Annotated in this window: 51 protein-coding genes (1 of these 51 only partly in view); 15 read left to right on the top strand and 36 right to left on the bottom strand. The window is 64.3% G+C overall.

Annotation, left to right across the window (positions count from 1 at the left end; translation table 11 throughout):
- On the top strand, nt 1-379 hold the 3' portion of the coding sequence (hpnO, locus tag Q0687_RS19885; protein ID WP_298880136.1) for an aminobacteriohopanetriol synthase HpnO. The gene continues 1,013 nt to the left of window position 1, outside the view; the window shows 379 of its 1,392 coding nt (coding positions 1,014-1,392); its start codon lies off the left edge, out of view; it ends in the stop codon at nt 377-379.
- 403 nt (nt 380-782) lie between these two features.
- Here the strand turns inward: hpnO and Q0687_RS19890 are convergent, their stop codons facing one another.
- The 6 genes from Q0687_RS19890 to Q0687_RS19915 all read right to left on the bottom strand — a co-directional run bounded on the left by Q0687_RS19890 (nt 783) and on the right by Q0687_RS19915 (nt 6,169).
- Nucleotides 783-1,547: an anti-sigma factor gene (locus tag Q0687_RS19890; RefSeq protein ID WP_298880138.1), complete on the bottom strand. Its 765-nt coding sequence runs from the start codon at nt 1,545-1,547 to the stop codon at nt 783-785.
- Nucleotides 1,544-2,092 (bottom strand): sigma-70 family RNA polymerase sigma factor, encoded by a 549-nt coding sequence (locus Q0687_RS19895; RefSeq protein WP_298880141.1) that lies wholly within the window; start codon nt 2,090-2,092, stop codon nt 1,544-1,546. The genes Q0687_RS19890 and Q0687_RS19895 overlap by 4 nt, the downstream gene beginning before the upstream one ends.
- Before the next feature lie 127 nt (nt 2,093-2,219).
- Nucleotides 2,220-2,549, bottom strand: a complete 330-nt coding sequence (locus Q0687_RS19900) for a cupredoxin family copper-binding protein (protein ID WP_298880143.1) — start codon at nt 2,547-2,549, stop codon at nt 2,220-2,222.
- A gap of 24 nt (nt 2,550-2,573) precedes the next feature.
- On the bottom strand, nt 2,574-3,518 hold the full coding sequence (locus Q0687_RS19905; RefSeq protein ID WP_298880146.1) for a metallophosphoesterase: 945 nt from the start codon (nt 3,516-3,518) through the stop codon (nt 2,574-2,576).
- 141 nt (nt 3,519-3,659) lie between these two features.
- Nucleotides 3,660-4,538 (bottom strand): alpha/beta hydrolase, encoded by an 879-nt coding sequence (locus Q0687_RS19910; protein WP_298880149.1) that lies wholly within the window; start codon nt 4,536-4,538, stop codon nt 3,660-3,662.
- A gap of 11 nt (nt 4,539-4,549) precedes the next feature.
- The gene (locus Q0687_RS19915; RefSeq protein ID WP_298880152.1) at nt 4,550-6,169 is read right to left on the bottom strand and encodes a GMC family oxidoreductase N-terminal domain-containing protein; all 1,620 of its coding nucleotides are present in this window, start codon (nt 6,167-6,169) and stop codon (nt 4,550-4,552) included.
- 173 nt (nt 6,170-6,342) lie between these two features.
- Here Q0687_RS19915 and Q0687_RS19920 point away from each other — a divergent pair, with 173 nt between their 5' ends.
- Nucleotides 6,343-7,515, top strand: a complete 1,173-nt coding sequence (locus Q0687_RS19920; protein ID WP_298880154.1) for a M20 aminoacylase family protein — start codon at nt 6,343-6,345, stop codon at nt 7,513-7,515.
- A gap of 76 nt (nt 7,516-7,591) precedes the next feature.
- Here the strand turns inward: Q0687_RS19920 and Q0687_RS19925 are convergent, their stop codons facing one another.
- From Q0687_RS19925 to Q0687_RS19935, 3 genes are all read right to left on the bottom strand, one after another.
- The gene (locus Q0687_RS19925; RefSeq protein ID WP_298880157.1) at nt 7,592-9,214 is read right to left on the bottom strand and encodes an inorganic phosphate transporter; all 1,623 of its coding nucleotides are present in this window, start codon (nt 9,212-9,214) and stop codon (nt 7,592-7,594) included.
- A 122-nt stretch (nt 9,215-9,336) separates the two neighbouring features.
- Nucleotides 9,337-10,779, bottom strand: coding sequence for a UdgX family uracil-DNA binding protein (locus Q0687_RS19930; protein ID WP_298880160.1), 1,443 nt, complete (start codon nt 10,777-10,779; stop codon nt 9,337-9,339).
- The gene (locus Q0687_RS19935) at nt 10,779-12,014 is read right to left on the bottom strand and encodes a putative DNA modification/repair radical SAM protein (protein WP_298880162.1); all 1,236 of its coding nucleotides are present in this window, start codon (nt 12,012-12,014) and stop codon (nt 10,779-10,781) included. Before Q0687_RS19935 ends, Q0687_RS19930 begins: the two co-directional genes overlap by 1 nt.
- Before the next feature lie 162 nt (nt 12,015-12,176).
- On the opposite strand from Q0687_RS19935, the gene Q0687_RS19940 reads away from it, so the two are divergent.
- Genes Q0687_RS19940 through Q0687_RS19950 form a run of 3 tightly spaced genes read left to right on the top strand, consistent with a single transcriptional unit; the run spans nt 12,177 to nt 17,924 of the window.
- Nucleotides 12,177-12,983 (top strand): DNA repair protein, encoded by an 807-nt coding sequence (locus Q0687_RS19940; protein ID WP_298880164.1) that lies wholly within the window; start codon nt 12,177-12,179, stop codon nt 12,981-12,983.
- Entirely contained in the window at nt 12,880-14,472 is a 1,593-nt protein-coding gene (locus Q0687_RS19945) for a DNA polymerase Y family protein (protein ID WP_298880167.1), read from the top strand. The genes Q0687_RS19940 and Q0687_RS19945 overlap by 104 nt, the downstream gene beginning before the upstream one ends.
- Nucleotides 14,469-17,924 (top strand): error-prone DNA polymerase, encoded by a 3,456-nt coding sequence (locus Q0687_RS19950; RefSeq protein ID WP_298880169.1) that lies wholly within the window; start codon nt 14,469-14,471, stop codon nt 17,922-17,924. Before Q0687_RS19945 ends, Q0687_RS19950 begins: the two co-directional genes overlap by 4 nt.
- Nucleotides 17,925-18,114: 190 nt before the next feature.
- Here Q0687_RS19950 and Q0687_RS19955 read toward each other — a convergent pair whose 3' ends face one another.
- Nucleotides 18,115-18,885, bottom strand: a complete 771-nt coding sequence (locus tag Q0687_RS19955) for an SDR family oxidoreductase (RefSeq protein WP_298880172.1) — start codon at nt 18,883-18,885, stop codon at nt 18,115-18,117.
- Between the two features lie 201 nt (nt 18,886-19,086).
- Nucleotides 19,087-19,374, bottom strand: coding sequence for a hypothetical protein (locus tag Q0687_RS19960; protein ID WP_298880175.1), 288 nt, complete (start codon nt 19,372-19,374; stop codon nt 19,087-19,089).
- Between the two features lie 56 nt (nt 19,375-19,430).
- Between Q0687_RS19960 and Q0687_RS19965 the strand changes: the two genes are divergently transcribed.
- From Q0687_RS19965 to Q0687_RS19975, 3 genes are all read left to right on the top strand, one after another.
- Entirely contained in the window at nt 19,431-20,825 is a 1,395-nt protein-coding gene (locus tag Q0687_RS19965) for a CoA transferase (RefSeq protein ID WP_298880176.1), read from the top strand.
- A 151-nt stretch (nt 20,826-20,976) separates the two neighbouring features.
- Complete coding sequence (locus Q0687_RS19970; protein WP_298880178.1) at nt 20,977-22,218, top strand: efflux RND transporter periplasmic adaptor subunit; 1,242 nt, start codon at nt 20,977-20,979, stop codon at nt 22,216-22,218.
- A 33-nt stretch (nt 22,219-22,251) separates the two neighbouring features.
- Complete coding sequence (locus Q0687_RS19975; protein ID WP_298880179.1) at nt 22,252-25,368, top strand: CusA/CzcA family heavy metal efflux RND transporter; 3,117 nt, start codon at nt 22,252-22,254, stop codon at nt 25,366-25,368.
- A gap of 8 nt (nt 25,369-25,376) precedes the next feature.
- On the opposite strand, the gene Q0687_RS19980 is transcribed toward Q0687_RS19975, so the two are convergent.
- The 3 genes from Q0687_RS19980 to Q0687_RS19990 are packed head-to-tail and all read right to left on the bottom strand — an operon-like array spanning nt 25,377 to nt 28,343.
- Nucleotides 25,377-26,288: an amidohydrolase family protein gene (locus Q0687_RS19980; RefSeq protein ID WP_298880182.1), complete on the bottom strand. Its 912-nt coding sequence runs from the start codon at nt 26,286-26,288 to the stop codon at nt 25,377-25,379.
- A gap of 42 nt (nt 26,289-26,330) precedes the next feature.
- Nucleotides 26,331-26,888 carry a hypothetical protein gene (locus Q0687_RS19985; protein ID WP_298880185.1) on the bottom strand — a complete coding sequence of 186 codons (558 nt, stop codon included), beginning with the start codon at nt 26,886-26,888 and terminating at the stop codon, nt 26,331-26,333.
- A 24-nt stretch (nt 26,889-26,912) separates the two neighbouring features.
- Nucleotides 26,913-28,343 carry a TolC family outer membrane protein gene (locus tag Q0687_RS19990; RefSeq protein ID WP_298880187.1) on the bottom strand — a complete coding sequence of 477 codons (1,431 nt, stop codon included), beginning with the start codon at nt 28,341-28,343 and terminating at the stop codon, nt 26,913-26,915.
- 225 nt (nt 28,344-28,568) lie between these two features.
- Here Q0687_RS19990 and Q0687_RS19995 point away from each other — a divergent pair, with 225 nt between their 5' ends.
- Complete coding sequence (locus tag Q0687_RS19995; RefSeq protein ID WP_298880277.1) at nt 28,569-30,428, top strand: acetyl-CoA hydrolase/transferase C-terminal domain-containing protein; 1,860 nt, start codon at nt 28,569-28,571, stop codon at nt 30,426-30,428.
- 2 nt (nt 30,429-30,430) lie between these two features.
- Here Q0687_RS19995 and Q0687_RS20000 read toward each other — a convergent pair whose 3' ends face one another.
- Nucleotides 30,431-31,210 carry an enoyl-CoA hydratase gene (locus Q0687_RS20000; protein WP_298880190.1) on the bottom strand — a complete coding sequence of 260 codons (780 nt, stop codon included), beginning with the start codon at nt 31,208-31,210 and terminating at the stop codon, nt 30,431-30,433.
- Nucleotides 31,211-31,320: 110 nt separating this feature from the next.
- Nucleotides 31,321-31,995: a hypothetical protein gene (locus Q0687_RS20005; RefSeq protein ID WP_298880193.1), complete on the bottom strand. Its 675-nt coding sequence runs from the start codon at nt 31,993-31,995 to the stop codon at nt 31,321-31,323.
- A 289-nt stretch (nt 31,996-32,284) separates the two neighbouring features.
- On the opposite strand from Q0687_RS20005, the gene Q0687_RS20010 reads away from it, so the two are divergent.
- Both Q0687_RS20010 and Q0687_RS20015 read left to right on the top strand, forming a co-directional pair.
- Complete coding sequence (locus Q0687_RS20010) at nt 32,285-32,830, top strand: sigma-70 family RNA polymerase sigma factor (RefSeq protein ID WP_128952855.1); 546 nt, start codon at nt 32,285-32,287, stop codon at nt 32,828-32,830.
- Nucleotides 32,831-32,832: 2 nt separating this feature from the next.
- The gene (locus tag Q0687_RS20015; RefSeq protein WP_298880199.1) at nt 32,833-33,471 is read left to right on the top strand and encodes a DUF1109 domain-containing protein; all 639 of its coding nucleotides are present in this window, start codon (nt 32,833-32,835) and stop codon (nt 33,469-33,471) included.
- Here Q0687_RS20015 and Q0687_RS20020 read toward each other — a convergent pair.
- Both Q0687_RS20020 and Q0687_RS20025 read right to left on the bottom strand, forming a co-directional pair.
- The gene (locus Q0687_RS20020) at nt 33,468-34,568 is read right to left on the bottom strand and encodes a DUF2336 domain-containing protein (protein ID WP_298880203.1); all 1,101 of its coding nucleotides are present in this window, start codon (nt 34,566-34,568) and stop codon (nt 33,468-33,470) included. The genes Q0687_RS20015 and Q0687_RS20020 overlap by 4 nt on opposite strands.
- 63 nt (nt 34,569-34,631) lie before the next feature.
- Entirely contained in the window at nt 34,632-35,789 is a 1,158-nt protein-coding gene (locus Q0687_RS20025; protein WP_298880205.1) for a GGDEF domain-containing protein, read from the bottom strand.
- Nucleotides 35,790-36,227: 438 nt separating this feature from the next.
- On the opposite strand from Q0687_RS20025, the gene Q0687_RS20030 reads away from it, so the two are divergent.
- The 4 genes from Q0687_RS20030 (at nt 36,228) to Q0687_RS20045 (ending at nt 40,359) form a co-directional block, all read left to right on the top strand.
- Nucleotides 36,228-36,797 carry a sigma-70 family RNA polymerase sigma factor gene (locus tag Q0687_RS20030; RefSeq protein WP_298880208.1) on the top strand — a complete coding sequence of 190 codons (570 nt, stop codon included), beginning with the start codon at nt 36,228-36,230 and terminating at the stop codon, nt 36,795-36,797.
- The gene (locus Q0687_RS20035; protein ID WP_298880211.1) at nt 36,794-37,486 is read left to right on the top strand and encodes a hypothetical protein; all 693 of its coding nucleotides are present in this window, start codon (nt 36,794-36,796) and stop codon (nt 37,484-37,486) included. Before Q0687_RS20030 ends, Q0687_RS20035 begins: the two co-directional genes overlap by 4 nt.
- A gap of 13 nt (nt 37,487-37,499) precedes the next feature.
- Nucleotides 37,500-39,221 (top strand): S8 family serine peptidase, encoded by a 1,722-nt coding sequence (locus Q0687_RS20040; protein WP_298880213.1) that lies wholly within the window; start codon nt 37,500-37,502, stop codon nt 39,219-39,221.
- 484 nt (nt 39,222-39,705) lie between these two features.
- Nucleotides 39,706-40,359, top strand: a complete 654-nt coding sequence (locus Q0687_RS20045) for a TIGR03809 family protein (RefSeq protein WP_298880217.1) — start codon at nt 39,706-39,708, stop codon at nt 40,357-40,359.
- Between the two features lie 96 nt (nt 40,360-40,455).
- On the opposite strand, the gene Q0687_RS20050 is transcribed toward Q0687_RS20045, so the two are convergent.
- The 18 genes from Q0687_RS20050 to Q0687_RS20135 form a co-directional block, all read right to left on the bottom strand.
- On the bottom strand, nt 40,456-41,826 hold the full coding sequence (locus Q0687_RS20050) for a TIGR03808 family TAT-translocated repetitive protein (RefSeq protein ID WP_298880220.1): 1,371 nt from the start codon (nt 41,824-41,826) through the stop codon (nt 40,456-40,458).
- A gap of 107 nt (nt 41,827-41,933) precedes the next feature.
- Nucleotides 41,934-42,581: a pyroglutamyl-peptidase I gene (locus Q0687_RS20055; protein WP_298880223.1), complete on the bottom strand. Its 648-nt coding sequence runs from the start codon at nt 42,579-42,581 to the stop codon at nt 41,934-41,936.
- On the bottom strand, nt 42,578-43,564 hold the full coding sequence (gene meaB, locus Q0687_RS20060; RefSeq protein ID WP_298880279.1) for a methylmalonyl Co-A mutase-associated GTPase MeaB: 987 nt from the start codon (nt 43,562-43,564) through the stop codon (nt 42,578-42,580). The genes Q0687_RS20055 and meaB overlap by 4 nt, the downstream gene beginning before the upstream one ends.
- A gap of 21 nt (nt 43,565-43,585) precedes the next feature.
- Entirely contained in the window at nt 43,586-43,930 is a 345-nt protein-coding gene (locus tag Q0687_RS20065) for a HepT-like ribonuclease domain-containing protein (protein WP_298880226.1), read from the bottom strand.
- Complete coding sequence (locus tag Q0687_RS20070; RefSeq protein ID WP_298880229.1) at nt 43,931-44,245, bottom strand: nucleotidyltransferase domain-containing protein; 315 nt, start codon at nt 44,243-44,245, stop codon at nt 43,931-43,933.
- Nucleotides 44,246-44,362: 117 nt separating this feature from the next.
- Nucleotides 44,363-45,349, bottom strand: a complete 987-nt coding sequence (locus Q0687_RS20075) for a tripartite tricarboxylate transporter substrate binding protein (protein WP_298880231.1) — start codon at nt 45,347-45,349, stop codon at nt 44,363-44,365.
- A 167-nt stretch (nt 45,350-45,516) separates the two neighbouring features.
- A complete protein-coding gene (locus Q0687_RS20080) occupies nt 45,517-45,903 on the bottom strand; it encodes a hypothetical protein (RefSeq protein WP_298880234.1) in 387 nt (128 codons plus the stop codon).
- Between the two features lie 14 nt (nt 45,904-45,917).
- Entirely contained in the window at nt 45,918-47,390 is a 1,473-nt protein-coding gene (locus Q0687_RS20085; RefSeq protein ID WP_298880237.1) for a hypothetical protein, read from the bottom strand.
- A 125-nt stretch (nt 47,391-47,515) separates the two neighbouring features.
- Nucleotides 47,516-48,331, bottom strand: coding sequence for an RsiV family protein (locus tag Q0687_RS20090; protein ID WP_298880239.1), 816 nt, complete (start codon nt 48,329-48,331; stop codon nt 47,516-47,518).
- Nucleotides 48,332-48,494: 163 nt separating this feature from the next.
- Nucleotides 48,495-50,651: a methylmalonyl-CoA mutase gene (scpA, locus tag Q0687_RS20095; RefSeq protein ID WP_298880282.1), complete on the bottom strand. Its 2,157-nt coding sequence runs from the start codon at nt 50,649-50,651 to the stop codon at nt 48,495-48,497.
- A 22-nt stretch (nt 50,652-50,673) separates the two neighbouring features.
- Nucleotides 50,674-51,138, bottom strand: coding sequence for a GFA family protein (locus tag Q0687_RS20100; RefSeq protein WP_298880241.1), 465 nt, complete (start codon nt 51,136-51,138; stop codon nt 50,674-50,676).
- On the bottom strand, nt 51,135-53,006 hold the full coding sequence (locus tag Q0687_RS20105; protein ID WP_298880245.1) for a methylmalonyl-CoA mutase subunit beta: 1,872 nt from the start codon (nt 53,004-53,006) through the stop codon (nt 51,135-51,137). Before Q0687_RS20105 ends, Q0687_RS20100 begins: the two co-directional genes overlap by 4 nt.
- An 81-nt stretch (nt 53,007-53,087) precedes the next feature.
- Nucleotides 53,088-53,579 carry a 2-amino-4-hydroxy-6-hydroxymethyldihydropteridine diphosphokinase gene (gene folK, locus Q0687_RS20110; RefSeq protein ID WP_298880248.1) on the bottom strand — a complete coding sequence of 164 codons (492 nt, stop codon included), beginning with the start codon at nt 53,577-53,579 and terminating at the stop codon, nt 53,088-53,090.
- A 1-nt stretch (nt 53,580) separates the two neighbouring features.
- Nucleotides 53,581-53,949: a dihydroneopterin aldolase gene (folB, locus tag Q0687_RS20115; RefSeq protein ID WP_298880251.1), complete on the bottom strand. Its 369-nt coding sequence runs from the start codon at nt 53,947-53,949 to the stop codon at nt 53,581-53,583.
- Nucleotides 53,946-54,806, bottom strand: coding sequence for a dihydropteroate synthase (folP, locus tag Q0687_RS20120; RefSeq protein WP_298880254.1), 861 nt, complete (start codon nt 54,804-54,806; stop codon nt 53,946-53,948). The genes folB and folP overlap by 4 nt, the downstream gene beginning before the upstream one ends.
- Before the next feature lie 257 nt (nt 54,807-55,063).
- A complete protein-coding gene (locus tag Q0687_RS20125; RefSeq protein ID WP_298880257.1) occupies nt 55,064-55,471 on the bottom strand; it encodes a DUF4332 domain-containing protein in 408 nt (135 codons plus the stop codon).
- A gap of 24 nt (nt 55,472-55,495) precedes the next feature.
- Nucleotides 55,496-55,861 (bottom strand): DUF2267 domain-containing protein, encoded by a 366-nt coding sequence (locus Q0687_RS20130; protein ID WP_298880259.1) that lies wholly within the window; start codon nt 55,859-55,861, stop codon nt 55,496-55,498.
- A gap of 36 nt (nt 55,862-55,897) precedes the next feature.
- Nucleotides 55,898-56,183: hypothetical protein (locus tag Q0687_RS20135; protein WP_298880261.1), on the bottom strand; the 286-nt coding region annotated here is incomplete at its 5' end.

The raw sequence follows: 56,183 nt of genomic DNA on the forward strand, positions 1-56,183 counted from the left end.
CGCGCTGACGCGCATGGTGCCCGGCTACGAGTTGCTGAAGGAAGTGCGCGGCAAGGGCCTGATGATCGGCATCGAGTTCGGGCCGCCGAAATCGCTGCGGCTGCGGGCCTCCTGGAACGTGCTGGAGGCCGCCAACAAGGGCCTGTTCTGCCAGCTCATCACCGTGCCGCTGTTCAAGGATCACAAGATCCTGACCCAGGTCGCTGGCCACGGCAGCCACACCATCAAGCTCTTGCCGCCGCTCACCATCACCGAAGAAGACTGCAACTGGATCGAGCGCGCCTTCGACGACGTCATCGCCGGCAGCCACAAGGTCCCCGGCGCAATCTGGTCGCTCGGCAAGACGCTGGTGGACAACGCGGTGCGAAGGTCGGCGTAGGCACCGTCCATTTTATCGAGATAGTTAGTGTGTTCGCGTGAGCGCCTTGGGCCTCACGCAATGCGGGGCAATGCTGGAATCGTTTCATGCGATCGATGATTGTCCTTGTCTCAGTTCTCCTATTTCTGACATTCGCGACATCCATCTCTTTCGCTTGGCTCAGCTACAATAGTTACAGGCAATTGGTGCCCAAGCCCCGCACAGTCGGGCCGCTTACGGCTATACGTGCGTCCATGCGTACAGTGCACGATCCTAACGATCCAGCTGTATCCCAACACTGCTTGGTCTACCTCAGGCGTTTCAGGGGTGCGGCTCTGGTTGTCGCCACGACATGGATCGTCTTGGGGATATTTGTCGTGGCGGTGCGAGCGTTTGATCTCCAGCGCTTCCTCGACTGACGAGTCTACCCCTCCACATTCGCCTTCATCGCCGCCTCGAACTTGTCGACGAATTCGGTGAGCTCGTCGCCGCCGATATCGCTGACGGCCCAGAAGTTCAGGCCACGCTCGCCCCAGCGGCGGCAGTTGAAGCCCTGCATGGTCTGCGTCTTCGGTGGGCGATGCTCGGTGCTCGCGGTCTGCGACACGAACAGGTTGATGATGTGCTGCCGGCGCTTGTAGACGACGGCACCGATCGCGCGCGCATCGACGTAGTCGAGCCGGCCGCCGACCAGCGTAAAACCTTGCGCGGTGAGGTCGATCACCGGCGGGGCGACGTCGAGCTTGCCGTTGAACCACGGCTTGACGGTGTGCTGGTCGGTCGAGACCACGTCGATGAGGTGGCCGGCCTGCAGCGAGCGCAGATGCGCGGAGACGACCTCCGAGAGGATGCGCTGCTGGTCGTCCTGGCGCAGCACGACGGCGACGACGCCTGAGGCCGCGAGCGCAGAGACGACCGATCCCATCGCAAAGCCGCGCAGCATCGAGCGTCGGCTGGGCTGCGGCCGCGCCTGCGGGAGCGACGCCTCGATACGCGCGCGCAGGCTCGCCGGTGCCGTGTAGCGCAGCTTCGCACCGGCAAGCGCGCGCTGCATTTCGCGTTGCGCGGCAAGCTCGGCGGCGCAGGCCGGGCAGGTGGCGATATGGGCTTCGACCTCGCGCGCGTGGCCGGCATCGAGCTCGTTGTCGAGCAGCGCATGAAGCAGGATCTTTGCTTCGTCGCAGGTCATTTCGAGTGCTCCTCTTCCGCCGTCCAGGCCGCGCGCAGCATGGCACGGGCCCGGGCAAGGCGGGACATCACGGTGCCGACGGGGGCACCGACGGCTTCGGCGATTTCACGATAGGACAGGTTGTTGATCTCCCGCAGCACGAAGGTTTCCTTGAACGGCTCGGCGAGCGCGTCGATCATCTTGCGGATGGCGCCGGCGTCGCGATTGCGCAGCACCTCGGTCTCCGGGCTCGCCTCGTTCTCCTGCCACATCGGCGTCTGGTCGGCCGCGCCGGGCGTATCCTCGATCGCGGCGTGCGAGTGCGCACGCCTGGCATATTCTGCGTTGCAGACATTGCGCAGGATTGCGAACAGCCACGGCTTCATGGCTGGACCGCGATAGCTGTCAAAGTGCTTCAGCGCGCGCAGATAGCATTCCTGCACCGCGTCCTCCGCGTCGGAGGCGTCGCGCAGCAGGTAGCGTGCGAGCGTGTAGACGTCGTCGAGATAGGGCAGTGCCGCCTCGCGGAAACGCTGCGCCTTCTGGAAATCGTCGCTGACGGGCATCGCCTCTCGCTTTGCCTCTTGCTGCGTTTGGTACGTCGTGTCGCCTTGGGGCCTGACCGAAGGCACGCGAGCCCGGCCGGTGTGGGACCACCGGCCGGGCAAGACAGAGATGCCTTGGTTGGAGACGTTACTCAACCTTGATCATCCCGGTCATGTGCGGGTGCAACGAACAAAAATATTTGTAGTCGCCCGCATCGGTGAAGGTGAACGAGAACTTGTCGTCAGTGTCCAGGGCCTTGGACCGGAACTTGCCGGCCGACACCACCGTGTGCGGGATGTCGTCCCGGTTGGTCCAGGTCACGGTCGTGCCGACCTTGATCTTGAGCTCCGCCGGCTGGAAGACGAAATTGTCGATATGCACCTCCATGTTGGTGTCGTCGGCACGGGCGGTCGTGACGGGCAGCAGGATGGCCGCGGCCACAGCGACGGAGAAGTCGCGGCGATTGATCGTCTTCATTGTCAGCTTCCGATCAACCATGAATCAACCTTGCAGCGGCGTGTCGATGATGGCGAGCCGCTGCTCGTTCTGCTTGAAGTTGATGCTGGCGACCCCGAGCATCGATCGGAGCTTGGCGTCCTCGACCTTCATCGGTCCGGGAGACGGAGCGGAGCCCGGCGCCGGTTGCGGGAAGGCGGTCGAGCGCGCGGTGTGGAAGGTGACGTTGCCCTCGACCTTCTGCATCACCTGGTGGATGTGGCCGTTCAGCACGGTGACCGAGCCAAAACCCTTCACCAGCTCCAGCGCGCGACCGCCGTCGTCGGTGCCCCAGCCCCATTCCGGATAGACGGTCCAGAGCGGGATGTGGGCGAACAATACGACAGGCGTCGATTTCGACTTGCCGCGGAGGTCGTCCTCGAGCCAGGCAAGCTGCTCGGTGCCGAGATTGCCGAGGCCGCCGGCCTTGAGGTCGACGACGTTGACGAGGCCGACGAAGTGCACGCCGCCGGCGTCGAAGGAGTACCAGCCCGCGCCCTTGGTGCCGCGGCCGTAACGGTCGCGATAGAACTTCACCTCCTCGTCGAGGAAGTCGTGCTCGCCGGGCACGTAGTGCACGTCCAGCTTGGACTGCGAGATGATGCGTTCGGCATTGTCGAACTCGGAGGCCTTGGACAGATGGGTGATGTCGCCGGTGTGGATCATGAACGACGGCTTGGCCGGCATCGCATTGATCTTGTTGACGGCTTCCTCCAGCGTCCCCAGCGCATTGGGATTGGCCGGCTTGTCGAAGCCGACATGGCTGTCGCTGATCTGGAGGAAGGTCATGCCGGGCGCGGCAGCGGTGGCGGCCTCAGCGGAATCGATGATGCCGAGCGACCGCGGCACGCCGCCGGTTATGGTCCAGAGCACCCCGGTGCCGGCCCATGTCATGCATTCCAGCACCTTGCGGCGGCTGACGCCGTCGTCCCCGTGATCGTGTCCGCTCATCGCAACGTCTCCTTTGGCCCGGAATTGGGCGTCGGAGAGGTGATTAGGGGAGGGGCAGGTTTATTCGCGGGGGACGATGACGTTTTCGTGAGGTGGGATCACACAGGCCCGCGCGGGGGGACAGGGGAGGTGAACGGGGGTCTAGGGCGAAAATTCCCTGATCGCCCGCACGACCAGGGCGGGGGCTTCCTGGACGACGCAGTGGCCGGCGCCTTTGAAAGTGCGAGTCAGGGCGTGAGGAATAAGCGCCATGGCGCGTGAGGCCATCTCCTTGTAGATCGGCCCCGACGTCTCGGCAGTCGTCACCATCACGGGGCACGCGATCTCACTGAACCAGGCGAACGGATTGCCGCGCGCGTCGCCGACATAGACCTGCTCCATCGCTTCGTAGATCGGGCGCAGGATCGCGGCTTCGATCTCGGGCGTGCAGCAGAGCCGAACCCGGCCGTCGCCGAGCGGGGTGAAGCCGTGACGCACATAGGCCCACAACGAAGCCTCGGTCCAATCGGCAAAAGCAGGAGCGGCACGATAACGCTCGAAGACGGCCTCAGCACTGTCGAACTCAGCGCGTCGGCGCAGAGCTCCTTCTACGCGGGCTACGGATTCGTCGTTCAAGCCGCCGGGGCGCGCCGCGTGCGGGTTCATCACGGTCGGCTCCATCACGAACAGGCGGGTGAAGCATCCCGGCAGCAGCTTTGTTGTCAGCAGCAAATCGGTGGCGCCCGCGCTGTGGCCGATGCCGTAGACGTCGTGCAAGCCCAGCGCGTCGATCACCCTGCAGAGATCGTCGGCATAGTCGAGAAAGTGATATGCGCCGGGCTTGTGGCTCGCGCCGTGGCCGCGGCGATCGAGCGCGTAGACAGTGTAGGTCGATGTGAGCTCGCGCGCGACCTCGTCCCAGACATCGGCCACGAAGCCGGTGCCATGGACGAGCAGCGCCGGCGGCTTGCCGCCTTCGCCCCACTGCAACATGGCGATTTCTGCGTCGGGCGGGCCGATGGAAAAGCGGTGAGGGATCATGGGGCCGGATGCTACTTCGCATCCTCCAAAATCATCGTCGCGCCCTTCTCGGCGATCATTGCGGTCGGCGTGTTGGTATTGCCCGAGGTGATCGTCGGCATGATCGAGGCGTCGACGATGCGAAGACCGCCGAGGCCGTAGAAGCGCAGGCGCTCGTCGACCACGGCCATGGGATCGCTCGCTGCACCCATCTTCGCGGTGCCGACGGGGTGGAAGATGGTGGTGCCGATGTCGCCTGCGGCTTTGGCGAGCGAGGCGTCATCATCACCGACCGTGGGGCCGGGCAGATATTCGCTGGGGCGATATTTTGCCAGCGCTTTCTGTTGCATCAGGCGGCGCGTGGTGCGGATGGCGTCGGCGCCGACCTGGCGGTCGTCGTCGGTCGACAGATAGTTCGGCGCGATGATCGGCTTCTCGTCCGGGCTCGCCGAGCGCAGGCGGATCGTGCCGCGCGAGGTCGGCTGGAGATTGCAGGCGCTCACGGTGACCGCAGGGAAGCGGTGCAGGGGATCGCCGAACTTGTCGAGCGAGAGCGGTTGCACGTGGAACTGGATGTTGGCGCGCGCGCGTGTCGCGTCGGACCGCGTGAAGATGCCGAGCTGCGATGGCGCCATCGTTAGTGGGCCGCGGCGGCGGAAGGCGTAGTCGAGGCCCATCAGGCCGCGGCGGAACAGGTTGTAATAGGTTTCGTTCAACGTCCTGACGCCCTCGACCTTGTAGATCGCGCGCTGCTGGAGGTGATCCTGCAGATTGCGTCCGACGCCAGGCTTGTCCATGACGATATCGATGCCGAGCGGCGACAGCCAGTCGACAGGCCCGATGCCGGAGCGATGCAGCACCTGCACCGAGCCGATCGAGCCGGCCGAAAGGATCACCTCGCGTTTTGCACGCGCCTCGACGACCTCGCCGTTCTGGATGAAGCGCACGCCGACGGCGCGGCCCTGCTCGATGATGAGGCGGTCGACCAGCACGTTCTTCTCGAGCCGCAAGTTCGGACGGTTCAGCGCGGGCTTAAGGAAGCCGCGGGCGGACGACCAGCGCCGGCCGCGCTTCTGGTTGACGTGGAAATAGCTGGTGCCTTCATTGTCGCCGGTGTTGAAGTCCGGAATGCGCTTGATGCCCATTTCTTCTGCGGCATCGCCGACGGCATCGAGCACGTCCCACGACAGTCGCGGCGCCTCGATGCGCCATCCGCCGCCGGTGCCGTGATGCTCGCTGGCGTTGAGGAAGTGGTCCTCAAGGCGCTTGAACAGCGGCAGCACGTCATCATAGCCCCAGCCGGTCATGCCGAGCTGGCGCCAGTGATCGTAATCGGCAGCCTGGCCGCGCATCGAGATCATGGCGTTGATCGCCGAGCAGCCGCCGATCACCTTGCCGCGGGGATAGGCGAGCGAGCGGCCGTTCAGGCCCGGCTCGACCTCGGTCTTGAACATCCAGTCCGAGCGCGGATTGCCGATGGCAAAGAGATAACCGACCGGAATATGGAACCAGATCCAGTTGTCGTCACCGCCCGCCTCGAGAATGAGGACGCGGTTCCTGGATTCGGCCGACAGGCGGTTGGCAATGATGCAGCCGGCTGTGCCTGCGCCCACGACAATATAGTCAAACTCACCTTCGAGCCGTTTCGGCATTCTGCTTCCACCCGGATGGTCTCTAAACGTTCCGTCCTAATAGGCAGACGGAGACGGCCGGGACAAGCCCGGCCATGCCAGGCAGGCAGGGCTAGACCCCGTTCCCGCAGTTAGGTGGACTGGCGCTTGCATGGTAGACGGGCTTGTATTTTCAACAGAGCTTGAGATCCTCCATGCCCATCGTGAACCGCGTCGCCGACCTTCAACCCGATATCCAGGCTTGGCGACGGGACATCCACCAGCATCCGGAGCTGCTGTATGATGTCCACCGCACCGCAGCATTCGTTGCGGATCGCCTGCGCGAGTTTGGCTGCGATGAGGTTGTGACCGGCATTGGCCAGACCGGCGTGGTTGGCGTGATCAAGGGCAAAAAGCCTGCCGGCGAAGGGCTTAAGGCGATCGGCATGCGCGCCGACATGGACGCGCTCCCCGTCGACGAGCAGACCAACCTGCCTTACGCCTCCAAGACTCCGGGCAAGATGCACGCCTGCGGCCACGACGGCCACACTGCGATGCTGTTAGGTGCCGCGCGCTATCTCGCCGAGACCCGAAATTTCGCCGGCGACGCCATCGTGATCTTCCAGCCGGCCGAGGAGGGCGGCGCCGGGGGCGCGGCCATGGTCAACGACGGCATGATGGAGCGCTTCGGCATCGAGCAGGTCTACGGCATGCACAACGGCCCCGGTATTCCGATCGGCTCGTTCGCGATCCGGCCCGGCCCGATCATGGCGTCGACCGACGAGGTCGATTTCATCATCGAGGGCCTCGGCGGCCATGCCGCGCGTCCGCACAAATGCATCGATTCCGTTCTCGTGGGGTCGCAGCTGATCACCGCCTTGCAGTCGATCGTCGCGCGCAGCGTCGATCCGCTGGAATCGGCCGTGATCTCGATCTGCGAATTCCACGCCGGCAATGCCCGCAATGTCATTCCGCAAACCGCGACGCTGAGGGGCACGATCCGTACGCTGAAGCCTGAGGTGCGCAAGCTGGTCGAGAAGCGCGTGCGCGAAGTCGTGGCGGGCGTTGCCCAGATCACCGGCGCGAAGATCGATCTGAACTACAAGCGCGGTTATCCCGTCGTGAACAATCACGCCGCGGAGACCGAGATTGCGACGCGCATCGCCAAGCAGGTCGCGGGCGATGCCAACGTGCTGGAGATGTCGCCAATGATGGGCGGCGAGGACTTCGCCTATATGCTGGAAGCGCGGCCCGGCGCCTTCATCTTCTGCGGCAACGGCGACAGCGCAGGCCTGCATCATCCCGCCTACAATTTCGACGACGAGGCGATCGTCTACGGCACGTCCTATTGGGTCAAGCTGGTCGAGCAGCAGCTTGCAGCGTCGTGACGTGCTGAGCTGATGTCCAAATCAAAAGGGCCCGCGATGCACGGGCCCTTTTTTTGTCGGCATGTCGGATCGCGGCTCAGAACACGTGCGAGAACAGATAGTACAGCACGCCCGAGATGATCATCGCGGCCGGCAGGGTCAGCACCCAGGCCATGGCGATATTGCGGATCGTCGCCCATTGCAGGCCCGAGCCGTTGGCGGCCATGGTGCCGGCGATGCCTGATGACAGCACGTGGGTGGTCGAAACAGGCAGGCCGTAGACGTCGGCGGCAGCGATTGTGGCGGCCGCGGTAATCTCGGCGCAGGCACCTTGCGCGTAGGTCAGGTGCGTCTTGCCGATCTTCTCGCCGACGGTCACGACGATGCGCTTCCAGCCGACCATGGTGCCGAGGCCAAGCGCGATGGCGACCACGATCTTCACCCAGCCGGGGATGAACTTCGTGGCGCTGTCGAGCGAGCCCTTGTAGGCGTTGAGCACGGCGACGTCGGCGGCGCTGAGCTCGGCTTCCTTGTCCTTCATCAGGAAGCGCAGTGCTTCCGATGCGAGGTACATGTCGTTGCGGGTGTTGCCGACGAGCTCGGCGGGCACCTTGGCGAGCGACCCGTAGGTCGCCACCTGCTTGGCGATGTCGCGCACCAGCACGGCGAGCGAGGGGAACGTGCCGGCGTTGACCTCGTGCTGCGCGACGTAGTTGGTCACGGCCGGACGCGGATTACCGATCACGTTGTAGCCAGCGGCCTTGGCCTCGATGATCTTGCTGGCGGCTTCCGAGTTCTGGCTGAAGGCGGCGATCTGGCTTTCGGGCAGCGCGCGGTTGAGCGCGTAGGCGGTCGGCACGGTGCCGATCAGGATCAGCATGATCAGGCCCATGCCCTTCTGACCGTCATTGGACCCGTGGAAGAAGCTCACCAGCGTGCAGGTGAGGATGAGGATGCCGCGGATCCACCACGGCGGCGGCTGGTCGCCCTTCGGCTCGCCGAACAGAGCGGGCGTGGCGCGCAGCAGCACGGCGCGCAGGATCCAGAGCAGGCCGGCAGCAAGCACGAAGCCGAACAGCGGCGACAGCAGCAGCGCCTTGCCGATATTGGTGGCCTGGGACCAGTCGACGCCGGTGGTGCCGCTGCGGCCATGCAGAACCGCGTTCATGATGCCGACGCCCATGATCGAGCCGATCAGGGTGTGCGAACTTGAGGCCGGCAGGCCGAAATACCAGGTGCCGACGTTCCAGATGATGGCGGCGATCAGCAGCGCGAACACCATCGCGAAGCCGGCGCTGGAGCCGACCTGGAGGATCAGCTCGACCGGCAGCAGCGAGACGATGCCGAACGCGACGGCGCCCGAAGACAGCAGCACGCCGAACAGGTTGAACATGCCGGACCACACCACGGCGACATGGGCGGGCAGCGAGCGGGTGTAGATCACGGTTGCCACCGCATTGGCGGTGTCGTGGAAGCCGTTCACGAATTCGAAGCCGAGTGCGATCAAAAGCGCGACGAAGAGCAGGAGGAACGGAGCGAAGGACTTGACCTGCGCGCCCGAAGCATCGACGTCGACCCAGATGCTGTAGGCGACGAACAGCAGGGCAGCGGCGATCACACCCAGGTAGATCACGCCGGTGAGCGGATGAAATCCGCGATTGAGGTCTGGCCCCTTACTCAAGGCAGGCTCGATCGAGCCCGGCAAAGCAACGTCACTCATAGAAATTCTCCTGTCCCAAGGCCCCGATTTTGCGCGCGGCATGTGACAGGCGGTTGAAATCACGGACAGGCAGTTGAAAGGACGGAGCTTATCCACGCTCCGTTCCTGAATGCGGCGTCCTCTCAGGCGGCGCGCGCGGCTTTCTTCTGCAACGCGGCGGCAATCTTCAGGTCTTCGACAAAGCGCTGATATTCCATCACCTTCGCCTCGGGATCAGGGAGCCGCAGCAGATAGGACGGATGCACCGTCACCAGCGCCTTGCGTCCGTCGGGGAGGTCTATGAGCCGCCCGCGGGTCTTGCCGATGGGCGTGATCTTGCCGAAGACGCTCTGCGCGGCGGTCGCGCCCATCGCCACGATCAGTTCGGGCTGGATTGCCGAAACTTCCCGCTCATACCATTGCCGGCAGGCTTTGATCTCCGGCGTTGCCGGCTTCTGGTGCAGGCGGATCTTGCCGCGCGGCACGAATTTGAAGTGCTTTACGGCGTTGGTGACATAGACCTTCTTGCGGTCGACGCCGGCTTCCGCAAGCGCGCGGTCGAGCATCTGGCCGGCCGGGCCGACGAAGGGATGGCCGGCGAGGTCTTCCTTGTCGCCGGGCTGCTCGCCGACCAGCATGATGGTGGCGTCCTTCGGGCCTTCGCCGAACACGGTTTGCGTCGCATCCTTGTAGAGCGGACAGGCGCGGCAATGTGCGGCTTCCTCGCGAAGCGCTTCGAGATCGTCGGCTTGGGTCTTGCGTGTCATCGGAGCCTCCGGCCGCTTCTGGGGCTTGTGCGGATCGGTTGCGGCGTTGGCGATCATGGCGCCGGTCATGCGCTCGGCGTCCTCGATCAAGGGCTTAATGATCGAAGCCTCGGGCAGGTTCCGCCAGTATTTCTTCGGCATCTCCGTTTGCATCGCTTTCACCTTCAGCCGCGCCGGATTGAAGATGCTGGCGTAATAGCGCCGCCAGGTTTCCTCCAGCCGGTCTTCGCCGGGCGCTTCGCTCTTGCTCACGCCTTGCGTGAAGGAGAGCGCATGGCCATCCCAATGCGCGCAGAGATCGGGCGTCAGGATCGACCAGGGCATGTCGGCAAAGCGCTTGGCGAAGAACGGTGCGGCGAGCTCGACGATATGATGCTCCGGCTCGAACCAGGCGACGTAATGCGCGGCGCGTTCCCGGCCGATCTCGCGAAAGCGCACGAAGGCGTGCATCTTGTGCTCGTCGCGATGGACCGCGCGGGCCATCGCTGTGACCAGCGCGATGTCAGGATCGGTCGCAACCTCGATCAGATCGTGATTGTCCCTCAGACGCCAGAGCAGGCGATAGAGGATCGCAAAGCGTTCGCCATCGCGATGCAGGATTGCTGATTTCGCGAGATCGACGAATTTGCCTGATACGCTGAAGGTGCCGTCGTTGACCTCGAGGATCGGCGACGGCGCGGGTGGCGCGAACAGATCGGCCTCTCCGCCCTGCACGGCCCAGGTGACATCGGCGGGCTGCACGTGATGAAGCACGAGGCTGCGTGCGGCTTTGCGCCAGCCGTCGAAATCGGTTTCGGTGTCGAGCGTGATGTACTGCATCAGAAGCCAAACCCTAATTGCGTTGCTTTCGGCTTGAACCGTTCGATCAGCCCGACGGCATCGAGACGATGCGGGGCGGGCCGGTAATCGCTGAGGACGATGAACGGCAGCGCCTTTTTCTGGGGCACATGCAGCCGCGCCAGATCGGAGAGACGGATCGTGGTGGTGCGCCGCGTCGCGATGATGCGTTCGACCGCCTTGGTGCCGAAGCCCGGCACGCGCAGCAGCTCCTCGCGGCTGGCGCGGTTGACGTCGAGCGGAAAGCGGTCGCGATGGCGCAGCGCCCAGGCGAGCTTGGGATCGATGTCGAGCGGCAGCATCGCGCTGTCGTCGACGATCTCGGCAACGTCAAAACCGTAGAACCGCATCAGCCAGTCGGCTTGGTAGAGCCGGTGCTCGCGCAGCAAGGGCGGCTGGACCAGGGGCAAGGCGCGGCTGGCATCGGGGATCGGGCTGAAGGCGGAATAGTAGACGCGCCGCAATCGGTAGGAACCGTAGAGATTGGCGCTGGTGTGGAGAATGGTGTGATCGTTCGCGCTGTCGGCGCCAACGATCATCTGGGTGCTTTGTCCGGCCGGTGCGAAACGCTGCGGCCTTGCCTTTGTTTTTGTCGTACTGATGTCCTCGGCCTCGTCCAGCTTCAGTCGCAGCCGGCCCATGGTGCGGCGGATCGCACGCACGTCCTTCTCCGGCGCGAATTGCCGCAGGCTCGTTTCCTGCGGCATCTCGATGTTGATGGAGAGACGGTCGGCATATTTACCAGCTTCGGCGATCAGCGCGTCGTCGGCCTCTGGAATGGTCTTCAGGTGAATGTAACCGCGGAAGTGATGCTCCTCGCGCAGCTTTCGCGCGACGCTGACCACTTGCTCCATTGTGTAGTCGGGGCTGCGGATGATGCCGGAGGAGAGAAACAGTCCCTCGATGTAATTGCGCCGGTAGAAGTCGAGCGTGAGCTTGACGACCTCGTCGATGGTGAAGCGGGCGCGCGGCACGTTGGACGAGGCGCGGTTGACGCAATAGAGGCAATCGTAATTGCAGGCGTTGGTCAGCAGCACCTTGAGCAGCGAGATGCAGCGTCCGTCCGGCGCATAGGAATGGCAGATGCCCATGCCGGGTGCAGTCGAGCCCATGCCCTTGCCGTCGCTGGAATCCCGCTTCTCGGTGCCGCTGGAGGCACAGGACGCGTCGTACTTCGCGGCGTCCGCCAGGATCTCCAGCTTGCGTTGTACGTCCATTATTGAATCCCTTTGATTCCGCTGATGAATCCGGCAGAGCGCCAATTCGATTGACTCTTTGGGTGCCGTTAGCTTTATATTAGAACATATCATGAACAAATGAGCCAGCCGTTGGTTCTTCTTTTGAAGACCACGGCATCAATCTTCTGAGGAGCGGCGAGCATGAGCGGCGCACGCATGAGCGCGCTTGCGACCTTGCGCAGCCAGATCGAACGGATCGAGACGGCGGAGGTCGTGCATCATCAGGACCGCGTCGCGCTCGGTCACGGCGAGGTCGATCGCGCCTTGAAAGGCGGTCTCGCGCGCGCGGCGATCCACGAGGTGTTTTGCGAAGGGCGCCAGGGCGCGGCCGCGACGGGCTTTGTCACCGGACTTGCGGGCCGCGTCACGGCGCAGCGGCCGCTGCTGTGGGTGCGGCAGGATTTTTCGGAGATCGAGACCGGCGCGCTGTCGATGAGCGGGCTCACTGAACTCGGCCTCGATCCGCGTCGCGTGGTGATGGTGCGTGCGGCAGACGTCGAGAGCGCACTGCGCACTTCGGCCGATGCGCTTGCTTGCGATGCGCTCGGCGCCGTCGTGCTCGACCTCTGGGGCGAGATCAGGCAGTTCGACCTCGTGGCGAGCCGCAAGCTGACGCTGGCCGCGCAAGGCTCGGGCGTCACTGGCTTGTTGTTACGGATGGCGGCACAGCCGCTGCCCTCGACCGCGGAGACGCGATGGATGCTGCGCGCGGCGCATTCGCCGCCGGGGTCGGCTTCAATGCCTGCGGCGCCTTGGGACGTCTGGGGCGCGCCGCGCTTTGATGTCGAGCTGTTGCGCAATCGTCATGGCCCGTGCGGCCGGTGGATCATGGAATGGAAGTGTGATGAGTGCCAGTTCAGTGAACCGTCGGCGTATCCTCAGCCTGTGGCTGCCGCGCCTGCCCATCGACAGGATCCAGCGGTTCTTCAGCAGCGCCGGGCTGGGTAGAACCAATGATCCCAGCATTGTCGTCATCAAGGACAGCAATGCATTGGTGATCCATGCGCTGGACGAGGCCGCCGAGCGTTTGGGTCTGTATATCGGCCAGCCGCTCGCGAACGCGCGGGCGATGTGCCCGGATCTAAAAGTGTTCGACGCCGACGTCGTGGCCGATGCGAAGACGCTGAGCGACATCGCCGACTGGTGCGACCGCTTCACGCCGCTGGTGGCGCTCGATGCGCCGCATGGACTGTTCCTGGATATCACCGGCTGCGCACATCTGTTCGGCGGCGAGGCTGCGCTGCTAAAGACGCTGGTCCAGGCGCTGGCGCGCCAGGGCTTTGCCGTCAGCGCGGCGATCGCCGGTACCTCGGTCTGCGCACGCACGCTGACGCGGCAGGCCACGGGCAGCATCGTTGCCGATGGCGGGGAGGCGGCGGCGATCGACCGGTTTCCGGTGTCCGCGCTCGGCGCGGACGAGACGATCACCAACGGGCTGCGCCGTGCCGGGCTGAAGACCATCGGCGATGTCGCCTCGCGCACCCCGAGCGAAATCACGGCGCGGTTCGGCGCGCGGTTCTCCACGTTGCTCGCGCATGCGCTGGGGCAGGGCGATGTGCCGATCAATCCGCGCAAGCCGCTGCCCGATTACATCGTGGAGAAACGTTTTGCCGAGCCGATTGCGACCGACACCATGATCGCGATGACGCTGTCGCGGCTCGCGGATACGTTGATCGCGTCCATGGAGAAGCAGGGCAAAGGCGCACGGCGGCTGGAGGCATCGTTTTTCCGCACCGACGGCGTGGTGCGCGCGATCATGGTCGAGACCGGACGTCCGGTGACGCAGAGCGCCGTGATTGATCGCCTGTTCCGCGAACGTCTCGAGGCGCTCGCCGATCCGCTCGATCCCGGCTTCGGTTTCGACATGGTGCGGTTGTCAGCGAGCCGCACCGAGATCGTGGTGCAGGAGCAGCGCGATCTCGATGCCCATGTCCATGACAATGACGAGCTTGCCGCGCTGATCGACCGTATCGCCGCGCGCATCGGCGGAAAGCGCGTCATCGTGCATCTGCCGCAGGACACGCACATCCCCGAGCAGGCCGTGCTGGCCGCGCCCGCCCAGCATCATCTCACTGCTTCTATGCAAGCCGAGTGGCCTGCGCGTGCCGAAAGCGAGCCGCCGCTGCGTCCCCTCAGGCTGTTCGACCAACCGGAGCCGGTCACCGTGCCGTTTGCGACCGTGCCTGACGGTCCGCCGCATCAATTCACCTGGCGGCGGGCGAAACATGCGGTGGTGCGGGTGGAAGGGCCCGAGCGCATCGCCATGGAATGGTGGCGCCAGGACGGCAAGCAGCTGACGCGGGATTATTTCCGCATCGAGGATGCCGAGGGCCTGCGCTTCTGGATTTTTCGCGACGGTCTTTATGAAGGAGAGGTGTTCGACGCCGACGGCAAGTCTGCTCCGCCTCGCTGGTACGTGCACGGTCTCTTCGCATGAACACGCCTGCCTATGCCGAGATCGGCATCACCACCAATTTCTCCTTCCTGCGCGGCGGCTCCGATCCGCGCGCCTATGTGCATCAGGCCAGCAAGCTTGGCATTCCCGTGATCGGGATTGCAGATCACAACACGCTGGCCGGCGTGGTACGGGCCTGGAATGAGCTCGACAATGACAAGGTGCTGCACAAGCCGAAACTCCTGATCGGCACGCGCATCGTCTTCACCGACGGCACGCCCGATATCTTCGTCTATCCGCGCGACCGTGCCGCCTATGGCCGGCTGTGCCAGCTTCTCACCCGGGGCAAGCGCGGCGACGACATCACGCGGATCGAGAAGGGCGAGTGCCATCTCAGCTTTGGCGATCTCTTGGAGTTTGCGGAAGGCCAGCTTCTGGTCCTGACGCTGCCGCATCGGTTTGATGATGCGCAGGCGCTGGAGGTGCTTTCAAAACTCAAGGCAAGCCGCGCCGACGGCGTGTGGCTGGCGGCGAGCCTGATCTATCGCGGCGACGATCGCCGCCGCCTGGCGCGGCTCGGTGATCTCGCCGCAAAAGCAAAAGTGCCGCTGCTCGCGACCAACGAGGTGCTCTATCACGATCCCGGCCGGCGTCCCCTCCAGGACGTGCTCACCTGTATCAGAGAAAAGACCACGATCGAGGCAGTCGGGCGCAGGCTGGAAGCCAATGCCGAGCGCTTTCTGAAGACGCCCCGCGAGATGGCCCGGCTGTTCCGCGATGTCCCCGAGGCGATCGCGGAGACCATGCGTTTTGCGGATCGCATCGACTTCACGCTCGACCAGCTCAAGTACCAATATCCTGATGAGCCGGTGCCGCCGGGCAAGACCGCGCAGGGACATCTGGAGGACCTGACCTGGGCGGGTGTCGATAAATATTTTGACGGCAAGATCGACGACAAGCTGCGCGCGACGCTCAAGAAAGAACTCGCGCTAATCGCTGAGCTGAAATACGCGCATTACTTCCTCACCGTGCACGACATCGTCCATTATGCGCGCAGCCAGAACATTCTGTGCCAGGGGCGGGGATCGGCGGCGAATTCGGCAGTGTGTTATGTGCTCGGCATCACCTCCGTCGACCCGACCAAGGTCGACCTGCTGTTCGAGCGCTTCATCTCCAAGGAGCGGCTGGAGCCGCCTGACATCGACGTCGATTTCGAGCATTCTCGGCGCGAGGAGGTGATGCAATATGTCTATCGGCGCTACGGCCGCCACCGCGCCGCGATCATCGCCACCATCATCCATTACCGTCCGCGCAGCGCCATCCGCGACGTCGGCAAGGCGCTCGGCCTGACCGAGGACGTCACCGCCGCGCTCGCCGACACCGTCTGGGGCAGCTGGGGCAAGGGCCTCAACGACATGCAGGTCCGGCAGGCCGGGCTCGATCCGCAAAATCCCATGATCAACCTTGCGGTCGAGCTTGCGACCGAGCTGATCGAATTCCCGCGCCATCTGTCCCAGCATGTCGGCGGCTATGTGCTGACCCAGGACCGGCTCGACACCTATGTGCCGATCGGCAATGCCGCGATGGACGACCGTACCTTCATCGAATGGGACAAGGACGACGTCGATGCGCTCAACATGATGAAGGTCGACGTGCTCGCGCTGGGCATGCTGACCTGCATCAGGAAGTGCTTTGATCTGATCGATCAGCACAAGGGTGAGCGTTTCGTGCTGGCGAGCGTCCCACAGGACGATCCTAAGGTTTACGACATGCTGTGCGCCGGCGAGTCGCTCGGCGTGTTCCAGGTCGAGAGCCGCGCCCAGATGAACATGCTGCCGCGCCTGAAGCCGCGAACCTTCTACGATCTCGTCATCGAAGTCGCGATCGTGCGTCCCGGGCCGATCCAGGGCGACATGGTGCATCCATATCTGCGCCGGCGGAACGGTCTGGAAAAGGTGAGCTATCCGTCTCCGTCGCCGGATCATGGCGACAAGGACGAACTCTACAACGTGCTGCACAAAACGATGGGTGTGCCCCTGTTCCAGGAGCAGGCGATGCGCATCGCGATCGAGGCGGCGAAATTCACCTCCGAGGAAGCCAATGGCCTGCGCCGCTCGATGGCGACCTTCCGCAATGTCGGCACCATCGGCCAGTACGAGGAGAAGCTGATCGGCAACATGGTCGCGCGCGGCTATGATCCGAATTTCGCCAGAAGCTGCTTTGATCAGATCAAGGGCTTTGGCTCCTACGGTTTTCCGGAGAGCCACGCAGCGAGCTTCGCGCAGCTCGTCTATATCTCCTCATGGCTGAAATACCATCATCCTGATGCCTTCTGCTGCGGCCTCCTGAACTCGCAGCCGATGGGCTTTTACGCGCCGGCGCAGATCGTCGGTGACGCCCGCAAGAACGATGTCGAGGTTCGCGAGATCGACGTGTCCTATAGTTTTGGGCAAAACACGTTGGAGAATGCTGACAAAAGATATTGCGCCGTACGTCTCGGCTTCCGCCAGATCGACGGCTTCCATTGGCTCGATCCGGATGAAGAAAGGCTCAAAACCATCCAGTCGTCATTCCGGGGCGCGCGCAGCGCGAGCCCGGAATCCATCGGGCCGCATACGCCTGGTGGAATGGATTCCGGGTTCGACGCTGACGCGTCGCCCCGGAATAACAAGAAAAAAGAAGACTGGGCCGACCGCATCATCGCCGCGCGCAACCGCCGCCCCTTCACCTCGCTCGAAGATTTTGCCCGCGACACCGGCCTGCCCAAGCGCGCATTGATCCTGCTCGCCGATGCCGATGCGTTCCGCTCGCTTGGGCTCGACCGCCGCGAGGCGCTGTGGCAGGTGCGGCGGCTGCCTGACGACGTAGCGCTGCCGCTGTTCGAAGCGGCGACCGCGCGCGAGCAGCCGGACGAGCAGGCCAAGCCGTTGCCTGAGATGCCGCGTCCCGAGCAGGTCGTCGCCGACTACCAGACCATCCGGCTATCGCTGAAGGGCCACCCGATGGAGTTCCTGCGCGAGATGTTTTCGCGCGAACGCATCGTCGCCTGCAAGGAGATCAGCCACGAGAACGAGAGGCGCCGCGTCCGCTGCGCCGGTGTGGTGCTGGTGCGGCAGCGGCCGGGCAGCGCCAGCGGCGTGGTGTTCATGACGCTGGAGGACGAAACCGGCATCGCCAATGTCGTGGTGTGGCCCAAGGTCATGGAGCAGTACCGCAAGGAAGTGATGGGCGCGCGCCTCATCGAGGTGCAGGGCTACATCCAGAGCAGCCCAGAGAAGGTGACGCATCTGATCGCGCAGCGCATGATCGACCGATCGCACGATCTGGTCGGCCTCGCCAACGATGCCCTGAGCCGCAAGCCCCCGGTGCCATCTGGCGCGACAGTCGTCGAGCCGCTCAACGAAGATCGCCGCGCGCTTGCGGACATGCCCGCGCAAAAGATCCGTCACCCCCGCAACGTCCGCATCCTGCCGCCCTCGCGGGATTTCCATTGAGATTGTGAGCGCAGTCTCTTGCTGCGCTCGCAATGACGAGTTTGTTGAAGCGATCGCGCGCCACATTCTCGGTGTCATACCCCGCGAAAGCGGGGTATCCAGTACGCTTGAGGCTTCTCGGCTCTAGCCGAGCCGTCTCTGGAATACTGGATCGCCCGATCAAGTCGGGCGATGACAGTGTGCCCCACGACTAAAAATTCACCCGGTTCGAGATCGCCCCGTCCACGACGAGGTTCGAGCCCGTGGTGAACCCCGATACCGGGCTTGCCAGAAACACCGCGGCGTTCGCGATCTCCTGCGGCGTTGCCATGCGCCCGGTCGGATTGCGTTTCATTGCGTCGTTGTAACGCTCGGGCATGTTCTTTTCGATCATGTTCCAGACGCCGCCCCTGAAATAGACGGTGCCGGGCGACACGACATTCACGCGGATCTTCTTCTTGGCGTATTGCCGCGCCAGGCCCTTGGCCATATGGATCAGCGCCGCCTTGATCGGGCCGTAGGAGCTGGCGAGATCGGCCTGCGCCGCCGAGATCGAGGAGATGATCACGAAGGCGGCATCGCCGCTTCTCTCGCCGCTGGCTTCGAGGAACGGGCGTGCCGCGTCGAACGCATGCACGGCGCCGAGCACGTCGAGCCGGAAATTCTGCTCCCATGATGCGGGATCATGGCCTTGCGCCATCGCGCCCGCATTGGCGAACAGCAGGTCGATGCCGCCGAGCTCCCTGGCCGCGCCCTCGACCCACGCCTTCAGCGCGGCGCCGTCGGTGACGTCGACCGTGCCGCCGGTGGCATTGATGCCGCTCGCCTTCAATTCAGCAACGGTGGCCGCGACCTGCTCCGCATTGCGCGCGCACACCGCGACATTGCTGCCTTCACCGGCCAGCGTTGCAGCAATCGCCCGCCCGATGCCGCGCGTGCCGCCGAGCACGACGGCGTTCTTTCCTTTGAGACCGAGATCCATTGGTTGGTTTTCCTTATTGTTGGTCGTGCAGAGCTTAGTTGTTTAAGCGAAGATGTCGATTTCGTTCTCGTCGTCATACCCCGCGAAGGCGGGGTATCCAGTACGCCGCGGCCTCTCGGTTCAATCACGACCGCTTCTGGAATACTGGATCATCCGCCTTCGCGGGTGATGACACCGTGTAAGATGGCCGAGAACACCCCCTCACTCCGGCGAAGCCCCCACCGGTGGGCCGCCGGGCGGACGGTGCAGGAAGGTCAGCGATGCGTAGGCGCCGACCCAGGAGCCGATTGCGGCGAAGGCCACATAGACGGCGTTCTCGGTGTAGCTGATCACGGCATAGGACGAGAGCAGATACCAGATCGCGCTCCAACTGGCCGCCGGCACGCGCTTGCGTGCGACGACGGCCGACGTAAACATCACATAGACTGCGTCGGTGGCGGCTGTTGCGACCAACACGGCGCCTGCGGTGAGGGGATCGATGGCGGCCATTGCAATCCTTTCCGTGCTATCAGGATGGTCGTGAAACTAATGGGAGAGAAGAGGCCATGCAAAGCCCCGCCGACATCCTCAAGGGCATCTGGACCTCCGCCGGTGGCGGTGTGGCCGCGCTCGCGCGCGTCCATCTGACCGGCGAGGAGCCGCAGATCCCGTCCTCATTCCGTGTTGCCGTCGCTGGCCAAACGACGATCGCCGCCGCAGGTCTCGCCGCCGCCGAGATCTGGCGGCTGCGCAGCGGTGAGGCGCAGGAGGTCAGCGTCGACATGCGCCACGCCGTCGTCGAATGCCGCTCCGAGCGCTATCTGCGCCTCGACGACAAGCCCCCGCCGCCGGCCTGGGATGCCATCGCCGGCGTCTACAAGACCGGCGACGCAAGGTTCGTCCGCTGCCATACAAATTTCCCGCATCACCGCGACGCGGTTTGCAAGGTGCTTGGCACCGTGCCCGAGCGCGAGAAGGTGCAGGCCGCGCTGATGCAGTGGAGAGGCGAGGATTTCGAGACCGCGGCCTATGCCGCCGGCGGCGTCGTTGCGCTGAAGCGCTCTTACGACGAATGGCTCGCGCTGCCGCAGGCGCGCGCACTTGCCGAGATGCCGCTGATCTCGATCGAGAAGATCGGTGATGCGCCGATCAAACCATGGCCTGAAGGCGATCGTCCGCTCGCGGGTCTGCGCGTGCTCGATCTCTCCCGCGTCATTGCCGGACCCGTTGCCGGCCGCACGCTCGCGGCGCACGGAGCGGATGTGCTGCTGGTTTCGGGGCCGGAGCTGCCGGCCATTCCCTGGCTCACCATCGATACCGGCCGCGGCAAGCTCACCACCTTCATCGAGCTGAAGAGCGAGGCAGGCAAGGCGCAGCTGCGCGAATTGCTGAAAGACGCCGACATTTTCTCGCAAGGCTATCGCCCTCGCGCGCTCGCCGCTCTCGGCTTCTCGCCGGACGAGGTCGCGGAAATCAATCCCGGCATCGTCTACGTCACGTTATCGGCCTATGGTCATTCCGGGCCCTGGGCCGAACGCCGCGGCTTCGATTCCCTGGTGCAGACCACGACGGGCTTCAACCATGCGGAAGGGAAGGCTGCGGGCATCGATGGTCCGAAGGAATTGCCGGCGCAGATGCTCGACCACGCGACCGGCTATTTGATGGCGTTCGGCGCGATGATGGCGAAGGCGCGACAGGCGCGCGAAGGCGGCAGCTGGTACGTGCGCGTGTCGCTGGCGCAGACCGGTCGCTGGCTGTGGAATTTGGGCCGGCTCGAAAGCGGTCTCAAGACCCCGGATCTTACGGGCGAGGCTGTACATGCAGCGTTCATGGAAACGGTGGCATCTGGCTTCGGCACGTTGCAGGCGGTGCGCCATTCGGCGGTGCTGTCGAGCACGCCGGCACAATGGAGCCGTCCGGCGATGCCGCTCGGCAGCCATTCGCCGCAATGGCCGCAATGAAGCTGACGTGAAGCTGACGTGTCGCAAAATTTTAACGCAAACCGAAGGACGGCCAGCGTTTTTTAGGTTGTTTGAAATCCCAAATCGGCACTATTAGCGCGACCGATGAGGCAGTCGTCTGCCGAGATCGTCGCAGACCAGACCGGGCCCTATGGTAACTGAAAAGACCAAGCGATTGCAGGTGCTTAAACGACGGGTGATCGCATCCGTAGTTTTACTAGTGCTTGCCGGGGCTGGCGCCTATGGCTTCAAGTTTGCCGGCGCCAAGGAGAAGAAGATCTCCGAGGTCTCCAGCCAGTCGCGCAAGAACGCGCAGAATTTCACGCCGACGCCGTCCGAATGGGCGACCCTGACCATCGAGCCCGTCAACGCTAAAACCTTTCGTGCCGAGTACGTCACCGAGGGCAAAGTCGCAGTCGATGAAGACCGCTCAACGCCGGTTTTCTCGCCCTATGCAGGCCGGGTGACCAAGCTGCTCGCCAAGCCGGGCGAGAGCGTGACCCAGGGTCAACCGCTGTTCACAATCGAGGCCGCCGATACCGTGCAGGCCCAGAATGATTTCATCACGGCGATGACGTCGCAGAACAAGGCAAAGTCTGCGCTCGAGCTTGCAGACATCCAGTACCGGCGCGCCAAGGATCTCTATGAAGGCCGCGCCATTCCGCTCAAGGATTATCAGCAGGCGGAAGCCACCCAAGTCCAGGCGCAGAACGACATGCGCTCCGCGGTGACGGCGCTGGAAGCCGCAAACAACAAGCTGCGCATCCTCGGTTTTACCGAAGAAACGATCAAGACCTTCCAGAACAAGGGCACCATCAATCCTGAAATCACGATCTACGCACCGATCTCGGGCACGGTCGTGCAGCGCAAGATCGGTCCCGGGCAATATGTCAGCGCCGGCGCCAGTGATCCGGTCTTTGTGATCGGCGATCTGTCCACGGTCTGGCTCACCGCCTTCGTGCGTGAGAGCGATGCTGCCATGGTCGGCGTCGGACAGGATATCAGCGTCAACGTGATGGCGTTGCCGGGCCGCCCTTTGACCGCCAAGATCAACTACGTCGCCACCGCGATCGATCCCAGCACCCGTCGCCTGCTGGTCCGCGCCACCATCGACAACAAGGACGGCCTGCTCAAGCCGGAAATGTTCGCCAACGTCACGATCTATTCGGCCGGCGACCGCGCTGCGCCTGCAGTGCCGAAGCAGGCGCTGATCTACGAAGGCGACCAGGTCCGCATCTGGGTCGCGCGTGAAGACAAGTCGGTCGAGCTCCGCCAGATCAAGATCGGCCTCATCAATGGCAATCTCGCCGAGGTGACCAGCAACCTGAAGCCCGGCGAACAGATTGTCGTTAAAGGCAGTCTGTTCATCGACCGCGCGGCGTCCGGCAGCTGATCGACGAGCCCCACCAAACTGCGAAAAACCTGAATGGACCGTCTCGTCGCCCTTGCCGTCAACCGGCGCTTCCTGATGGTCGGCATGTTCGTCGCCGTGCTCATCGGCGGCCTGATTGCGTTCAACCAGCTCAACATCGAGGCCTATCCGGATCCGACCCCGCCGATGGTCGACGTCGTCACGCAGTCGCCCGGCCTGTCGGCGGAAGAGATCGAGCGTTACATCACGATCCCGATCGAGACCCAGGTCGCGGGCCTGAAGAATCTGACGACGATCCGCACCATCTCGCTCTACGGCCTGTCCGACGTCAAACTGCAGTTCTCCTTCGCCTACACTTATGAGGAGGCGCTGCAGCAGGTCCTGAACCGCCTGGCGCAGCTTGCGCCGCTGCCGGGCAACGTGCAGCCGCAGATCTCGCCGCTGAGCCCGATCGGCGAAATCTTCCGCTATCGCCTGGTCGGCCCGCCGAACTACAGCGTGCTCGACCTCAAGACCATCCAGGACTGGATCCTGCAGCGCCGCTTCCGCGCCGTGCCCGGCGTGATCGACGTCACCGGCTGGGGCGGCAAGAGCAAGACCTATGAGCTCGAGGTCGACAACAACAAGCTGGTCGCCAACGGCCTGACGCTGCCGCAACTGCTTCAGGCGGTCAGCAATTCCAACGTCAATGTCGGCGGCAACACCGTCAATATCGGCCAGCAATCGGCTGTGGTGCGCGGTGTCGGCCTGATCAAGTCGATCGACGATCTTGCCAACACCATGGTCGCCCAGACCAACGGCAATCCGGTCCTGGTGAAGGACGTCGCCACCGTCACTGTCGGCCAGAAGCCGCGCCTCGGCATCGCCGGCCTCGACGATTCCGACGACATCGTGCAAGGCATCGTCTTGATGCGTCGCGGCGAGCAGAGCACGCCGACCATCAGTCGCGTCGAGCAGCTCGTTGCCCAGATCAACAATTCCACCATCCTGCCGCCGGGCGTGCGCATCGAGCGCATCTACGACCGCAAGGACCTGATCGACCTCACCACCCACACCGTGCTGCACAACATGGTGGTGGGCATCCTGCTGATCGTGCTGCTGCAGTGGATCTTCCTCGGTGACTTGCGCAGCGCGCTGATCGTCGGTGCCACGATTCCGTTCGCGCTGTTCTTCGCCGTCATCATCCTGGTGCTGCGCGGGGAATCGGCGAACCTGCTCTCGGTCGGCGCCATCGATTTCGGCCTGATCGTGGATGCCACCGTCATCATGGTGGAGGCGATCTTCCGCCGCCTGACGCAGACCACGCCACCGACGGAATCCGAGCAGATGTCGCCGGAGACGCTGTTCGGCATGAAGAGCCACGCCATCCTCAGCGCCGCGGCCGACGTCTCGCGCTCGATCTTCTTTGCCGCCGCGATCATCATCGCGGCGTTCCTGCCGCTGTTCACGCTCTCGGGCGTCGAGGGCAACATCTTCGGGCCGATGGCGCGCACCTATGCCTACGCGCTTGCCGGCGGCCTGCTGGCGACCTTCACCGTCACGCCAGCGCTGTCCGCGATCATCCTTCCCGCGCATGTCGAGGAGACCGAGACGAGGGTGATGCAGATCCTGCACCGAATCTATATGCCGGTGCTGAACTGGGCAGTCGCCAACCGCGCCATCGTGCTCGGCGCCGCGGCCGGCCTCGTGGTGATGACGGTGATCTTCGGCCGGCTGCTCGGTCTCGAATTCCTGCCCAAGCTCGAAGAGGGCAATCTCTGGATCCGCGCCACGCTGCCACCGACCATTTCGCTCCAGGAAGGCAACACCTACGTCAACGAGATGCGCAAGGTGATCCGCGCCCGGCCCGAGGTCGAATCCGTGGTGTCGCAGCACGGCCGTCCCGACGACGGTACCGACGCCGCCGGCTTCTTCAACGCCGAGTTCTTCGCGCCGCTGAAGCCCGCGAGCGAGTGGCCGGGCACGCATGACAAGGAAGAGCTGACCGCGGAGCTGCTCAAGCAGCTCGACGACCGCTTCCCCGGCGTCGAGTTCAACTTCTCGCAATATCTCCAGGACAACGTCTCCGAGGCCGTCTCCGGCGTGAAGGGCGAGAACTCGATCAAGCTGTTCGGCAACGATCTGCAGGCGCTGACCGATACCGCCAACAAGATCAAACAGGTGCTGTCGACGGTGCAGGGCGTCACTGACCTTGCCGTCTTCACCTCGCTGGGGCAGCCGACCGTGCAGATCGACATCGACCGCGCCAAGGCCGCGCGCTATGGCCTGGCGCCCGGCGACATCAATGCCACAATCAAGGTCGCGATCGGCGGCGACACCGCGGGCGATCTCTACGAGCCGGGCAGCGACCGCCACTTCCCGATTATCGTTCGCCTTGCGCCGGAGTACCGCCGCAGCGCCGAGGCGATCCAGAACATCAGGATCGGCGCGCCCGGGCCGAACGGCTCCATCACGCAGATTCCATTGAGCGAGGTCGCCAATATCAGCCTCGTTTCGGGTGCGGCCTACATCTACCGCGAGCAGCAGGAGCGCTATCTGCCGATCAAGTTCTCGGTGCGTGAGCGTGACCTCGGCAGCGCGATCCGCGAAGCGCAACAGAAGATCGCCGACCAGGTGCAGTTGCCGCCCGGTTCGCACATGGATTGGGTCGGCGAGTACGGCAATCTTCAGGACGCGATCCGGCGTCTGTCGATCGTGGTGCCGATCTCGCTGGCGCTGATCGGCGTCCTGCTCTGGTTCAATTTCAGCTCGATGACCGACACGCTGCTCGCCATGAGCGTGATCCCGATGGCGATCTTCGGCGGCGTGCTGGGTCTATTGATCACCGGCACGGCGTTCAGCGTCTCGGCGGCGATCGGCTTCATTGCACTGTTCGGCATTGCCGTGATGGACGGCATCATCATCATCTCGCAGTTCAACCAGCTGATCGACGAGGGCATGGACCGCATGAGCGCAGTGATCCGCACCGGCGAACTGCAGCTCCGGCCCGTGCTGATGACCTGCGTGGTCGCAGGCGTGGGTCTGCTGCCCGCGGCGCTGTCCGAAGGTATCGGCTCGCAGGTCCAGAAGCCGCTCGCGGTCGTGGTCGTCACCGGCATGATGCTGGCGCCGATCGTGATCCTGGTGACGCTGCCGGTCCTGATCTCGTTCTTCTCGCGCCGCGCGCGCTGAGGCCGGTCTCAGAATCCGTAGAGCCGGGCGGGATTGTCGACCAGGATCTTCCTGCGCACATCCGCATCCGGCGCCCACACCGGAAGCTGGTTCAGCAGCCTGCCGTCGTCGATTTGGTGGAACGGTGCAACATCAGTCGCCTTGCGGCCCGCGACTTGCGCCGAATCCGGATGCGGCCAATCCGTGCCCCAGACGATGCGATCCGGATTCGCGGCGATCAGCGCACGCGCATACGGCACCATGTCCTGGTAATCGGGCGCGAGGTTCGATGAGCGATAGGCGCCCGAAATCTTCACATACGCTTTGCCGGACTTGACGAGCGCAAGGAGGTCGGCAAATCCCGATTGCTCCAGTCCGAGCGAAGCTTCAAGTCCGCCGAAATGATCGAGCACGGCGGGCACCGGCGAGGCCAGCACCAGATCCTTGATGGCGGAGATCATCGCCAGCGTAGTGTAGAGCTGCACGTGCCAGCCGCGTGCCGTCATGCGCTCGATAGCGGCAGTGAAACGGGCGCGGCCGACATCGGGATTGTTGATGCCGTCGGTCGCCATGTTGATGCGGATGCCGCGAAAACCCTGCCCATGCATTGTGTCAAGCTGGGCTTCAGTGGTCTGGTCGTCGATCACGGCCACGCCGCGCGCGGTGGCGCCGCGCGCCCTCATCCCGAACAGGCTGGAGGAATTGTCGGTGCCGTAGACGCTCGGCGTGACGATCACCACGCGCTCGATATGGAGCGCCTTGTGCAGCGCCGCCATTTCCTCGGGGCTCGCAGGTCCTGGCGTATAGACGCGCCCCGCGAAGAACGGAAATCGTTCGACATCGCCATGAATGTGGGTGTGACAGTCACAGGCATGCGCGGGCATGTCGAAATTGATCGGCGTCGCGGGTTGCGCTGCGCGCGCGTTGTTCTTGTCGGTCATGGTTGCTCCGCCGTCGCGATAGAGGCGCCGAACGATATCACATCAGCCGGGCAATCCCGCCACGTCGCTGCATAGCTGCTCGACCAGCTCCGCAACAGGCCGCGCGCCATCGACGCGGACGACCGGGCAGGGCAGGTTCGCCAGCCAAGCCTCATGTTTTGCGAGACTGCGGCCCTCGCGATCGCCGGCTTCGTAATGCGAGGCCCATTCGACGAACGACTCGGTCTCCTCATGACGCCAGCCGCCCTGCGCGACGGCATCGGCACCGAAATGCTCGGCTTCCCGGGCACGCAGCCGCTGCATGCGAAGCTCGCGCGGCGTGGTCACATAGACGACGAGATCGAACAACGGGACCAGTTCGTCGCCCCAGCCGGTGATGGATCCGCTCAACACCCAATCGAGACGCGGCACGAACATCTCGCGCATCAGGCGGAGACGGTCTGCAGCAGGGCGCGTCGTCTGGTAGGGCGGCGCTGTCGGCAGCCAGAAATAATCGTCGCTGTCATGATGCGGCAGCGCCAGCCGATCGGCCAGCGCGCGGCCAAGCGTCGTTACGCCGGAGCCCGAAGCTCCCATCAGATGGATGCGGCGGCTCTTCATCGGTGTCGATCCGAAGATCTGGGATTACTGCCCCGACGGCGTGCGCAGCCCGTGCCAGGCGTCGCGGACCTGCTGGTAGTGCACTTCGGGCAGATAGTCCGGCGTGTTGAGGCTCAGCGTCTTGACGTCGAGATGGCCGACGGCGCTGAGCAGCGTGTAGGAGGCGATGACGCGGTCGCGCAGCGCGCCGATCAGGCGGGCCCGGGCCTGGATCAGATCGGCCTGCGAGTTCAGAACATCGACGGTCGTACGCTGTCCGCCGGTGGCCTCGCGCTGCACGCCCTGGAGCGCGACGGTTGCCGCCTTCACCTCGGACTCCGAGGCCGAGACCGCGATCTTGGCGCCCTCATTGGCGACCCAGGCGCTGACCGCCGCCGTGCGGGCCTGGTTGCGGACCTGGTCGAGCACCAGCCGGCTCTGCGCCGTGACTTCCTTGGCCTGCCGCGTCTGCGAGGCCGCCTGACCGCCGTCATAGATCGGCGCCGTGACGTTGGCGACGATCGAAGCTTGGTCGGTGCCGAACGTGCCGAGCGTCTGGTCGCTGTCGCGGCTGCGGCTGACGCTGCCCTGGAGGCTGGCGCTCGGCAGCAGCGCACCTTCCGCGACGCGGATATTGGTCGAGGCGACATCGACGTCGAAGCCCGCTGCCATCACCGCCGGGTGTTCGCGGATTGCCATCGCCATTGAATCCTCGCGGCTCTTCGGCAGATAGCGATCAACCACCTCGGCGGGACGAAGCGCGGAGGGCGCATTGCCGATCACCTGGGTGTAGGTCGCCTGGCTCACCGCGAGCGCGACCTCGGCGGCATTGAGATCGGCAAGGCCGCGATTGAGGCGCGCCTCTGCCTGGGCGCTGTCAGTTGGCGTGACGTCGCCGGCATTGAGGCGGCGCTGCGTGATGGCGAGCGTCTCGCGCAGGAAGGCGACATTGGAGCGTTGCGCCTCGACCAGCGACTGGTTTGCCAGCACGTTGGTGTAGGCGGTGACCGCGTCGAGCAGCACGCCCTGGCCGACATTGCGCAGGGCCTCGCGGCCGGACTGCACCTGGAGTTCCGCAACCCGCACGCTGTTGGCGGTTCGGAAGCCGTTGAACAGGGTCTGCGATACCGTGACCCCGATGGTCCAGGGTTTTAGCGTCGCGGTCTGAATGGTGTTGTCAGGTAGCAGATTGCGCACCGCCTGAAGGCCGGCGCTGAGACTCGCCACAATCTGAGGCCGGTAGCCGGCCAAGGCCTGCGGCACGCTCTCGTCCGTGGCGCGCTGCCTTGCGCGCTCGGCATTGAGCTGCGGATTGGTCTGGTAGGCCTTGACCAGCGCCTCCGGCAGGGCCTCCGCGCAGGCCGCGGCGGGCAGAGCGCAGCTCAGCGCCAGCGCGGACCATGTCGCCAGGACAGGACCAACGCCCGATCGACGTCGCGTCGTCACGCGACCAGCTCTGGCGGCACGCCCAATCATGTAATCCCGCAAAACCCCGGCTGTCCGCCCCCGCCGACGGCGGCTCTCTTAACTGTTTACCCAGCGCCGGTCCCGCAGGCAAACTGCCGCGGGGGAAACTCCCATGAAATCCGTGCTTGTTGCAGGTGCGTCACACACCGATCCTGCCACGAATGGGCTATAGGAATTTGGTGGCGCCATCCGATTCCGTCGGGCGCCTGCAAAGCTGTCCGGACACCACGGATGATGCCGAAATTCTTCTCTGATCCAGATGCGCTCGCGGAGGAGATCGTTCGCGACGTCGGAGCAGATCTGGTGATCGGTCTGCCGCTTGGTCTCGGCAAGGCCAATCATGTCGTCAATGCGCTCTATGCACGGGCCTGCGCCGATCCTGACATCAAGCTGACATTGCTGTCGGCGCTGACGCTGGAAAAGCCGAGGCCGAAGGCGCTGATCGAACGCCGGTTCATCACGCCGGTGATCGATCGCCTGTTCGGCGGGTATCCCGATCTGGCCTATGCGGAAGCACTGCGCGAAAACCGGCTGCCGCCCAACATTGAGATCGTCGAGTTCTTCTTTCTGGCCGGACGCTGGCTGCATGTGCCGGTGGCGCAGCAGAACTACATCTCCGCCAACTACACCCATGCGGTGAGCTATCTGCTGGCGCGGGGAATGAACGTGGTGACGCAGCTGGTGGCCAAGCGCGTCGTCGACGGTGTGCCGCGCTATAGCCTGTCCTGCAACACCGATACCACGCTGGACGTGCTGCGCGAGCGCCGCGCCGGGCGTGCATCGTTCAGGCTGATTGCGCAGGTGAATTCCGAGCTCCCATTCATGCCGGGCGAGGGCGATCTTCCGGCCGGCGAGTTCTCCGCCGTGCTGGACAGCGCGGCGACCGACTTTCCCCTGTTTGCGCCGCCGTCCGAGCCGATCTCCGATACCAAATACGCCATCGGCCTGAATGCGGCATCGACGGTCGCCGACGGTGGCACGCTGCAAATCGGCATCGGGCAGATCGGCGATGCGTTGGCGCAGGGACTGATTCTGCGACATCGCGACAGCGCAGCGTTTCATGACGTCGTCACACGGCTGTCGCCAGAGCGGCCGGCCGTTGCGCGGCAAGCTGGTGCCTTTCAGGCCGGCCTCTACGGCCTCAGCGAGATGGTGACCGAGGCGTTCGTCGGCCTGATCGACGGCGGCGTTCTCAAGCGTGCCATTGACGGCGTCGTGCTGCACGGCGCCTTCTTTCTCGGTCCCAAATCCTTCTACCGGGGACTGCGCCAGATGCCGCCGGACCAGCTCGCACGCATCCAGATGATGCCGGTGTCGTTCACCAACGAGCTCTACGGCGAGGAAGACCAAAAGCGCGGCGCCCGCGTCGACGCGCGTTTCATCAACGTCACGATGATGGCGACGCTGCTCGGCGCGGCCGTCTCCGATGGGCTCGACGACGGCGAGGTCGTGAGCGGCGTCGGCGGACAGTACAATTTCGTAGCCCAGGCCTTCGCGCTTCACGGCGCGCGGTCGGTCGTGACGCTCGAGGCGACGCGGCGAGCCGGCGGTGCGCTGAAATCCAACATTCTCTGGCGCTACGGACACGAGACCATCCCGCGCCATTTGCGCGATGTGTTGGTCACCGAATACGGCGTTGCCGATCTTCGCGGCAAGTCGGACGCCGACGTGGTCGCGAGCGTGCTGACAATTGCGGACTCCCGCTTTCAGGATGAATTGGCAAGGGTCGCCAAGGACGCCGGCAAGCTGCCGCGGGGGTACGAGATCCCGGCCGCCCATCGCGAAAACCACCCTGACCGGATCGCGGCAGCGCTGAAGCCCGCGCGCGAGGCCGGATTGTTGCCGCCGTTCCCGTTCGGCTGCGATTTCACCGAGGTGGAGCAGCGCCTGATTCCGGCGCTGGAGATCCTGCAGGGCGCGCAACATTCATCGCGCGCGCTGGCAGGCCTGCTGTGGCAGGGATTGACGCGAAAGCCTGATGCAGCGGAAGAAGCTTGTCTCGCCCGCCTCGGCCTCGATCGCCCGAAAACCTGGCCGGAGCGCTTCTATCGCGCGCTGGTCAGCGCGGCTCTCGCAGAGAGCCGCGTAGCCTAGCCTCACCGGTTCTTGTTCAACGGCTTGCGCTTCTCGATGAACGCCGCCATGCCCTCGGAACGGTCTTCGAGTGCGAAGGTCGAGTGGAACAGATTGCGCTCGACGCTCATGCCCTCGGCCAGCGTGGTCTCGAAGGCGCGGTTGACCGCTTCCTTGGCCATCGCGACGGCGGGGCGTGACATCGACGCGATCTTCTCCGCAGCCGCAATCGTCTCGTCCATCAGCTTGTCGGCGGGCACGATGCGGCTGACGAGGCCACTACGCTCGGCCTCCGCCGCATCCATCATGCGGCCGGTGAGGCAGAGATCCATCGCCTTGGACTTGCCGATCGCACGGGTGAGACGCTGCGTGCCGCCGATGCCGGGGATGGTGCCGAGCGTGATCTCGGGCTGGCCGAATTTGGCGGTGTCGGCGGCGATGATGAAATCGCACATCATCGCGAGCTCGCAGCCGCCGCCGAGCGCATAACCTGCGACCGCAGCAATGGTCGGCTTGCGGCAGCGCGCGACGCGATCGCCGCCGATCGCGGTGAAATCTTCGGAGAACATGTCGATGAAGCCCTTCGGCTGCATCTCCTTGATGTCGGCGCCGGCGGCAAAGGCCTTCTCGCTGCCGGTCACGACGATGCAGCCAATGGCGTCATCAGCTTCGAGATCCTCGACGGCTGCGGCGATCTCGCGGAAGACGCCGAAGGAGAGCGCGTTGAGCATCTTCGGCCGGTTCAGCTTGATGATGCCGACTGCGCCTTTGCTTTCGACGATGATGTGTTCGAACGTGCTCATGCTCCACCCACGCATTTGATTGAGCGGGCAATGTGCCCGCTGGCGCGGATGCCTTCAAGGGGCTGGAACGCGCCAGAAGAGCGCGTCCCGAGCAATCTCAGGCCAAGAAATCAGGCCATGAACATGCGGGCGGCCGAGGCCAATGTCAGCAACGTGCCGACGCCGATGAAGATCTTGCCGATCAGCGAGCTCTGATCCCAGGCCGAGCTCGGCTGGCTGCTCGCCATGACCGGAGCGGGACGGGGCTGCGCGTCGGTCACCGCGATCACCGCTTTCTGCGTGGACGGGGTGTCCTGTTGCAGGGCACGATCGAGGTCGTTGAGCTGGTCGGGCGGCACGACCTGGTTCTCGGCAGCGGGCGTAGCGGCGTTATCGGCTGCGGCCTGCACATTGTCGTTGGCCCGCCCGGTCATCGCCGAGGCTGCAGCCGCAGGCGGCGTATCCGACCCGGCGAGCTGTGCGTTGGCGTTGGCGACTTCCGGCGGCATCTGGGTCGAGGCCGGCGCGTCATTGTCGGCCTTGTTTTCAGCCTTGGCCTCGTCAGCCTGCGGCGCTGCATCCGCGTTATTGGTCTTGTCGGTCTTGTCGTCGGATTTTTGCGCTGTCTTGCTGCCGGTGTGGCGGCGAGAGGCGTGATGCCGCTGCTTGCCCGTATCGGCCTGTTTGCTCGCGCTATCCGGCTTGGCGCTCGTGGCAGAGCTCGGCGCGGCCTGTACCGCGCCTCCGGACAGCAAAAATAGCCCGGCCAGAACAATCCATGCCGCGCGCCCGCTGGCTTTCATCATGTTGACGATCTCCCCAATTCGCCCGTCCCGGATGCGAACAGAGACCCCGGCGCATGACCACAGCGGGGCAAAAAATGGGAATCTTCGGGCCACACCGGGCAAAAAGGCGGCAAACTGGCTGGCGGCGCCGCGCTCCCGGATGCGAGACGGACCGATCGGTGTTATGAGCCTCCGGTCTTTTCCGGTGGGCTCCGGATTCCCTGGCTGCGCCCTGATCACGACTTCGTGATATCAGGGTTGGCGACGTAACAAATTGAAAGAGCGGCCGAATTGCCGTGTAGGAGCGCGCGTGCGCGGACGTGAGGACGAATGGACCGACCTGATGCGGTCGGCCATGACAGGGGATGATGCGGCGTATCATCGCCTGTTGAGAGCGGTCACGCCGGTGCTGCGCGCTGCTGCGAGGCGGGGCCTGGCGCGTGCCGGGCAGCCTCCCGATCAGGCCGAGGATATCGTGCAGGAAATCTTGTTGGCGGTGCATTTGAAACGGCACACCTGGGACAGCGAAGCCCCCTTCGCCCCCTGGCTGTTCGCGATCGCGCGCAACAAGCTGATCGACGCGCTCAGGCGCCGCGGCCGGCGCGTCTTCGTCAACATCGACGATTTCGCCGAGACGCTGCCCGGCGAGGCGCCACAGGAGACCGCCTCGGCGGGCGAGGTCACCGCGCAGCTCAACACGCTGCCGCAGCGCCAGCGCGACGTGTTGCAGTCGATCGCCGTCGACAGTGCCTCGATCAAGGATACGGCGACGAAATTTGCGATGAGCGAAGGTGCGGTGCGGGTCGCGCTGCATCGGGGGCTTGCGGCCCTGACCGCCAAACTACGGGACCACTAGTCATGGATACCGATCAACTCATTCGCACGCTCGCGGCCGACAACGCCCACCGCGCTCCGCGCGTCGGCGCGCTGCTGACCACGGGACTGCTGGTCGCGGCGCCGTTCTCGATCCTGATCTTCGCGACCTTCCTGGGCGTGCGGCCGGATGTGATGACGGCGATGCACAACCCGTTCTTCGATACGAAGTTCGCGGTCACACTGTCGCTGGCGATTCCCGCGATCGTCATCAGCCTGCATTTGTCGCGGCCCGAAGCCCTGATGCGGGGCTGGGGCTGGCTCTTGCTGCTGCCCATCGGTCTGCTCGCGGTTGCGATCGGCAGCGAGGCGATGATGGCGCCGGCCATGCCGATGACGATGCGGCTCGTCGGCAAGAACTCGCGCGCGTGCATGTCGGCGATCCCTGCGATGTCGCTGCCGCTGCTCGCGGGGGCATTGTTCGGCCTGCGCCACGGCGCGCCGTCGCGGCCGGCACTGGCCGGCGCGCTCGCCGGCCTGTTGTCGGCGGGGCTCGCCGCCACGCTCTACGCCTCGCATTGCACCGACGACTCGCCGCTGTTCGTCGCGACCTGGTACACGATCGCGACCGCAATCGTGACCGCGATCGGCGCCGCGGTCGGATCGAGGGTGTTGCGGTATTAAGCCGCGGACGTCGTGTTCTGCATGCGGTGGAAGCGCAGCACCTGCTGCGCGGTGGAGCTACGCAGGGCCTCGTAGGTATCACGCAGCGTCAGCGTGTCGGTCTGCGAGCCGCCCGAGAGCTTTTCGCGCATGGCGATGATCGCGCGCACGGTCGTCCATTGCATGCCGGCGACCTTGGCAAGGATCATCAGGCCTTCGGTGCGGCTCTCGATCATCATGTTCTCGGCGGTCTCGACCGACACGCCGGCGAGGGCCGCGAGCCCGGCATTGGCCTCGTCGAACTTATCCTGCTCGGCGAAGGTCGCGACCTGGAATTCGCTGAGGCGGCCGTCCTCGTGCAGCGATTTCACCAGCGCCCGCGCCATTTCGGTCTGCCTGGTCATGGCCGCGGCGCGGACCCGCTGCGCCGCTTCCTGGACCACGCTCGACACCTCGCTGGCGAGCTCGGGATGAGCCGCTTCCAGCTTCCTGCGAACGCTGAGGGAAGCCTTGGCGACGAGCTTCAGATAATGATGCCGCGGCAAATCGGGCCGCAGGCCGATGCAGGTGGCGAGGTCGTCGTCGCGCTCGGCGCGCGTGACGAGGTCGGTGAGGCTGCTCTCGGAGAGCCTTGCACCGGGATTGCTGACGGTCGACTGCACCACGTCTTCATTACCGCGCGTGACCAGCACGTCGGTCAGCGCCTCCGACAGCACCCGCCGCAGCGAGATCGCCTTGAGGTGCGCCTGGCTCTTGCTGCGCGCGATTTCGATCAGGGTGGTCTCGTCCAGCCGCTCCGATTTAGTCAGCACCGGACCTGCGACCTCGATGACGTCGTCCAGCGCAAGCGTGCGGATGATCCGCGGCGGCGCGGCTCCGACCGGGGCGAGCCGGTCGGCGAGCAGCACTTTTGCCGAGGTCTCGATCTGCTCGATCAGGCATTGGAAGACGTCGTCGAACACCCGGACATGATCGTCGGAATAATCCACTGCGTTGCCCACGAAGAGATCGGTGACGCGGCGCAGCGTCTCGACCCGGCGCGCGACCGTGCCGTGCGCGAGCGCCGACTGCAATTCCTCGAGCAGATTCTCGGATGACTTGACGGTTTTGGATCTCATAGCCCTGTCCTGGAGCGTTCGGTCCGGCGGCGTGTTCTCACGTGCCGGAAACAAATGGATTGGTCAGCTCGTAGCAATGCGGTTGCGCCCTTGCGCTTTGGCGGAATAGAGCGCGCTGTCGGCGCGCGCGAGAAACGTGTCGGCAGTATCAAGGGCGCGCAGCGTCACGACGCCGGCGGAAATCGTCACGCGCATGCCGGGCGAAAATGCGCTCCAGTCGAGCTCGGCGACGATGCTGCGCAGCCGATCGAGCATGCGTGATGCCGCCTCGCTCCCGGTGCCGGGCAGCAGCAGCAGGAATTCCTCGCCGCCATAGCGGCCAAAACGGTCATCAGGGCGAATGTTGGCAAAGATGGTGATGGCAAAGGTCCGCAGCACCTCGTCGCCGACGGGATGGCCGTGGGCGTCGTTGATGCGCTTGAACCAGTCGAGGTCGATCAGCGCGATGGCGCAGGGCGCGCCCGCCTGCCGCGACTTTTCGATCTCTGCGTCGAGCAGGCGCATGATGCAGCGGCGGTTGTAGGAGCCGGTCAGCTCGTCGAGCTCGGCGAGCTCCTCGATGCGCTGATAGGCGGCCTTCAGCTCGATGCTGCGCCGGTACAGGATCTTGCGCAGCGTGGCGCCGAACAGGCCGAGGAAGGCGCATTGGCCGATCACCAGCACGAAGCACAGCATTGAGGCAGTTCGCTGCAGCCGCGTCGCCACCGGCATGCCGATCGGCAGGTCGGAGGCGAGGAAGACGGCCGCGAGCGCCAGCGTCGCGAGTGCCCAGGTCAGCATCGCCTGCACCGAGGTCATGCGCAGCGTGCCGAAGGCGAAGATCAGGAACAGCACGCTGATGAAGGCAATCCCGATCGTCGGCACCGACACCAGGAAGATGAATTGCAGCGCCATATGCGCCGAGATCTGGAAGACCGTGAGATAATGGTCGTTGTGCCGGTCGCCGACGCCTGCCTCCGACATTACGACGAAGATGCCGATGATGGTGACGCCGCCGATCCAGAACAGCGACGGTACGTTGATACGGACGACGCCGTCATAGGCGTAGAGCAGCAGCACGAAGGCGCCGAGCGAATAGCTCGCGACCTGGCCGATATACATCTGCCGCCGCTGCCGGATCCGGCGCACCAGCACGCCGGGCGCGGCCTCCTCACGCGTGAGGACGAGATCCGCGGCCTCTGCGGCACTCCTCTCCGGAAAGGACGTCGCGGCCGTGTTCATGATCTCGCCAATGGTGGATGACAGCCGAAAAATTCTACGTGGCAAGCCTTTAGGTTTGGTATCCTTTTGCACCGAATCCAAGGGCATGCCGCGCGAAGTGAGGGGCCTCGAGCGGCACGGAGTGTTGGTCGGTTAGCCATTGCGGCCGATATCGCGGACCAAATCCTGCGCCGTGCGACATAAACTGCACAGGGCCGTGTCATAGAGGCGCTCGACCGAGCCATCCGCACCAGCCTACAGCCCGTCCGCAAGAGAGTGTTTCTGTATTATGTTACCGTCTTGGAACCAGAGGGCCGACCGCCACGGGTGGGACAAGGAAATTGCGCGTATGTGTGGTAGATCACACAAGTCCCCGTATGACTGCGGTAGGTTGAAGAATTTCATCCCTCCCGTCGAACCGTCCCCCGCATCGACCCGACCAATCTTGCGAGACGGGCTTTGAGCGTGACACAGGCGGCTACGGACGAGGTCCTGATCGCCAGGATCGCCCAGGGTGACCGGCTCGCCATGCAGGTGCTGTACGGGCGGCACCATGTCAGGGTGTACAGGTTCGGGCTCCGGCTCGTGCGGGACGAGCAGACGGCGGAAGACCTCATCAGCGAGGTATTTCTCGACGTTTGGCGTCAGGCCGGCAAGTTCGAGGGCCGGTCCGCCGTGTCCACCTGGCTCTTGGCAATCACCCGATTCAAGGCCCTGTCTGCGCTTCGGCGCAGGAAGGACTTTGAACTCGACGACGAAGCCGCCAACGCGATCGAGGATTCATCCGACGATCCGGAAACGGTGGTGCAGAAGAAGGATACGAGCGTGGCGTTGCGGGAGTGTCTGACGGGCCTCTCGCCGGACCATCGGGAAATCGTCGATCTCGTCTACTACCACGAGAAGTCCGTGGAGGAAGTGGCCGAAATCGTCGGGATCCCGGAGAACACGGTAAAGACGCGCTTGTTCTATGCGCGCAAGAAATTGGCCGAACTGCTGAAGGCAGCCGGCATTGAGCGAGGCTGGCCATGATGGCTTTGAGCAAGAAGATGCTGGAGCAAGAGCCCAGTGAGATCGAGTTGCTGCTGCCGTGGCATGCCGCCGGCACGCTGAACGCGCGCGATGCGCGTCGCGTCGAGGAAGCGCTCGCCAGCGATCCGGAGCTCGCGAAGCAATATGCGACGATCCGCGGCGAATATGAAGAGACGATCCACCTGAACGAAAGCCTGGGCGCACCGTCGGCGCGCGCCATGCAGAAGTTGTTCGCCGCGATCGACGCCGAGCCGGCGCGCGCGACCGGCTCGCTGCCGCCGTCGGCACGCATCGCCGCGTTCTTCGCGAGCCTGTCGCCGCGTACGCTGGCCTGGTCGGCGAGCCTGGGCGCCATCGCGCTGCTGCTGCAGGCCGGCATCATCGGCGCCGTCCTGATGAAGACCCAGACTGCGACCTTCCAGACCGCATCGCTCTCGACCGGCGCGCCGATCACGCGCGAACTCGGGGCGGCTGCGCCCTCGCGGGCGCTGGTGCGCTTCACGCCCGAGGCGCGCGTCGCCGACATCACCGCGCTGCTCGACAATTACCAGGCTTCGATCATCGGCGATGCCAGAGGCGGGATGTTCCGCTTGCAGTTCGACAAGGCCATGAGCCAGGACGAACTCACTGCGCTGCTCGCCAGAATGCAGCGCGAGAAATTCGTCAACCTCGCCGTGGCGGCGCCGTAGGCGCTCCTCACCCATGATGCGCAAGTCCGAGAGTAAGCTGCGAGCCGGCGCCCATGCTTCCTCGGCGGGAGCCGCGATCCTGCTCGCCGCCTGTCTCGGCATCGGCGTGGCGCACGCCCAGGCGATCATGCGCACGCCGACGATCAGCGTTCCCTCCCGCACGCCGACGATCTCTCCAGGCGTTGCGGCGAGAGTCGTGGGAGGCGATCACGGTCCGCACGTGATGCCGACGATTCATAGCGTGACGTCGACTGCTCATACCGTGACGTCGACCGCTCGTATCACGCCGGGGATGGTGCCGACCCCCGTGCTGCCTTACGCGCGTTACTCGCCGAACCTCTACCCGGCCTGCTCCAACGCCTATCGCGATGCCGATGGCGAATGCCTCGGTCAGCCGAATGGCGGCGGCGACGGTTCCGGCAAGACGGCCAGGAAGAGCGTCGGCAAGGGGAGGGGCAACGCCGCGCCCGTCGCCATGACGTCGCGCAGTTTCGCCAATGAATTCGTGGCCGAGATCAACAACGCGCTGTCGCAGACTGAGGCCGACGAACTTGCCCGGCGCCACGGCTTGGCGCGCGTGTCGTCCGAAAACTTCCCGCTGATCGGGGCCACGGTCGGTCTGTTCCGCATCACCGACGGCCGCCCTTACGAGACGGCGCGGCGCGAGTTGGCGGCCGACGCGAATGTGCGCTCGCTTCAGCCGAACTTCCGCTATGTGCTGCAGGATCAGAGGCCGGCGGTCCCGACCGAAGGCGATCCGGCGCAATACGCGCTGTCCAGGCTGCGCCTGCCGCAGGCGCACACGCTGGTGCACGGCGCCAATGTCACAATTGCCGTCATTGATTCAGGCATCGACGCAAAACATCCGGAACTCGCCAACTCCATCGCCGACGTCTTTGACGCGCTCGGCAGCAGCGAGGGCGCCCATGTCCATGGCACCGGCATTGCGGGCGCCATCGTGGCCCATGCCAAGCTGATGGGAAGCGCGCCGGAAGCGCGCATCATCGCTATCAGGGCCTTCGGCGGCACCACCGGCGGTGCGGAGAGCTCGTCCTACATCATCCTGCGCTCGCTCAACTACGCCGCCGAGCACGGCGCCCAGATCGTCAATATGAGCTTTGCTGGTCCCAAGGACGCGGTGATCGAGCGCGCGATCGCGGCAAGCGCCGAACGCGGCCTGGTGTTGATCGCTGCCGCCGGCAATGCCGGCGCCAAATCGCCGCCGCTCTATCCCGCCGCCAATCCCAACGTGATCGCCGTCAGCGCGACCGACCAGCAGGACAAGCTGTTCACCGCATCCAATCGCGGCAACTACATTGCGCTGGCCGCGCCCGGGGTCGACATCTTCCTGCCGGCGCCCGACGGCAAATACCAGATAACCTCGGGCACCTCGTTCTCGGCGGCCTATGTCTCCGGCGTCGCGGCCTTGCTGCTCGAGCGCAATTACACCCTGAAGCCGGAAGCGCTGCGGATGACGCTGGCGAAGACCGCGCGCGACCTCGGTTCACCCGGGCGTGATGATCTCTTTGGCGACGGCGAGCCCGATGCGTTTGCCGCGGTGATGGCCGTTCCGGCCGACAGCACGCCGGTCGCGGCTGCCGCAGCTACAACTAAACGTGAAGATGCCGAGAAGCGTCGCGACGATCCCAACATCCGCGCGATCGAGCAGCCCTCGCTGTCGAGCGCCGACGATAAATCCACGGTTTCTCAGGCGGATAGGCCGGCGGCGCGATAGCGCCTGCGGCAAGATTGCGCGTCGGGCAAAGGTTAAAAAACCGAACGCCGGGATTGAACGTTCAGCCTGCTGACACGACCAAATAATGTGGGAGCGGTCATCCCTCCCCATCAGTCATATTAGGCGCGAGCGCCCATCCACCCCAAGCGCCCATATGGCTCGACCCGTCCGGTTGTCCCCCCGGACGGGTCTTTTCTTTTCGGGCGCCCGATGTCCTGAAGCGTCATGCGAGATCAGCCTGCAGTTGAGACCGCGAGCGCGGCCCCGGCGATGACTCAAGCGACGCCGCCCGGCAGGCCGGCCATGCTTGTGCGAAGCTTGACTCCTAAACTGCAGAAAACGCCCGCGTGACTACGGTGTTTTGTGGCCAGAGCCGCGTCGTTGCTGGACAAGTCAAAACTTTTCCACAAAATATTCACGTCGCTTTGAAATTGATTCGTGTGCGTTGCGTCGCGTCCGTACTCTTCTCCTGACGGGCTGATTTATGACTCATCGCCATGACGCTGGCCAAGGCGCGGCCAGTCGTGAAATTGCGGCACGCTGGTGCGTTCTCGCAGAACAGCGGCTGGAGCATCTCTCCGAAATGTTCGAGACCGGGCGGTGGCGCCGCTACCATTCCGAGCTCGCCTTCCTCGAAAACATCCAGGAAGCCAAGCGCGCGGTCCAGACCTGGCGCGCGCTGGCGAATGGCGAGGACGTCGCCGCGGCCGCTGCGAGCGTGAACTCCGCCTTCGGCTGGTCGCCGGCGACGATGCCGCGCGTGTTTCCGCGCGAGCAGGCCGAGACGGTGCAGGCTCAGACGGTACAGCCAAAGGCCGTGCACATCGTGCCCGAGACCGCCGTTCCGGTCAGGCTCGAGCCCGAGCCCGACATCCTCGCTGAAATCGTCGAGGCCCCCATTGCCCCGGCCGCCCCGATGGCACCGATCGCTCCGCCTGCACGGGTCGCTCCGACAATCCGGATCGCCCCATCCGAACGAGTCGCGCGGATTGCGCCGGCAGCGTCCATCGCATCGTTCCTGCAGACCTTTACACCGCCCGCCGACGAAATCGTCGCGGCCCCCGAGCGTGTGGTCGAGTTCACCTTCAGCCTCGACGGCATCGAGGCCAAGTACCCGCTGCTACGGAATACGTTCTAGGCCGACGCTGCCGAAGCGCGCCGCGTCCTCTCCAACGCCGTCATCCTGACGCCCGGCGCAACGCGCCACGTGGAAAGCCTCGAAGGATGCACGGCACTACTGCCGCACTGCATTCCCGCCCACGACCAGCTGCGCAAAGCGTTGCGCGCCGTCCGCGGACAGATCCGCCGTCACCGCACGTGCGTGGTCGAGGCCGACCACCGCGCCGCGCGGGGTTTCCGAGATCATGTTGTTGTTGACGAGCGCCGTGCCGGCGCCAGGCACGACGGAGACGCCGATGCCGGCCAGTGCCTTGCGGATCACATTGCCTGATATCGCGACGTCGCGCAGGTATTTGCCCCAGCCGGCGACGATGCCGTAGGACGGCGCGTTCTCGATCACGTTACCTGATACCGACGTGTCGGCCTCGATATAGATGCCGACGCCGGCATCATCGTCAGGCGCGGTGCCTATCGGCCGCTTCGGGATCAAGTTGCGGATGATATTGCCTTGAACGACCGCAATACGTCCGCCTTCGTTGAAATTGCAGACGGAGACGCCGACGGCGGCGCCGTCGACGGTGTTGTTGGCAATCACGGCGGCCTCGAACGAAAACTCCGAATAGAGCGCGACCTCGCGTACGTCGCTGACGCTATTGCCTGTGATGTGGATGTTCGAGGCCGAGTTGCCGCGTACGGCGGAGTAGTCGCAATTCCTGATGCGATTGCCGCGCACGATCACGTTGCCGGCGCGGAAAGCGTTGATGGCATTGCCGTACTGGCCGGAGCCGCCCGGGCCGGCCTTGATGTTCTCGATACGGTTGTCGGCGACAAGAGTGCCGTCGTCGCCGATGGCCGTGCGCAGGATCTCGATGCCGTTGTCGTTGGTGCCGACAATGGTGTTGCGGGATACGCTGAGGCCCCTGGCGTCGAACGAGACCACGGCCGTCACGGCGATGTCAGTAAAGATGTTACCGGAGATATCGCCCGAGACCTGCTCCAGCCAGATGCCGCTGCCGCCGGAGCCGGTGATCTCGCAATCGGTGATGCGGACGTCACGCCCGCCCAGGACATGGATCAGCCCGCGCCGCGTCGGCAGCGGAATGCCACCGCCGACGAAAGTGATGCCGGTGAGGCCGATTGAATCGGAACCCTCGCTCTGGATTACCGAGGCCCCGCCGGTGAAGACAAGCTTCGTTGCGCCGCGCACGCCGATCAGCTGCGCTCCACCAGGCAGTCTCAAAAGGCCCGTGCGGTAGATCCCGGGCGGCAGCGCTAGCGGCATCTGCGTCCGCGCGGCTTCGTCGATGGCGCGCTGGAGAACGCGCGTCTGATCCTCGCTGCTGCCCGGTCGCACGCCATATTGGGTCGCATCACGGCCGAGCAGCGACGTCAGCGGCGCCGCGCGCACGGCGTCAGAGGGCATGGCAAGCGCACCGGCAATGCCGGCAGTCGAAGCTCCGATGAGATGACGGCGGTTGAGGTCCATGACGCGTCCTTCGGCGGACGCGGGAGCTGTCCGCGAAAGTTAGGTAGCGCAGGGCGGGGCAGGCTGTGGGGATTGTTGCCGGTAGGGTTAAATGTTTACCGCAAGGGCTATGTGTTCCGCGCCTTTCGTGCCATCTGCACCATCTCCATCAGCATCGCTTCCCCCGCATCCACCAGCTCGTCCAGCGTGATCCGCGGCGCGCCCTTGCGCCGCACGGCGCCGCTGCGGGCAAGCAGCGGAATGTGGATGAAGGCGGCCAGCTTCGGTCCGCCAGCCCTGACATTCTCGATCGCGCGCCAGCTCAGATAGTTGCAGAGATAGGCGCCGGCATCGCGCGAGGGCCGCGCATCGATGCCGGTGAGGCGCGCGGCGCGCAGCAATCTTGCGGTATGCGGACCGAACGTCATGGCGTCCGCATGGCCCGTAATGCCGCGCTTGCTGGAGCGGGTGTTGGCGGCATCGGGCCACAGCATGGTGACGGCGTTGCGCGCGCGGCTCTCGATACGCAGGAAAGGCGTACGCGCCGCGAGCCCGAACATCAGCATCGCATCCGGCTTCAGCTTTGCCAGCACCTCGGGCAATTGCCGGTCAACCGCGGCATAGGTCACCGGAAAGATGTGGCGCGATAGCGCGACATCGTCGAGCGCGGGACGGCGCAGCTGCGCCAGCCGCGCCACCAGCGGCTGGGTTGGATTGTGGGGTGCACCGGGAAACGGTCCGAAGCCGGTCAGAAGAATGCGCAGCTTCTCGCTCATTGCAGCAACTCCAGAATCCGTTCGGCGGCGAGCGCGGGGGTGAGCTGGCCGTCAGCGACGTCTGCCTCGATCTTCTTGACCTTGGTCCGCACCGAGGCCTCGCTGCGCAGCCGCGACAGCATGCGCTGCTCCAGCATCGACCACATCCATTTCACCTGCTGATCGCGCCGCCGTGCCGCAAACTCGCCGGATGCGTTCATCGCCTTGCGGTGATCCAGGACCTTCTGCCACAGCTCGGCAATGCCGGTGCCGGCCAGCGCCGAATAGGTGACGACGGGCGGATGCCAATGCTCGGAGCGGCGGCTGAGAATATGCAGCGCGCCGCGGTAGTCGGCGGCGGTGATGTTGGCGCGCTTGAGATTGTCGCCATCGGCCTTGTTGATCGCGATCATGTCGGCGAGCTCGACCAGGCCCTTCTTGATGCCCTGCAGCTCGTCGCCGCCGCCCGGCAGCATCAAGGCGAGGAAGAAATCGGTCATGTCGCAGACCGCCGTTTCGGACTGGCCGATGCCGACGGTCTCGACCAGCACGACGTCGAAGCCGGCGGCCTCGCACAACAGCATCGCCTCGCGCGTTTTTGCCGCGACGCCGCCGAGTGTGCCCGAGGAGGGCGAGGGGCGGATGAAGGCGTCGGCGGAGGCCGCGAGCCGCGCCATCCGCGTCTTGTCGCCGAGGATCGAGCCGCCGCTGCGGGCCGAGGATGGGTCGACCGCGAGAACGGCGACCCTGTGGCCTTGCTCGATCAGATAGGTCCCGAGGGCATCGATGGTGGTGGATTTGCCGACGCCGGGCGAGCCGGTAATGCCGACACGGACCGCCCTGCCGGTGTCGGGCAGGAGCATCTGCACGAGCTCGCGCGCCTGCGCCTGATGATCGCCGCGCCGGCTCTCCACCAGCGTGATCGCGCGTGCCAGCGCCGCGCGATGGCCCGCGCGAAGGTCGCGGGCGAGCGAGGTGATATCGATGGGTTTGCTATTGGTCATCATGATCTTCGCGTCCAGCTGCTAGCGGCCAGACTCGCGAATGTATCTTTCGGCGCAAGATTTCAGCTGTGGAAGGTGGATTTGAACGATGTCCCAGACGATCTCCGCCTTTGTCATGTGATACGCATGACGTAGCAGATTTCCAAAGTCGATCATCCTGCGCCAGTCGATCTCTGGCTCGGCTCGCTTTACATCATCAGGGATAAATCTCGACGCCTCGCAGACAATCTCGAGAAGACGTTCGATTGCCAGCCGGGTCGTTTTCTCGGCGACAAATTGATCCAACGTGAGGTCCCTCACCGCATTTTCAATGTCAGTGATGGCTTCCAGAATATCCCGCAGCCGGTCTTCCACGGTCGGCGGCATTCAGAAGACCTCGATCAGGTCATCCGCGATCCGATCTGCCATGCGCGGCTTCAGCAGATCTTTGATCGATATTTGCACCTGAAGGCCGAGATGGTCTTCGATCAAATGGAGAGTTTTGAAGTAGTCAAATCGCCGCGAGTCCCCACGCGACGTGGTCTCGACCAGGATATCGAGATCGCTATCGGGCCGTGCATCGCCGCGCGCGCGGGATCCAAACAGGTACAGGCGTGTGATGCCTGAATCTCTCAAGGCGGGCGCAAGCTCCCTGAGCTTCCCGACGAGGGTCTGGAGTGAGATATCGGCGACATCAGTCATAGCCGAAGACTAGCACAGAGGCGTCAACCAGCCCAGCGCCGTCAGAGCTGGGCGGCGCTTCGATGGCCAGGCAAGGGTCTCCCAGCCTAACGGGCGGTGCCGAGGGTTCTGCGTTCATCACGCTTTGGCAAAGCCGGCGGCCTTCATCGCCTGGCCCATCTGGCGATCCGCCTCCTCCATGAAGCTTTCGAAGTCGCTTGCATCCCGCCATACGGTGCCAAAGCCGCGCCCGGTCATGAAGTCCTTGAAGGCGGCGGAGTCGTACACCTTCTTCAGGGCCGCGGTCAGCTTGCTGGCGACTTCAGGGGGTAGGCCCTTCGGTCCGCCAATACCGCGCCACGAGCTGGTCGAATAATCGACGCCGAGCGCTTCCTTCAGCGTCGGGACGTTGGGAAAGCTCGGATTGCGCGCGTGCGCCATGATCGCAAGGCTTCGGGCCTGGCCGGCCTCGATGGTCGCGCGCGCTTCCGGCACCGAGCAGGTGGTGAGATCAATGCTGCCCGCGACGAGGTCCTGCATGGCCGGGGCTGCACCATTCGACGCCGCCCACGCCACCTGGTTCGCCGGCAATCCCATCGCCTGCATCCAGCCGACGAGTGCGAGATGCCAGATGCCGCCTTGTCCCGTGCCCGATGCCTTGAATCGCCCCGGCGGCGCAAGCTTGATGGCCTCCATGAGCTCCTTCGCCGTCTTGTATGGCGAGGAGGCGGCAACCTGGATGCCCGGCGGGTCCTCGTTCATCAGCGCCAGCGGCATGAGGCTCCGCGGCGTCAGATGGGTCACCGCCTGCCAATGCAGCATCGCGATTTCCACGGTGATCATGCCGATCGTGTAGCCATCCGGCGGTGCTGTGGCGATCTCGGCATGGCCGACGACGCCGGACCCGCCGGTAATGTTGACGACGTTGAACGGTTGGCCGAGTTCCTTCTGGAGCAGCGTCGCGATGATGCGTGCGGTCGCATCGGTGCCGCCCCCCGCCCCCCAGGGTACGATCAGGGTCACCGGCCGCGCCGGATAGGCTTGCGCGCGCGCAGGCGAGAGGAGAGTGGAGGTGGCCGCGGCCACTGCAGAGGCCGCGAAAGCGCGGCGCGTGATTACTGGCATCAAGGTTCCCGGCATCGCCCTCGGGAATCGGGCTGGTATCAAGCTATTATTCTAGGCGGCTTTTTGGCGCGACATCAAGACAGCGCCATCTTCAGGGAAAACTCTCGATGAGGAGTTCCCAAGCCCGCCAATGTCCCGATCGTTGCCTTAGAGGGAGGCGTTGGCCTTCAAAAAAGGGCGAGGCCGAGAAAGGCTGCGATCTTCGCGATCGGGGACAGAATTTTTGAAGCGTCGGACACGAATTCAGCGAGAAGTTTCGCGGAACCGGCGACGGCCTTTGCTGCTGTCTCCAACCGGCCTCGATCGGGCGTAGGTTTTGCCGCTTCTTCCGCCAGTTGGTCAATGTGCTCTGAAATTGCGGCTTTGGCTCTGTCCGGAATTTGCAGGTTCGCGAACTCCTGGCGCAACTCGGCGATACAAGAACCGAGCTGCTTGGAATCACCAACCGAAAGAGTCTGGTTCGCAGTCGCGTTTCGACCGACAGCCATCACTTGGGCGCTGACATTCGTCGCGATGACGCCCTCGTTCGAGCTGGTCTTGGAACTCTTGTTCATCGCGCGAGAACCTTTCAGTGCGTCGCGTTCGCATCATGGGTGGAAGCCGCGCTGGCTCCCTGTCCCACGGCCATTGCCTGCGCCGTCACATCGCCGCCCTGAACCAGGATTCCAGAATTGTAGATGGCGAAGGCTTTCTTGCGGAGGTCAGAGATGTCCACGCCATGATCTTCCATGTATCGGCAGATCAGCTCCACGACACATTGGTCGAATGCCTTGATCCCGAAGTCCAGGTCGGTTTTTTGAAAATAATGCTCGAAATTTTCGTCCATGATTTCCCGCCGGGTGCTGTCGACCGCACCGTAGTCAAATAGCGGAGTTGCCTCGATGCTATGTCGGTACTCCGTCTTGAGACGTCGTATCGAGTGCCCGAGCATGGCATAGGCAAGCAAGTTGTACACTTCGCCCAGCACCAGAAACGGACTAGCCATCGCCTCGCCGACGAGGCGGCCGATTTTCGTCCTTAGGCTTCGGTCACTGAAGTGCATGTTGTCGACCGTCTTGAATTCTTTGAACGGCGGCGTGAGCAGGTACCTGCTTGCTTCGATGTAGAATATTCTGCCTCTATGCGTCGTTTTGATCGCATGGGTGAGTATCAGTTCCCCATTCCATCTGATGTCGTGAAAGAGCAGATACTCTCTTACGAGGTCGGGATGTTTCGCGACGACGTCTGCGACTGCCGATTCATTCAGGGTGACGCTTGGTTGCCGGGTCCAGGCGTCGTGAGACAACAATGGCAATGTCCATGCGTCCCTGCCCCGAAGGGCGGCAATCTTCCGTATGACCATATCGCCGAAGCCGCTTTGCGGCAGGTCTTCCGCGATCATTTGATTGATCTGCGACAGCGAGATCGGGACCAGGTCGGGTGCTCCCGTCCCGATCTGCGCGCGCTTTTCCACGTCAACGGTAAACGACCATCTACCTATGGCAGCCCCGGCACATCTGAATGGATCGTAGTCCCTGTAGACGAGCAGGCGCTGCTGATAGCCTCCGATGCCAACGTCCAGTTTTTTGTCGTGTGGCGCGTCCAGCAAGGACGCGACCGTCTCCGGGGTGAAGTGGTCTCTTGAGAATCGTTGAATCGCGCTGCGTTCGCGAGCGCTGTGCCTCATCGTCCAAACGGCTCCGACGGCAAAAACCCCCAGCGCGATAAAAACAAGTGTGTCAGACGGGCGATTGGTCGACACATTGCCGACGTAGGCTGACACGACACCAACGTATGCCATGAGAATGGCCACACAGAATGTGCGATAGGCCAACTCGCCCCGCTCCACCATCCAGGCAAGATAAGTCGTTGGACGCGGATCGAAACCGATTTCCAACGGCGGCGCTTGAACTGGATTCATTGCCTTAAGCAGAAGCTGTCGGCGAAAGGCGGCGCCGCGCGTATAGACTCCCGCGAGAGCCAGCCTCGTGAACTCGCGGCAGTCCTGCCAGGCGAATTCTGAAAAATTCGAACTGCTAAATGTCTTGCCCCGGTCAAGCATGATGCCACTCCGGACAATGTCAAAAAATGTCTATTTCAAAATGCAACCAAAAGTATAGTTTCGGACGGCCCCCCGGTACAATCAAATTTACGCGTGCCGTTGCTTCCGCAAGGCGGCCGCGGAGTTTACGGCGCGCCCTCAGCGTCTCCCTTTGGTCGTGTCCCGCCGAAAATGCGTGCACCTTCAGGCGTCAGGTAGGGCCTCAACGTTTCCCATGGCACGTATGCGACATATTGACCCTCGGCGTAGGGACCGACGGCATAGGGCGGGTAGTGGAAGGTCAGGCCGGAACTCTTGCCTGTCTCGGTCGACGGCGCGAGCGTCACGGCGCCGATCTTGAGCAGGCTCGGCTCAACGCCCTTGAACCATTCCTCGGTCGCGGTCTCGCTTGAGTCGCGTTTCTTCTTCTCGATCTTCAGCGAGGCGATCACGGCTTTGACCATCGCCTTCATGGTTGCGCCATTGTCGGCGGTCTCGGTGAAGAACGGGCGGATCGAGATGCGCTTGCTCTCGGATTTGTCCCACAGCACCGTATTCACGTCCGAATTGGGATGGGCACCATGAGTGTCCATGTAGTCATCGCGCAGGATGCTGACATAGCGATCGGCCACCACGGAGCGGATCGAATATTTGCGTTCGAAGTCCCAGCCGCCGTCCCTGAAGAATTGCGGGTCCTGCTTGCGCGAGGCGGCGGCATCGCCTGCGTTCTTGTCGAGCCACTTCTTGCCTTCGGCCAGGCAATCGGCTGCGAGCGGCGCATCGGCCTTGATCCTGTTGTCGAGAAACACGCGTGCGTCGATGCTCTTGGTCTTGACGGCAGCATCGGGTCTGGGATCGGCGGCGAGGGAAGGGGAGGCAAGGGCGATCGTCGCGACAGCGGACAGGGTTGCGAGCAATCCGGCCCGCACATTTGCACGATGAGACGTCACTTCAATATCCATCAATTTTGCACCCGACCGCCGCTACGGCGCTCGGATGTCTGCATGAACGTAACGACCGTAAGATGAACCGGCGCAGAACGCGCGGTGCGAAACACTGGGACGTGAAGGTTGGTCGCAGCAGCGCGGCCGCGGGTTTGATGGCGTAAGCCGAAAGGCGGCGGAATTACTCCGCCGCCTCGCTATGCCCGAGCCGGGCATTGAGCTTGCGGATCAGCTCCTCGGCCGCGTTCGCGATCACGGTGCCGGGCGGAAATATGGCCTCGGCGCCGGCGGCATAGAGCGCCTCGTAATCCTGCGGCGGGACCACGCCGCCGACGATGATCATGATGTCCTCGCGGCCCTGCTTCTTCAGCGCAGCCTTCAATTCAGGCACGGCCGTGAGGTGGGCTGCGGCGAGCGAGGAGACGCCGAGGATGTGCACGTCGTTCTCGACCGCCTGCCGCGCCGCTTCGTCGGCGGTGGCGAACAGCGGTCCGATATCGACGTCGAAACCGATATCGGCAAACGCAGAGGCGATCACCTTCTGGCCGCGGTCGTGCCCGTCCTGGCCGATCTTGGCGACGAGGATGCGTGGGCGGCGGCCTTCGGCCTCCTCGAAGGCGTCGATCAGCGCCTGAACCTTCTCGACCTGGTTGCCCATGCTGGACGCCTCCCGCTTGTAGACGCCGGTGATCGACTTGATCTCGGCCCGGTGCCGGCCGAATACCTTTTCCATCGCGTCCGAAATCTCGCCGACGGTCGCCTTGGCCCGCGCCGCATCGATCGCGAGCGCGAGCAGATTGCCGTTGCCTTCGCCGGCCGAGCGCGTGATCGCGGCGAGCGCGGCATCAACGTCGGTCTGGTTACGCTCGGATTTCAGCCGCGTCAGCTTGTCGATCTGCAAGCGGCGGACATTGGTGTTGTCGACCTTGAGGATGTCGATCGGTGCCTCGTCTGATGGCTTGTACTTGTTGACGCCGATCACCGCCTGCTTGCCGGCATCGATGCGGGCTTGCGTCTTGGCGGAGGCCTCCTCGATGCGCAGCTTGGGCACGCCGGCTTCGATAGCCTTCGCCATGCCGCCGAGCTCCTCGACCTCCTGGATGTGGCCCCACGCCTTCGCGGCGAGGTCACGTGTGAGCCGCTCGACATAATAGGAGCCGCCCCACGGATCGATGATACGGGTGGTGCCGCTCTCCTGCTGCAGGAACAGCTGGGTGTTGCGGGCAATGCGTGCCGAGAAATCCGTCGGCAGCGCCAGCGCCTCGTCGAGCGCGTTGGTGTGCAGCGACTGGGTGTGGCCTTGCGTCGCCGCCATCGCTTCCACCGTCGTGCGCATTACGTTGTTGAACACATCCTGCGCGGTCAGCGACCAGCCCGAGGTCTGCGAATGCGTGCGCAGCGACAGCGAGCGCGGGTCCTTCGGGTTGAACGGCTTCAGAAGCTTGGCCCAAAGCAGCCGCGCAGCGCGCAGCTTGGCGACCTCCATGAAGAAGTTCATGCCGATCGCCCAGAAGAACGACAGGCGCGGGGCGAAGCGGTCGACATCGAGGCCGGCGGCAAGACCGGCACGCAGATATTCGACGCCGTCGGCGAGCGTGTAGGCGAGCTCGAGGTCCTGCGTCGCGCCGGCCTCCTGCATGTGATAGCCGGAGATCGAGATCGAATTATACTTGGGCATCTTCTGCGAGGTGTACGCAAAAATGTCCGAGATGATCCGCATCGACGGCGCCGGCGGATAGATGTAGGTGTTGCGCACCATGAACTCTTTCAGAATGTCGTTCTGAATGGTGCCCGACAGCTTTTCCGGCGGCACGCCCTGTTCCTCGGCAGCCGCGACGTAGAGCGCGAGGATCGGCAGCACCGCGCCGTTCATGGTCATCGACACGCTCATCTGGTCGAGCGGAATGCCCGCGAACAGCGTGCGCATGTCGTAGATGGAATCGATTGCAACGCCCGCCATGCCGACGTCACCGCCGACGCGCGGATGGTCAGAGTCATAGCCGCGATGGGTCGCGAGATCGAAGGCGACCGAGAGGCCTTTCTGTCCGGCCGCGAGATTGCGGCGATAGAACGCGTTGGAATCCTCCGCCGTGGAGAAGCCGGCATATTGCCTGACGGTCCAGGGCTGGTTGACATACATGGTCGGGTAGGGGCCGCGCAGGAACGGCGCGATGCCCGGATAGGTGTCGAGGAAATCGAGGCCGGCGAGATCCGCCTCGCCATAGGCGGGCTTCACCAGAATACCCTCGGGCGTCAGCCACGGCTCGGCGCTGCCCGATGGCACGGCTGTGGTGGCGCGCTCAAAGGCGACATCGGCGAAATTGGGAATGCGGCTCATGGCTTCAACCATATCATGGCGTTCAATCATGATCCGGATGCTGATGGCTGACGATGGTCGCCATCTTCTCCGGTCCGTAATTCTGCTGTGTGGTCTGGCTCGGCAGGTTGGCGATGCCGACCACCCAGCCGAGGCGGGATTCCGTTCCGTACTGCCGTGTCGGCACCACGTGGTCAGGACGGTCGAAGGCGCCGGTCATGATCTCGATGCGCTCGCCGTCGATGCGGCCGAAGCTCAGCGGCGTGCCGCAGGCAGAGCAATAGCCGCGGTCGGCGATCGTGGAGGAGCGGAAGAACGACGGCTGGCCCTTGGTCCAGACGAAGTCCGTCTTGTTGACATCGGCGAAGGACGCGAACGGCGCGCCGCTCGCCTTCTGGCACATCCGGCAGTGGCAGATCGACACCCGGTTCGGCGCCGCCGAAATCGCAAAGCGCACCGCGCCGCATTGGCAGCCGCCGGTGAGAACGGGTTTGTTCGCTTCGGTCATGCCTGTTCCATCCGCTTATAAGCGTCTTGAAGCGTGGCGAGTGCATCGCCCCCGGCAAACACGAAGCCCGTGACACCGGCCGCGCGCAAGGCCGCCTCAGCCTCGGCCGGACGGCCTGCCAGATAGATATGTCGCGCGCCCGCCGTTTGCAGGGCCTTGGCCGCGGCTTCGGCGTGGTCCGCATAGACCTTGTCGCTGGAACAAAGGCAGGCGAGCGCCGCACCGGAAGCCTTGAAGGCCGCAGCCAGCTTGGCCGGATCGGCAAAACCTTCGCTGTCGAGGGCCTGGATGCCGCCGGCTTCGAAGAAGCTCTTTGCGAAAGTCGCACGTGCCGTAAAATCGGCGGGCGTGCCGAGATTGGCCAGGAACACGCAGGGCCGCTTGCCGCGCGCCTTCAGTGCTGCATCGGAGATGTCGCGCAGCGCTTCGAACGGCTGCGCCAGCCTGATCGGCACGAGGGCGTCGAACTTGTATTTGGCCTCGCCATAAGGCGCGAGCACGACAGGCGTCGCCGTCAGCACGGCCGTCTCGCTGTCGTGCAGGTTCGGAAACTCGCTGGCGCCAGTCAGCACGTCGCGGCGCCTGGCGATGTTGGCCTCGCGCGCCTTGCGCGTCGCAGCCACCTTGCCCTGGAACAGGCCCTGCTGAAGTGCCGCAAAGGCGCCGCCGACCTTCTCGCTCTCTTGAAACAGCGCCCAGGCGGCCTCGCAGAGCTGCGCCGTCAGCGTTTCGATGCCGCCCGATCCCGCCGCGGGATCGCTGACCCTGGCGAGGTTGCTCTCCTCCAGCAACAGCAATTGCGTGTTGCGCGCTACGCGTCGCGCGAACCGATCAGGCAGCCCGAGCGCCAGCGTATGCGGCAGCACGGTGATCGCATTGGCGCCAGCGAGCCCGGCTGCGAATGTCGCAATGGTCGCGCGCAGCATGTTCACGTAGGGGTCGCGCTGCGTCAGCATGCGCCAGGCCGTATCGGCGGCAATGAACAGCGGCTTCGGCGTCAGGCCGCAGGCGGCCTCGACGCGCGCCCAGAGCAGTCGCAGCGCGCGGAACTTGGCCATGGTCAGGAACTGGTCGGCGTCTGCGGCGAGGCGGGCGTAGACCATGCCTTGGGCCTGCTCGAGCGGAACGCCGGCGCCCTCGATCGCGCGCAGATAGGCGACGCCGCAGGCGAGCACGAAGGCGAGCTCCTGCACCTCGGAGCCGCCGGCATCGTGGATCACGCGTCCGTCTGCGGGCGCGAACGGCCCCTTGAAGCCGAGCCCGGCAAGACCCTTGATGCCGCCGGTCACGGCGGGAACGATTTCGTCCCAGCTGTAGGGGCTGTTTCCCCACACTGCGCAGGCCGCGAGCGGATCGAGCCCGAAGCGGATGTCGCAGGCGGCGGGGTCGATGCCGTTGCCCTTCACATATTCCGCGATATGGATCGCGGCCATCCGCGATTGCGGACCGACCTGAAGCTCGAGACTGATGCCGGCATCGAGGTGAATGCCCTTCAGCACCTTTGCAACCGCATCGGCTGTCGGCTCCAGGCCGAAGCCGTGGCTGCCAGCGCCGCCGGCGAACACCAGCGAGAGTCCCGTGGCGCCGTTCTCCAGATCGGTCAGGGCCTGTGCATTCGCCGCAAGCGCATCGGGATGATCGATCCGCTGCATGATCTGCCACGGCGCAGACGCCGGCCGTCCCGCCACCGGTGCGACGCCATGGGCGCGCGGATAGAGCGGTTCGATCTTGAGACCGTCATAGGTCTTGCCGACCAGCTTCTCGAACGGCGCGCCCTTCAGCACGCCGTCGACCAGCTTGCGCCAGTCCGCGTCCGTCGCCTTGGGAAAATCGGCCGCCAGCGGCAGATCGTCAGTCACGGAGGTCATACGGCCAAGGGCTCCCGAACATCTCGATATTCGCAGGCGAATTTGCCACGGCGGGCCGTCCCTGCAAACGGCCGATTTTGGTTAACCGGTATCCGAAAGCCGCTCAATGCCTTGCGTCGAGACGCTGGCAAGGCCGTCACGTACACGAATGCCTGAAATCACGCGCTCCGGCGCGATTTCGGCCAGCGGCACCAGCACGAATGCGCGCTCGAACAGGCGCGGATGCGGCAGGGTCAGGTCGGGCTTGTTCATCGACACATCGTCATAGGCGATCATGTCGAGATCGAGCGTGCGCGGACCCCAGCGCCGATCCTTGTCGCGCGTACGGCCGAATTTCTGCTCGACTTTCTGCATCACGAACAACAGCGCGTGCGGATCGAGGCCGGTCTCGATCTCGACGCAGGCATTGATGAAGGGATCCTGGTCCTCGTCGCCCCAGGGCGGCGTCGCATAGTCCGACGAGCGCGCGATCAATGCGGCCTGCGCCATGCCGCAGATATGGGCGATCGCCTTCTTGAAGGTCGTGCGGACGTCGCCGACATTGCCGCCGAGTGCGATCAGCACGCTCGCCATGTCAGGGGTGCCGCGAGCGCGTCAGCATGACGCCGACATCGTCGAAGATCGCCGCGATCGGCGCATGCGGCTTGTGCACGGTGATCTTCACGGCGCGAATGCGCGGGAAGTGCGCCAGGATGGCATCCGCGACCGCGCCGGCGGCGCGCTCCAGCAGCTTGTAATTGGTGTTCTTGAAGGCCGCCGTCGTGGTCGCCACCACGTCGGCATAGGAGACGGTATCGACCAGGCGGTCGCTGCGTGATGGCTCCGACAGATCGGTGTAGAGTTCGAGGTCGATCACAAAACGCTGGCCGACTGCGGTTTCGTGATCCAGCACGCCATGGCGCGCATGGATCGACAGGCCGGTCACGAAGATCGTATCGGTCATTGCTTGCTCTCGATTGCGTTGGCGACCCGCAGGGCCTGCAGGGTCTCGGCGACGTCATGGGTCCGGATGATCTTCGCCCCCTTCTGCGCGGCGATCAGATGCGCGGCGATCGAGCCGGCGAGCCGCTCTTTCGGCTCCGAGCGCGACACCGAGGCGATGAAGCGTTTTCGCGAGGCACCAACGAGAATTGGCAGGCCGAACATGTCGAGCTCGCGCAAGCGCGCCAGCGCGATCATGCTCTGCTCGGCGGTCTTGCCGAAGCCGATGCCGGGATCGAGCACGATCTTGTCGCGATCGATGCCGGCCTTGGCGGCGATGTCCAGCGAGCGCATGAAGAACGCCTTCATGTCAGCGACGATGTCGATGGCGGAATCGACGCTGTCACGGTTGTGCATGACGATGACGGGCACGCCTTTCGCGGCGACCAGTGGCGCCATACCGGGGTCGCGCTGCAATCCCCAGACGTCATTGGCGATGGCGACGCCCTGGTCGAGCGCAAAGGCCACGACCTCCGATTTCATGCTGTCGATCGAAATCGGCACGCCGAGCGCAACGATGCCTGACAGCACCGGTTTCAGCCGGGCCAGTTCGTCCGCCGCCGTCACCGGCTGGGCGCCCTTGTAGGGCCGGGTGGATTCGGCGCCGATATCGATGATGTCGGCGCCGCCGGCGATCATCGCCCGCGCTCGCGCCAGCGCCTGGTCCGGTGCGATGAAATCGCCGCCGTCGGAGAAGGAGTCGGGCGTCACGTTCAGCACGCCCATCACCGCCGGCAGCTTCCGGCCCACGAGCGTCCGCAGCGTATCTGGCCCGGCCGAGCCGGCCGACGGGACCGATGGGGAGGGCGAGGCATTCATGCGGCCCGCTTTGCGCGGTCGGGGAGGGGGAGTCAAGACGGGATTGGCGGCGGTGTGGGCGACGAGCGCTGCTCTCTGACCGTCACCCTGAGGTGGCCGCTTCTTCAGCGGCCCTCGAGGGGCGACGGCCCGGCTCTCACCGCTTGGCGGCTGCGGTGGCCGTGCATCCTTCGAGGCTCCTCATGGGACACGTTGCGTCCCATGCCTCGCACCTCAGGATGACGGTGACGGAGCGGATGACGGGGAGAGAGCTGCGATCAATACGTGATCTTCGGCGACAGCTTCCTGGCCTTGGCGATGATGTCGCCGACCGACTTCTCGGACGGAAGGATGCGGACGAGCTTCTTGCGATCGTTGGCTTCGCGCATGCTTTGCGCCAGTCTTGCCGGATTCCGATAAGCGAGCTCGCGCACCGTGGTCACGCCGGCGGCGCGGACCAGGCCCACCTTGGCCCGGCCCATGCCGGGAATACGCATGTAGTCGGAGACGTTGGCCCACTCCAGCAACTGCTGCTCGCTGATGCCGGTCTTGACCGAGAGCGTCTTGCGGCCCTTGGCGGTACTTGCGGCTTCCAGCAGTGCGGCGGTGGTGCGGATACCCTGCGCCTTCAGCTTGTTGGCGGCAAAGGCTGGCAGGCCCTCAATCTCGGAGATCGGATATGTCATGATACTCGGTATGAAAAGCGTCGCTCAGGCGAATTGGCTGAGGCCCGGCGTCCCCGCGATGATCTTGCTCATCTGATCCGCTCCGATTTTGTCTCGGCCGAAGCGAAAAAGTTCACGGGCAAGGGTCTGGATGTCGGACATACCAAGCCCGAGGCCCATCAGGCGCGTGCCGACGGCCATGAGGCCGCCGCCCATCAGCCGCGACAGTCCGCCGCCGCTCCTGGATGCCTCGATCGCCCCTTCTGCACCGGGGATCTGGTCGATCAGGGCCTGCACGCTATCGGAAGGACCTTCACTGCGGAGGAATCCCAGGATAATGCCGACGCTCTTTTCAGCGACAGCACTATCTATGCTGGCGTTTGTCGCCAGCTGTCCGATCAGCTCGTCCATATGGGCCTGCCCCTCAGCCGGTTCACATGCCGGAGATTATTTTCGAAAAATGATCTTGAGCCGGTGCGATGTGAAATACAAGCGATGAACGCACGCAACGTTCCGATTCATTCTCGAAGACACGAAAAGTGTTGCAGCGATGCAAGAGCGGAGAGGAAATTCACGAGAATTTGCCGCGGTGCGAATGCGCGCATCCGACTTTTGGCGCATGTCATGCGCGAAGTCTCCGACATCGTCGCATGTCGACAGCGCCCCGAGAGGTTTCAATCGGCCCTTTAATTGCGGATTGATGTCAATTCTCTTTTTGAAGCCATTCGGCAAG

The organism is uncultured Bradyrhizobium sp., assembly GCF_936928535.1.
GTDB lineage: Bacteria > Pseudomonadota > Alphaproteobacteria > Rhizobiales > Xanthobacteraceae > Bradyrhizobium.

Excerpts from the sequence above, each read along its gene's own strand:
- Q0687_RS20055 (WP_298880223.1), bottom strand. The coding sequence starts at position 42,581 with ATGAGCGAGAAGCTGCGCATTCTTCTGACCGGCTTCGGACCGTTTCCC.
- Q0687_RS20130 (WP_298880259.1), bottom strand. The coding sequence starts at position 55,861 with ATGGACGAGCTGATCGGACAGCTGGCGACAAACGCCAGCATAGATAGT.
- Q0687_RS19985 (WP_298880185.1), bottom strand. The coding sequence starts at position 26,888 with ATGAAGAGCCGCCGCATCCATCTGATGGGAGCTTCGGGCTCCGGCGTA.
- Q0687_RS19960 (WP_298880175.1), bottom strand. The coding sequence starts at position 19,374 with ATGGCCGCCATCGATCCCCTCACCGCAGGCGCCGTGTTGGTCGCAACA.
- Q0687_RS20025 (WP_298880205.1), bottom strand. The coding sequence starts at position 35,789 with ATGAACACGGCCGCGACGTCCTTTCCGGAGAGGAGTGCCGCAGAGGCC.
- Q0687_RS20015 (WP_298880199.1), top strand. The coding sequence starts at position 32,833 with ATGGATACCGATCAACTCATTCGCACGCTCGCGGCCGACAACGCCCAC.
- folP (WP_298880254.1), bottom strand. The coding sequence starts at position 54,806 with ATGAATGCCTCGCCCTCCCCATCGGTCCCGTCGGCCGGCTCGGCCGGG.
- Q0687_RS20040 (WP_298880213.1), top strand. The coding sequence starts at position 37,500 with ATGATGCGCAAGTCCGAGAGTAAGCTGCGAGCCGGCGCCCATGCTTCC.
- Q0687_RS20080 (WP_298880234.1), bottom strand. The coding sequence starts at position 45,903 with ATGAACAAGAGTTCCAAGACCAGCTCGAACGAGGGCGTCATCGCGACG.
- Q0687_RS19930 (WP_298880160.1), bottom strand. The coding sequence starts at position 10,779 with ATGCAGTACATCACGCTCGACACCGAAACCGATTTCGACGGCTGGCGC.
- scpA (WP_298880282.1), bottom strand. The coding sequence starts at position 50,651 with ATGAGCCGCATTCCCAATTTCGCCGATGTCGCCTTTGAGCGCGCCACC.
- Q0687_RS19925 (WP_298880157.1), bottom strand. The coding sequence starts at position 9,214 with ATGAGTGACGTTGCTTTGCCGGGCTCGATCGAGCCTGCCTTGAGTAAG.
- Q0687_RS20000 (WP_298880190.1), bottom strand. The coding sequence starts at position 31,210 with ATGAGCACGTTCGAACACATCATCGTCGAAAGCAAAGGCGCAGTCGGC.
- Q0687_RS19900 (WP_298880143.1), bottom strand. The coding sequence starts at position 2,549 with ATGAAGACGATCAATCGCCGCGACTTCTCCGTCGCTGTGGCCGCGGCC.
- Q0687_RS20075 (WP_298880231.1), bottom strand. The coding sequence starts at position 45,349 with ATGCCAGTAATCACGCGCCGCGCTTTCGCGGCCTCTGCAGTGGCCGCG.
- Q0687_RS19980 (WP_298880182.1), bottom strand. The coding sequence starts at position 26,288 with ATGACCGACAAGAACAACGCGCGCGCAGCGCAACCCGCGACGCCGATC.
- Q0687_RS19915 (WP_298880152.1), bottom strand. The coding sequence starts at position 6,169 with ATGCCGAAACGGCTCGAAGGTGAGTTTGACTATATTGTCGTGGGCGCA.
- Q0687_RS19945 (WP_298880167.1), top strand. The coding sequence starts at position 12,880 with ATGAGTGCCAGTTCAGTGAACCGTCGGCGTATCCTCAGCCTGTGGCTG.
- Q0687_RS19990 (WP_298880187.1), bottom strand. The coding sequence starts at position 28,343 with ATGATTGGGCGTGCCGCCAGAGCTGGTCGCGTGACGACGCGACGTCGA.
- Q0687_RS20100 (WP_298880241.1), bottom strand. The coding sequence starts at position 51,138 with ATGACCGAAGCGAACAAACCCGTTCTCACCGGCGGCTGCCAATGCGGC.
- folK (WP_298880248.1), bottom strand. The coding sequence starts at position 53,579 with ATGGCGAGCGTGCTGATCGCACTCGGCGGCAATGTCGGCGACGTCCGC.
- Q0687_RS20085 (WP_298880237.1), bottom strand. The coding sequence starts at position 47,390 with ATGCTTGACCGGGGCAAGACATTTAGCAGTTCGAATTTTTCAGAATTC.
- Q0687_RS19895 (WP_298880141.1), bottom strand. The coding sequence starts at position 2,092 with ATGCCCGTCAGCGACGATTTCCAGAAGGCGCAGCGTTTCCGCGAGGCG.
- Q0687_RS19890 (WP_298880138.1), bottom strand. The coding sequence starts at position 1,547 with ATGACCTGCGACGAAGCAAAGATCCTGCTTCATGCGCTGCTCGACAAC.
- Q0687_RS19955 (WP_298880172.1), bottom strand. The coding sequence starts at position 18,885 with ATGGATCTCGGTCTCAAAGGAAAGAACGCCGTCGTGCTCGGCGGCACG.
- Q0687_RS20105 (WP_298880245.1), bottom strand. The coding sequence starts at position 53,006 with ATGACCTCCGTGACTGACGATCTGCCGCTGGCGGCCGATTTTCCCAAG.
- Q0687_RS20090 (WP_298880239.1), bottom strand. The coding sequence starts at position 48,331 with ATGGATATTGAAGTGACGTCTCATCGTGCAAATGTGCGGGCCGGATTG.
- Q0687_RS19975 (WP_298880179.1), top strand. The coding sequence starts at position 22,252 with ATGGACCGTCTCGTCGCCCTTGCCGTCAACCGGCGCTTCCTGATGGTC.
- Q0687_RS19970 (WP_298880178.1), top strand. The coding sequence starts at position 20,977 with ATGGTAACTGAAAAGACCAAGCGATTGCAGGTGCTTAAACGACGGGTG.
- Q0687_RS20045 (WP_298880217.1), top strand. The coding sequence starts at position 39,706 with ATGACTCATCGCCATGACGCTGGCCAAGGCGCGGCCAGTCGTGAAATT.
- Q0687_RS20020 (WP_298880203.1), bottom strand. The coding sequence starts at position 34,568 with ATGAGATCCAAAACCGTCAAGTCATCCGAGAATCTGCTCGAGGAATTG.
- Q0687_RS19940 (WP_298880164.1), top strand. The coding sequence starts at position 12,177 with ATGAGCGGCGCACGCATGAGCGCGCTTGCGACCTTGCGCAGCCAGATC.
- Q0687_RS20050 (WP_298880220.1), bottom strand. The coding sequence starts at position 41,826 with ATGGACCTCAACCGCCGTCATCTCATCGGAGCTTCGACTGCCGGCATT.
- Q0687_RS19965 (WP_298880176.1), top strand. The coding sequence starts at position 19,431 with ATGCAAAGCCCCGCCGACATCCTCAAGGGCATCTGGACCTCCGCCGGT.
- Q0687_RS20005 (WP_298880193.1), bottom strand. The coding sequence starts at position 31,995 with ATGATGAAAGCCAGCGGGCGCGCGGCATGGATTGTTCTGGCCGGGCTA.
- Q0687_RS20065 (WP_298880226.1), bottom strand. The coding sequence starts at position 43,930 with ATGCCGCCGACCGTGGAAGACCGGCTGCGGGATATTCTGGAAGCCATC.
- Q0687_RS19950 (WP_298880169.1), top strand. The coding sequence starts at position 14,469 with ATGAACACGCCTGCCTATGCCGAGATCGGCATCACCACCAATTTCTCC.
- Q0687_RS19935 (WP_298880162.1), bottom strand. The coding sequence starts at position 12,014 with ATGGACGTACAACGCAAGCTGGAGATCCTGGCGGACGCCGCGAAGTAC.
- meaB (WP_298880279.1), bottom strand. The coding sequence starts at position 43,564 with ATGACCAATAGCAAACCCATCGATATCACCTCGCTCGCCCGCGACCTT.
- folB (WP_298880251.1), bottom strand. The coding sequence starts at position 53,949 with ATGACCGATACGATCTTCGTGACCGGCCTGTCGATCCATGCGCGCCAT.
- Q0687_RS19920 (WP_298880154.1), top strand. The coding sequence starts at position 6,343 with ATGCCCATCGTGAACCGCGTCGCCGACCTTCAACCCGATATCCAGGCT.
- Q0687_RS19995 (WP_298880277.1), top strand. The coding sequence starts at position 28,569 with ATGCCGAAATTCTTCTCTGATCCAGATGCGCTCGCGGAGGAGATCGTT.
- Q0687_RS19905 (WP_298880146.1), bottom strand. The coding sequence starts at position 3,518 with ATGAGCGGACACGATCACGGGGACGACGGCGTCAGCCGCCGCAAGGTG.
- Q0687_RS19910 (WP_298880149.1), bottom strand. The coding sequence starts at position 4,538 with ATGATCCCTCACCGCTTTTCCATCGGCCCGCCCGACGCAGAAATCGCC.
- Q0687_RS20125 (WP_298880257.1), bottom strand. The coding sequence starts at position 55,471 with ATGACATATCCGATCTCCGAGATTGAGGGCCTGCCAGCCTTTGCCGCC.
- Q0687_RS20035 (WP_298880211.1), top strand. The coding sequence starts at position 36,794 with ATGATGGCTTTGAGCAAGAAGATGCTGGAGCAAGAGCCCAGTGAGATC.
- Q0687_RS20070 (WP_298880229.1), bottom strand. The coding sequence starts at position 44,245 with ATGACTGATGTCGCCGATATCTCACTCCAGACCCTCGTCGGGAAGCTC.